50 protein-coding genes and 3 tRNA genes (2 of these 53 only partly in view) are annotated in these 56,144 nt (G+C 72.9%); 27 read left to right on the top strand and 26 right to left on the bottom strand.

The features are described 5' to 3' along the window. Window positions 1-264, top strand: partial view of a glycosyltransferase family 2 protein gene (locus tag O7600_RS17895; protein ID WP_281588833.1) — the final stretch only. It extends 651 nt beyond the left edge of the window; the window shows 264 of its 915 coding nt (coding positions 652-915); the start codon falls outside the window, past its left edge; it ends in the stop codon at window positions 262-264. Window positions 265-274: 10 nt separating this feature from the next. Here O7600_RS17895 and O7600_RS17890 read toward each other — a convergent pair whose 3' ends face one another. Together O7600_RS17890 and O7600_RS17885 are read right to left on the bottom strand one after the other, a co-directional pair. Next, window positions 275-1,426 (bottom strand): hypothetical protein, encoded by a 1,152-nt coding sequence (locus tag O7600_RS17890; RefSeq protein ID WP_281588831.1) that lies wholly within the window; start codon window positions 1,424-1,426, stop codon window positions 275-277. Window positions 1,427-1,523: 97 nt separating this feature from the next. After that, the gene (locus O7600_RS17885) at window positions 1,524-2,339 is read right to left on the bottom strand and encodes a 3'(2'),5'-bisphosphate nucleotidase CysQ (protein ID WP_281588829.1); all 816 of its coding nucleotides are present in this window, start codon (window positions 2,337-2,339) and stop codon (window positions 1,524-1,526) included. Between the two features lie 202 nt (window positions 2,340-2,541). Here O7600_RS17885 and O7600_RS17880 point away from each other — a divergent pair, with 202 nt between their 5' ends. Then, the gene (locus O7600_RS17880; RefSeq protein WP_281588827.1) at window positions 2,542-3,636 is read left to right on the top strand and encodes a PLP-dependent aminotransferase family protein; all 1,095 of its coding nucleotides are present in this window, start codon (window positions 2,542-2,544) and stop codon (window positions 3,634-3,636) included. 362 nt (window positions 3,637-3,998) lie between these two features. Further along, window positions 3,999-5,147 carry a magnesium/cobalt transporter CorA gene (corA, locus tag O7600_RS17875; RefSeq protein WP_091568134.1) on the top strand — a complete coding sequence of 383 codons (1,149 nt, stop codon included), beginning with the start codon at window positions 3,999-4,001 and terminating at the stop codon, window positions 5,145-5,147. 75 nt (window positions 5,148-5,222) lie between these two features. Here the strand turns inward: corA and O7600_RS17870 are convergent, their stop codons facing one another. Beyond that, window positions 5,223-6,044 carry a hypothetical protein gene (locus O7600_RS17870; protein ID WP_281588824.1) on the bottom strand — a complete coding sequence of 274 codons (822 nt, stop codon included), beginning with the start codon at window positions 6,042-6,044 and terminating at the stop codon, window positions 5,223-5,225. Window positions 6,045-6,128: 84 nt separating this feature from the next. Between O7600_RS17870 and O7600_RS17865 the strand changes: the two genes are divergently transcribed. Both O7600_RS17865 and O7600_RS17860 read left to right on the top strand, forming a co-directional pair. Next, window positions 6,129-6,659, top strand: coding sequence for a peptidylprolyl isomerase (locus tag O7600_RS17865; protein WP_091568142.1), 531 nt, complete (start codon window positions 6,129-6,131; stop codon window positions 6,657-6,659). A 25-nt stretch (window positions 6,660-6,684) separates the two neighbouring features. After that, window positions 6,685-7,629, top strand: coding sequence for a rhomboid family intramembrane serine protease (locus O7600_RS17860; protein ID WP_099163284.1), 945 nt, complete (start codon window positions 6,685-6,687; stop codon window positions 7,627-7,629). 472 nt (window positions 7,630-8,101) lie between these two features. On the opposite strand, the gene O7600_RS17855 is transcribed toward O7600_RS17860, so the two are convergent. Further along, complete coding sequence (locus tag O7600_RS17855) at window positions 8,102-8,536, bottom strand: PH domain-containing protein (RefSeq protein ID WP_281588820.1); 435 nt, start codon at window positions 8,534-8,536, stop codon at window positions 8,102-8,104. A gap of 100 nt (window positions 8,537-8,636) precedes the next feature. Here O7600_RS17855 and O7600_RS17850 point away from each other — a divergent pair, with 100 nt between their 5' ends. From O7600_RS17850 to O7600_RS17825, 6 genes are all read left to right on the top strand, one after another. Further along, complete coding sequence (locus O7600_RS17850) at window positions 8,637-9,809, top strand: acetyl-CoA C-acyltransferase (RefSeq protein WP_281588818.1); 1,173 nt, start codon at window positions 8,637-8,639, stop codon at window positions 9,807-9,809. 106 nt (window positions 9,810-9,915) lie between these two features. Beyond that, window positions 9,916-10,428 carry a hypothetical protein gene (locus tag O7600_RS17845; RefSeq protein ID WP_281588816.1) on the top strand — a complete coding sequence of 171 codons (513 nt, stop codon included), beginning with the start codon at window positions 9,916-9,918 and terminating at the stop codon, window positions 10,426-10,428. 69 nt (window positions 10,429-10,497) lie between these two features. Further along, the gene (locus O7600_RS17840; protein WP_281588814.1) at window positions 10,498-11,190 is read left to right on the top strand and encodes a response regulator transcription factor; all 693 of its coding nucleotides are present in this window, start codon (window positions 10,498-10,500) and stop codon (window positions 11,188-11,190) included. Further along, entirely contained in the window at window positions 11,183-12,625 is a 1,443-nt protein-coding gene (locus tag O7600_RS17835) for a HAMP domain-containing sensor histidine kinase (protein WP_281588812.1), read from the top strand. Before O7600_RS17840 ends, O7600_RS17835 begins: the two co-directional genes overlap by 8 nt. Before the next feature lie 56 nt (window positions 12,626-12,681). Then, window positions 12,682-13,281, top strand: coding sequence for a hypothetical protein (locus tag O7600_RS17830; protein WP_281588810.1), 600 nt, complete (start codon window positions 12,682-12,684; stop codon window positions 13,279-13,281). A gap of 79 nt (window positions 13,282-13,360) precedes the next feature. Next, the gene (locus O7600_RS17825) at window positions 13,361-14,071 is read left to right on the top strand and encodes a glycosyltransferase family 2 protein (protein ID WP_281588808.1); all 711 of its coding nucleotides are present in this window, start codon (window positions 13,361-13,363) and stop codon (window positions 14,069-14,071) included. A gap of 67 nt (window positions 14,072-14,138) precedes the next feature. Here the strand turns inward: O7600_RS17825 and O7600_RS17820 are convergent, their stop codons facing one another. Together O7600_RS17820 and O7600_RS17815 are read right to left on the bottom strand one after the other, a co-directional pair. Continuing rightward, window positions 14,139-15,023, bottom strand: coding sequence for a transketolase (locus tag O7600_RS17820; RefSeq protein WP_281594191.1), 885 nt, complete (start codon window positions 15,021-15,023; stop codon window positions 14,139-14,141). A 14-nt stretch (window positions 15,024-15,037) separates the two neighbouring features. Then, the gene (locus O7600_RS17815; RefSeq protein ID WP_281588807.1) at window positions 15,038-15,721 is read right to left on the bottom strand and encodes a transketolase; all 684 of its coding nucleotides are present in this window, start codon (window positions 15,719-15,721) and stop codon (window positions 15,038-15,040) included. A gap of 46 nt (window positions 15,722-15,767) precedes the next feature. On the opposite strand from O7600_RS17815, the gene soxR reads away from it, so the two are divergent. Further along, entirely contained in the window at window positions 15,768-16,211 is a 444-nt protein-coding gene (soxR, locus tag O7600_RS17810; RefSeq protein ID WP_281588805.1) for a redox-sensitive transcriptional activator SoxR, read from the top strand. Between the two features lie 4 nt (window positions 16,212-16,215). Here the strand turns inward: soxR and O7600_RS17805 are convergent, their stop codons facing one another. Continuing rightward, window positions 16,216-17,190: an NAD(P)H-quinone oxidoreductase gene (locus tag O7600_RS17805; RefSeq protein ID WP_281588803.1), complete on the bottom strand. Its 975-nt coding sequence runs from the start codon at window positions 17,188-17,190 to the stop codon at window positions 16,216-16,218. A 71-nt stretch (window positions 17,191-17,261) separates the two neighbouring features. Here O7600_RS17805 and O7600_RS17800 point away from each other — a divergent pair. The 3 genes from O7600_RS17800 (at window position 17,262) to O7600_RS17790 (ending at window position 18,624) form a co-directional block, all read left to right on the top strand. Further along, a tRNA-Ser gene (locus O7600_RS17800) sits at window positions 17,262-17,348 on the top strand. Between the two features lie 50 nt (window positions 17,349-17,398). Further along, window positions 17,399-18,049 carry a DNA alkylation repair protein gene (locus O7600_RS17795; RefSeq protein WP_348651384.1) on the top strand — a complete coding sequence of 217 codons (651 nt, stop codon included), beginning with the start codon at window positions 17,399-17,401 and terminating at the stop codon, window positions 18,047-18,049. Between the two features lie 41 nt (window positions 18,050-18,090). Further along, window positions 18,091-18,624 (top strand): YbhB/YbcL family Raf kinase inhibitor-like protein, encoded by a 534-nt coding sequence (locus O7600_RS17790; protein WP_281588799.1) that lies wholly within the window; start codon window positions 18,091-18,093, stop codon window positions 18,622-18,624. Between the two features lie 92 nt (window positions 18,625-18,716). On the opposite strand, the gene O7600_RS17785 is transcribed toward O7600_RS17790, so the two are convergent. After that, on the bottom strand, window positions 18,717-19,427 hold the full coding sequence (locus tag O7600_RS17785; RefSeq protein WP_091568193.1) for a class I SAM-dependent methyltransferase: 711 nt from the start codon (window positions 19,425-19,427) through the stop codon (window positions 18,717-18,719). A 207-nt stretch (window positions 19,428-19,634) separates the two neighbouring features. Between O7600_RS17785 and O7600_RS17780 the strand changes: the two genes are divergently transcribed. After that, window positions 19,635-21,401 (top strand): hypothetical protein, encoded by a 1,767-nt coding sequence (locus O7600_RS17780; RefSeq protein ID WP_281588796.1) that lies wholly within the window; start codon window positions 19,635-19,637, stop codon window positions 21,399-21,401. Window positions 21,402-21,405: 4 nt separating this feature from the next. On the opposite strand, the gene O7600_RS17775 is transcribed toward O7600_RS17780, so the two are convergent. Beyond that, the gene (locus tag O7600_RS17775; protein WP_281594190.1) at window positions 21,406-22,188 is read right to left on the bottom strand and encodes a hypothetical protein; all 783 of its coding nucleotides are present in this window, start codon (window positions 22,186-22,188) and stop codon (window positions 21,406-21,408) included. Window positions 22,189-22,510: 322 nt separating this feature from the next. Here O7600_RS17775 and O7600_RS17770 point away from each other — a divergent pair, with 322 nt between their 5' ends. Beyond that, window positions 22,511-24,040, top strand: coding sequence for a peptide deformylase (locus O7600_RS17770; RefSeq protein ID WP_281588795.1), 1,530 nt, complete (start codon window positions 22,511-22,513; stop codon window positions 24,038-24,040). 66 nt (window positions 24,041-24,106) lie between these two features. Here O7600_RS17770 and O7600_RS17765 read toward each other — a convergent pair whose 3' ends face one another. Further along, complete coding sequence (locus tag O7600_RS17765; protein WP_281588793.1) at window positions 24,107-25,228, bottom strand: globin domain-containing protein; 1,122 nt, start codon at window positions 25,226-25,228, stop codon at window positions 24,107-24,109. Between the two features lie 122 nt (window positions 25,229-25,350). Between O7600_RS17765 and O7600_RS17760 the strand changes: the two genes are divergently transcribed. Beyond that, window positions 25,351-26,124 carry a CPBP family intramembrane glutamic endopeptidase gene (locus O7600_RS17760; protein ID WP_281588791.1) on the top strand — a complete coding sequence of 258 codons (774 nt, stop codon included), beginning with the start codon at window positions 25,351-25,353 and terminating at the stop codon, window positions 26,122-26,124. Between the two features lie 60 nt (window positions 26,125-26,184). On the opposite strand, the gene O7600_RS17755 is transcribed toward O7600_RS17760, so the two are convergent. After that, on the bottom strand, window positions 26,185-27,246 hold the full coding sequence (locus O7600_RS17755) for a hypothetical protein (protein ID WP_281588789.1): 1,062 nt from the start codon (window positions 27,244-27,246) through the stop codon (window positions 26,185-26,187). A 707-nt stretch (window positions 27,247-27,953) separates the two neighbouring features. Here O7600_RS17755 and O7600_RS17750 point away from each other — a divergent pair. Together O7600_RS17750 and O7600_RS17745 are read left to right on the top strand one after the other, a co-directional pair. Next, window positions 27,954-28,044 (top strand) — tRNA-Ser (locus O7600_RS17750). 36 nt (window positions 28,045-28,080) lie between these two features. Then, window positions 28,081-28,153 (top strand) — tRNA-Arg (locus tag O7600_RS17745). Window positions 28,154-28,800: 647 nt separating this feature from the next. Here the strand turns inward: O7600_RS17745 and O7600_RS17740 are convergent. Both O7600_RS17740 and O7600_RS17735 read right to left on the bottom strand, forming a co-directional pair. After that, window positions 28,801-29,817, bottom strand: a complete 1,017-nt coding sequence (locus tag O7600_RS17740; protein WP_281588787.1) for a CPBP family intramembrane glutamic endopeptidase — start codon at window positions 29,815-29,817, stop codon at window positions 28,801-28,803. Window positions 29,818-29,838: 21 nt separating this feature from the next. Then, window positions 29,839-30,489, bottom strand: coding sequence for a hypothetical protein (locus tag O7600_RS17735; protein WP_281588784.1), 651 nt, complete (start codon window positions 30,487-30,489; stop codon window positions 29,839-29,841). Window positions 30,490-30,586: 97 nt separating this feature from the next. Between O7600_RS17735 and O7600_RS17730 the strand changes: the two genes are divergently transcribed. Together O7600_RS17730 and O7600_RS17725 are read left to right on the top strand one after the other, a co-directional pair. Continuing rightward, window positions 30,587-31,195 carry a TetR/AcrR family transcriptional regulator gene (locus O7600_RS17730; RefSeq protein ID WP_281588782.1) on the top strand — a complete coding sequence of 203 codons (609 nt, stop codon included), beginning with the start codon at window positions 30,587-30,589 and terminating at the stop codon, window positions 31,193-31,195. Between the two features lie 177 nt (window positions 31,196-31,372). Beyond that, entirely contained in the window at window positions 31,373-31,921 is a 549-nt protein-coding gene (locus O7600_RS17725; RefSeq protein ID WP_281588780.1) for a DUF3592 domain-containing protein, read from the top strand. Between the two features lie 11 nt (window positions 31,922-31,932). On the opposite strand, the gene O7600_RS17720 is transcribed toward O7600_RS17725, so the two are convergent. The 3 genes from O7600_RS17720 to O7600_RS17710 all read right to left on the bottom strand — a co-directional run bounded on the left by O7600_RS17720 (window position 31,933) and on the right by O7600_RS17710 (window position 33,372). Continuing rightward, window positions 31,933-32,373, bottom strand: a complete 441-nt coding sequence (locus tag O7600_RS17720; RefSeq protein WP_281588778.1) for an NUDIX domain-containing protein — start codon at window positions 32,371-32,373, stop codon at window positions 31,933-31,935. Continuing rightward, window positions 32,370-32,495 (bottom strand): hypothetical protein, encoded by a 126-nt coding sequence (locus tag O7600_RS17715; protein WP_281588776.1) that lies wholly within the window; start codon window positions 32,493-32,495, stop codon window positions 32,370-32,372. Before O7600_RS17715 ends, O7600_RS17720 begins: the two co-directional genes overlap by 4 nt. A 73-nt stretch (window positions 32,496-32,568) precedes the next feature. Then, window positions 32,569-33,372 (bottom strand): DUF1206 domain-containing protein, encoded by an 804-nt coding sequence (locus O7600_RS17710; RefSeq protein WP_281588774.1) that lies wholly within the window; start codon window positions 33,370-33,372, stop codon window positions 32,569-32,571. A gap of 265 nt (window positions 33,373-33,637) precedes the next feature. Here O7600_RS17710 and O7600_RS17705 point away from each other — a divergent pair, with 265 nt between their 5' ends. Both O7600_RS17705 and O7600_RS17700 read left to right on the top strand, forming a co-directional pair. Then, window positions 33,638-37,036: an AAA family ATPase gene (locus tag O7600_RS17705; RefSeq protein WP_281588772.1), complete on the top strand. Its 3,399-nt coding sequence runs from the start codon at window positions 33,638-33,640 to the stop codon at window positions 37,034-37,036. Between the two features lie 56 nt (window positions 37,037-37,092). Further along, the gene (locus tag O7600_RS17700) at window positions 37,093-38,013 is read left to right on the top strand and encodes an alpha/beta hydrolase (protein ID WP_281588770.1); all 921 of its coding nucleotides are present in this window, start codon (window positions 37,093-37,095) and stop codon (window positions 38,011-38,013) included. Here the strand turns inward: O7600_RS17700 and fxsT are convergent. The 5 genes from fxsT to O7600_RS17675 form a co-directional block, all read right to left on the bottom strand. Further along, window positions 37,991-41,926, bottom strand: coding sequence for an FxSxx-COOH system tetratricopeptide repeat protein (gene fxsT / locus O7600_RS17695; protein ID WP_281588768.1), 3,936 nt, complete (start codon window positions 41,924-41,926; stop codon window positions 37,991-37,993). The two genes, O7600_RS17700 and fxsT, sit on opposite strands and share 23 nt — an antisense overlap. Continuing rightward, on the bottom strand, window positions 41,923-43,113 hold the full coding sequence (locus tag O7600_RS17690) for a TIR-like protein FxsC (protein ID WP_281588766.1): 1,191 nt from the start codon (window positions 43,111-43,113) through the stop codon (window positions 41,923-41,925). The genes fxsT and O7600_RS17690 overlap by 4 nt, the downstream gene beginning before the upstream one ends. 129 nt (window positions 43,114-43,242) lie before the next feature. Continuing rightward, the gene (locus O7600_RS17685; protein WP_281588764.1) at window positions 43,243-44,058 is read right to left on the bottom strand and encodes an AAC(3) family N-acetyltransferase; all 816 of its coding nucleotides are present in this window, start codon (window positions 44,056-44,058) and stop codon (window positions 43,243-43,245) included. Further along, entirely contained in the window at window positions 44,046-46,349 is a 2,304-nt protein-coding gene (locus O7600_RS17680) for an FxsB family cyclophane-forming radical SAM/SPASM peptide maturase (RefSeq protein WP_281588763.1), read from the bottom strand. Before O7600_RS17680 ends, O7600_RS17685 begins: the two co-directional genes overlap by 13 nt. Window positions 46,350-46,356: 7 nt before the next feature. Then, a complete protein-coding gene (locus O7600_RS17675) occupies window positions 46,357-46,530 on the bottom strand; it encodes a hypothetical protein (protein ID WP_176558965.1) in 174 nt (57 codons plus the stop codon). A gap of 504 nt (window positions 46,531-47,034) precedes the next feature. Between O7600_RS17675 and O7600_RS17670 the strand changes: the two genes are divergently transcribed. Both O7600_RS17670 and O7600_RS17665 read left to right on the top strand, forming a co-directional pair. Next, window positions 47,035-48,558: a non-reducing end alpha-L-arabinofuranosidase family hydrolase gene (locus O7600_RS17670; RefSeq protein ID WP_281588760.1), complete on the top strand. Its 1,524-nt coding sequence runs from the start codon at window positions 47,035-47,037 to the stop codon at window positions 48,556-48,558. 177 nt (window positions 48,559-48,735) lie between these two features. Then, complete coding sequence (locus O7600_RS17665) at window positions 48,736-49,029, top strand: DUF4287 domain-containing protein (protein WP_281588758.1); 294 nt, start codon at window positions 48,736-48,738, stop codon at window positions 49,027-49,029. Between the two features lie 63 nt (window positions 49,030-49,092). Here the strand turns inward: O7600_RS17665 and O7600_RS17660 are convergent, their stop codons facing one another. The 5 genes from O7600_RS17660 to O7600_RS17640 form a co-directional block, all read right to left on the bottom strand. Continuing rightward, window positions 49,093-51,693: a cellulase family glycosylhydrolase gene (locus O7600_RS17660; RefSeq protein ID WP_281588756.1), complete on the bottom strand. Its 2,601-nt coding sequence runs from the start codon at window positions 51,691-51,693 to the stop codon at window positions 49,093-49,095. A gap of 240 nt (window positions 51,694-51,933) precedes the next feature. Next, complete coding sequence (argS, locus tag O7600_RS17655; RefSeq protein WP_281588755.1) at window positions 51,934-53,652, bottom strand: arginine--tRNA ligase; 1,719 nt, start codon at window positions 53,650-53,652, stop codon at window positions 51,934-51,936. A 267-nt stretch (window positions 53,653-53,919) separates the two neighbouring features. Further along, entirely contained in the window at window positions 53,920-54,978 is a 1,059-nt protein-coding gene (gene trpS, locus O7600_RS17650; protein ID WP_281588753.1) for a tryptophan--tRNA ligase, read from the bottom strand. An 88-nt stretch (window positions 54,979-55,066) separates the two neighbouring features. Further along, window positions 55,067-55,213: a hypothetical protein gene (locus O7600_RS17645; protein WP_157779165.1), complete on the bottom strand. Its 147-nt coding sequence runs from the start codon at window positions 55,211-55,213 to the stop codon at window positions 55,067-55,069. 49 nt (window positions 55,214-55,262) lie between these two features. Next, window positions 55,263-55,706 (bottom strand): PRC-barrel domain-containing protein, encoded by a 444-nt coding sequence (locus tag O7600_RS17640; RefSeq protein ID WP_281588748.1) that lies wholly within the window; start codon window positions 55,704-55,706, stop codon window positions 55,263-55,265. A gap of 272 nt (window positions 55,707-55,978) precedes the next feature. Here O7600_RS17640 and O7600_RS17635 point away from each other — a divergent pair, with 272 nt between their 5' ends. After that, a protein-coding gene (locus O7600_RS17635) for a hypothetical protein (RefSeq protein WP_281588746.1) crosses the window boundary here: on the top strand, window positions 55,979-56,144 show its 5' portion. It continues 284 nt past the right edge of the window; only the first 166 of its 450 coding nucleotides appear in the window; its start codon is at window positions 55,979-55,981; its stop codon lies off the right edge, out of view.

Raw genomic sequence — 56,144 nt, 5'->3', positions numbered from 1 at the left:
ACCATCTCGACCGCGTTGCAGTGGTTGCTGGAGCGCTACCCCGAGTTCGCGACGGTGCCGGCGGGGGAGGCCCGGGTCGCCGGGCAGATCGCCTTCGCGCAGGCCGCGATGGGCAACCGTCGGGAGGCCGTCCGCTGGGCCCGCCGCACGCTGGCCGGCAACCCGAAGGAGGCCCGCGCCTACCTGGCGCTCGCCGTGGCCAGCAAGGCCGTGGACCCCGACCGCGTCCTGCGTACGCTGCACAAGCGCGGTCGGGGCATCTGACCGGGACTGCTCAGGCGGCCGCCGAGCACCAGGCGCGCCAGGCGTCCTTGCTGGGTTGGTCGGTGAGCCGGAAGTCTCCGCCGGACACCTGGTAGTCGTAGTACGCCACCCAGAGCGGGCGCTGCCCGTTCAGGTAGCTGCTCATCGAGCGGATCCAGGCGGCGCGGCCGGTGCCGCTGTCCCCGGCGATCCGCACGCTGCCGGTCTCGGCGAGGCCCCAGGGCTTGCCGAGCTCCTTCGACTTGCTGATCATCGGCCCGAAGACCTTGGCCGGCTCGGTGTAGCGGTTGTACTTGCCGCCGCTGTTGTAGCAGTCCCAACCGAGCACGTCGACGACGTCGCCACCGGGGTAGTAGTCGGTGAAGCTGCGCCGGGAGTTCGGGTTCAGCGTCCAGCACATGAGGATCAGGGTCGCCCGCAGCCGCGGGTTCTGGGCCCGGTCGGCGAGGCCGGCGACCCGGCGCCAGGCGGCCCGGAACTGGGCGGTGGTGTAGTTGCCGCTCTCCACGTCGTTCTCCGGCTCGTGGAAGTACGACCAGTAGACGTCGTGGTCGCGCGGGATCGAGGCGAACCACTGCGTCAGCCGGGCGTCGTGCTTGCCGGCGGCGACCTCCGCCGGCGGCGCCTTGAAGGACACCACCACGGTCCGGTTGACCACGTCGGCGCGGCTGCCCGACCAGGCGGGCGGCAGGCCCGGGTAGAACACCCGGACCATCCGCAACGGGCCGTAGGTGCGGTCGGATCGGGCCACGCCGGCGCTGAAACTCTCGCCGCCGACCAGGTGGATGCTCGCCCCGGGCAGGGTGGCCCGCGGCGCCGGGAACGGCTGGAATCCGGGCTTGGCCGACGGGGACCGGCCGGGCGAGAGGCTCGGGTTGGCGCCGAGCCCGGCGACCCCACCGGTCGGACGGGCGGACAGGGACGCGGCCCCGCCGGGCGTGGCCGCGACGCTTCCCGGCCCGTTCGCCTCCGGGGCCGGCTGCCGTGCGGGCTCCCGCTCCTGCGTGACCGCGACGGCGACCGTCGTGCTGAGCAGGACGACGGTCGCGGTGACGGCGACCAGCCAACCGCGCCGGTAGAGGCGGCGTGGCCGCCGGCCCGGGGGTGGGGTCGGGGCCGGGTGGGCATCGCGAACGGGGGCGATTGACGGGCCGGGTCCCATGATCCTCCTCCGGATCGGCGTGTCAGCTGTCTCCCGGCTCAGCACCGGCGTCACCGCATAGTGCAACGAGCGAGGCGGCGAGCCGGTGCGGTGACCGTCACAGCAGCCGGTCGATGGCCTTCAGCAGCTGCTCGGCCTGCTCGGGTCGGCAGACGAGCAGGTCGGGCAGGCGGGGGTTGGCGGCGTTGTAGCGCAGCGGTGACCCGTCGATCCGGGACGCGTGCATCCCCGCCCCGAGCGCGACCGCCACCGGGGCGGCGGAGTCCCACTCGTACTGCCCGCCGGCGTGCACGTACGCGTCGGCCTGGCCGGTCACCACCGCGCAGACCTTGACACCGGCGGAGCCCATCGGCACCGCCTCCGCGCCGAGGTCCTCGATGAGCTGGGGGACGAACGCGGGGGGCCGGCTGCGGCTGACCGCGATCCGCAGCGGACCGTCGACCGCGGCGGGCGTCGGCTCGCCCGTGCCCAGGATCAGCGGGGTGCCGTCCGCGCCGGTCCGCGCCGGCATGCCGACGGCGCCGGCGGTCAGCCCGCCGTCCGGTCCGGCCGAGCGCTCCCAGAGGGCCACGTGGACGGCCCAGTCGGTGCGCCCCTCCTCCGAGAACTCCCGGGTGCCGTCCAGCGGGTCGATGATCCACACCCGGTCGGCGTCGAGGCGGGCCGCCCGGTCGCCGGTGGAGAAGTCCTGTCGGGAGTCCGCCTGCTCCTCGGAGAGCACCGCGTCGGCCGGCCGGTAGCGGGCCAGCGCGGCCAGCATCAGCTCGTGCGAGGCCTGGTCGCCGGCGTCCTTGAGCGCCCGCGGGTCGGCGAAGCCCTGGCCGGCGCGCAGCGCGGTCAGCGCCTCGCCGGCGCGTCCGGCCAGCCAGCGCGCGAAGGCCTGATCGTCGAGCCGGTCGATGTCGTCGGACACCTTGCCATCCACCACCTTGTCTGATGTCGACGGGCGGCCGGCGGGTGCCCGCCGCCCGGACCGCACCATCTTGGCCGGTGGGGCGAGTGGACAACAAGTACGGGGGCGGAAACGGTACGCCCGGCCCACCGAGTTCTGCCCGCATGTTGAACTTCGCGTGTATGCCGGTCGGACCGCCGGACGCAGGCCCTAGGCTCTGCGCATGACCGCCGAGCAGCTGATCTCCTTCGCCCGTGGGGCTCCTTCGCTGGACATCGTCGATGTCGAGGGGCTCAAGGCCGCCGCCGTCCGCGCCTTCGACGCCGACCCCGCCGGGGTCACGGCGTACGGCACCTCCGTCGGTTACCCGCCCCTCCGTCGCTGGATCGCCGAGAAGCACGGTGTCGAGGCGGATCAGGTGCTGGTCACGAACGGCTCGCTGCAGGCCGACGCGTTCCTCTTCGACCACCTGGTCCGGCGCGGTGACGCGGTGGTCGTCGAGCGCCCCACGTACGACCGCACGCTGCTCAACCTCCAGCAGATGGGCGGCGAGGTGCACGGCGTGACCATCCAGCCGGACGGCCTCGACACCGCCGAGCTGCGCAAGCTGCTGGAGTCCGGGGTCCGGCCGAAGCTGGCCCACGTGATCCCGAACTACCAGAACCCGGCGGGCGTGACGCTCTCCCTGGAGAAGCGCCGTGAGCTGCTCGATCTCGCCGCCGAGTACGAGTTCACCATCTTTGAGGACGACCCGTACGCGGACATCCGCTTCCGGGGCGAGCCGCTGCCGTCGATGCTGTCGATGGACAGTCGCGGCGTGGTGGTGCACGCGTCCAGCTTCACCAAGACGGTCTGCCCGGGCGTGCGGGTCGGCTACCTGGTCGGCCCGGCGGAGCTGATCGCGGCGATCGCCAAGCGGGCCACCAACCTCTACATCTCGCCGGGCATGGTGGCCCAGGCGATCGTGCACCAGTTCTGCGTCTCCGGATCGATCGAGCAGTCCATCCGGACGGTCCGCACGGCGCTCGGCGAGCGGGCCGCGGTGCTGGCCGAGTCGCTGCGCCGGCACATCCCGGAGGCCCGGTTCGTCGAGCCGGACGGTGGTTACTTCCTCTGGGTCGAGCTGCCGGAGGACGTCGAGGTCGACCGGCTGGCGCCGGCCGCCGCCGAGCGCGGCGTCGCGGTGGTGAAGGGCAGCGACTTCATGGTCGACGGCGGCCGGCGCGCGCTGCGGTTGGCCTACTCCGCCGTGACGGCGGACCGGATCGACGAGGGTGTCCGGCGGCTCGCCGAGGCGATGGCTGCGGTTCGCGGCTAGTTTTCTGTCGGGTTTTTGACAGAACGGCCCTGCTGGCCGGCTCGGCTCTCCCGCTGGGCCGGCCGGCGGCCCACAATGCTGCGAGCGCCGCTCACCTTTCCCCGGTGACCGGCCCGCACGTCCCGGGCGGCAGTTCTTCGCCCCGGGCCGGGCCGGGGGCGCGCCCAGGCATCACTCCCGCCCCCAAGGGGTGCCGGGTGGGCCGTGTCGCCCCTCACCCCCCTGACGCGGCCCGGCCCGCCCGGCGCCACACCGCGTGACGCCCGTCGCACCCGCCCGTCCGGGCCCGCGTCCGCCCGCGCCGCGTCCGCTCCCGATCGGCGTAACCTGCAAGCCGCAGCTTCGCGGAGAGGGGGCGAGAGATGACGGACCGGGTGGCACGCGACCGCACCGCCGGGGAGAACGGCGGCCGGGCACTCCGGCCACGCGCCTGGGCCGCCCCGGTACGCGCGATGTCCCGCATCCTCAACGCCGACGGCTCCCCGCGTACGCCCCAGCCGGCCGGTCCCGGTCGCAGCGGCATCGTCGACTGCGGGCTCTACGTCGACGGCGAGCGGCAGCCCGGCCGCCCGCAGTACGCCGAGGCCCTGGCCGCCGCCCGCCGGGAGCGGGACGGCTTCGTCTGGCTCGGCCTGCACGAGCCGGACCTGGCCGAGATGACCGAGATCGCCGCCACCTTCGGCCTGCACGAACTGGCGGTGGAGGACGCGGTCAAGGCCGAGCAGCGCCCGAAGCTGGAGCACTTCGGGGAGATCGTCTTCCTGGTGCTGCGCACCGCCCGTTACTGCGAGCACACCGAGCTGACCGAGAACTCCGAGGTGGTGGAGACCGGCCAGGTGATGCTCTTCATCGGGCCGAACTTCGTGATCAGCGTCCGGCACGGGGACGCCTGCCGGCTGTCGCCGGTCCGGGCCGACCTGGAGGCGAAGCGGGACCTGCTCCGGCAGGGGCCGTGGGCGGTCGCGTACGCGATCACCGACCGGGTGGTCGACCTCTACCTGGAGGTCGCCGACCGGCTGGAGGACGACCTCGACGTGCTGGAGGCGGACGTCTTCGACCGCCAGAGCAGCGGCCGGATCCAGCGGATCTACCAGATGAAGCGGGAGCTGGTCGAGTTCAAGCGGGCGGTGGTGCCGTTGCAGCGCCCGCTGATGACGCTCACCTCCCAGGTCAACCGCGCGGTGCCGCAGGAGGTGCGCCGCTACTTCCGGGACGTGCAGGACCACCTCAGCCGCACGGTCGAGCAGGTGAACTCCTACGACGACCTGCTCAACTCGATCCTCCAGGCCCGGCTGGCCCAGGTCACCGTCGACCAGAACAACGACATGCGCAAGATCGCCGCCTGGGCCGCGATCGGTGCGGTGTGGACGGCGATCGCCGGCATCTACGGCATGAACTTCGACAACATGCCCGAGCTGAGGTGGACGTACGGCTATCCGGGCGTGTGGGCGCTGATGCTGGCCGCGTCCTTCACGCTCTACCGCCTGTTCCGCCGCAACGGCTGGCTGTAGGCACGCCGCCCGCAACGGGAAGCGCCGGCCACGCGGGACGTACCCGCGCGCCGGCGCTGCTCCGAGAACCGGGGGTCAGCGGCGACCGCTGGCCTTCGCGGCGCTCTTGCCGTTCTGCGTGGCCTTGGTGATGTCGTCGGCCGGACGGCCGCTGACGTCCCGGGCGCCCTCGGCGACCGAGGGGACCTTGCTGTTCGGGTGGATCACCGGCTCACCGGCGGGGGCGGTGGTCGACGAGCTGCTGCCGTTGGCGACGGCGGAGCTGCCGGCGCCGGTCGGGCCGGCCTGGGTCACCTTCGCGGTCGCGTCGGGGGTCTCCACCACGATCGTGTCCACGTCCTCCCGCATCGGCTCCAGCTTGTCCTGACCGGTCGGGCCGAGCGTGCCGGTCGGGTCGTACTCGGCCCACTCCTGCTGCTCGCGGCGGCGGCGCATGGCCATCGCCCCGGCCAGGCCGGCCACGGTGCCGGCGATCAGCAGGCCGGTGGTCATGCCCCGCGACCTGCGCTGCTTCTTCTTGCCCACCTTCATGTTCTTCGCCTTCTTCGTCATCGCGGACTGCTTCGCCGCCACGGCCCGGCGACCGGTCGACGCCTTGCCGGCAGCCTCGGTCCGCGCGTTGCGCACGGCGAGGACCACCGGGGCGAGAGCGGCGACGCTCGACGCGACCCCGCTGGACGCCCGATCCCGGACCAGGACGGCGGTGGGTGCGACGGCGACCCGGGCTGCCTGGACCCGCGGACCGACAGTGGCCCCGGCGCCCTTCGCCGCGTGCGTGGCGGCCTGCCGCAGGTGACCGATGCCCTGGTTCAGCTCGGCCTTCGCGAGCTGGCCCTGGGTCTTTCGCCGCCCGATTCCAAACACGGTCCCACCTCCTGGGAGTTGTTCCTTCGTCATCCTCCACCTTCGGATGCCTCCGCATGGCCAGATCGGGCACATGGGAGGATCCGCAAGGAACTGACCAACGAGTGAGGAGTACCCGTGGCCGAGGCTGTCTACGCCACCTTGCACACCAACGCCGGCCCGATCCGGCTGGAGCTCTTCCCGAACCACGCGCCGAAGACCGTCCGCAACTTCGTGGAGCTGGCCGAGGGCACCCGGGAGTACACCGACCCGCGGACCGGTCAGCCGGGCAGCGGGCCCTACTACGACGGCACCATCTCGCACCGCGTGATCAGCGGCTTCATGGTCCAGATGGGCGACCCGACCGGCACCGGGCGCGGCGGCCCGGGCTACAAGTTCGCCGACGAGTTCCACCCGGAGCTGCGCTTCGACCGGCCGTACCTGCTGGCGATGGCGAACGCCGGGCCGGGCACCAACGGCTCGCAGTTCTTCATCACCGTGGGGCCGACCCCGCACCTGAACAACCGGCACACCATCTTCGGCCAGGTGGCCGACGAGCAGTCCGCGAAGGTGGTCGACTCGATCGCCAACACCCCGACCGGGCCGAGCGACCGGCCGCTGCAGGACGTGGTGATCGAGCGCGTCGAGATCGAGCGGCAGCCGTCCTGAGCGTCACGCGGGTACCTTTGCTCGCATGACTGAGCGCTCCGGGCAGGCAGGTGACGCCACCGAAGGGCCGGTGCCGACCACTCCGGTCTGCTACCGGCACCCCGATCGGGAGACGTACATCCGGTGCACCCGCTGCGACCGGCCGATCTGCCCCGAGTGCATGCGGGACGCCTCCGTCGGCCACCAGTGCCCGGAGTGCGTCGCCGAGGGACGCCGCAGCGTGCGGCCGGCGCGTACCGCCTTCGGTGGCGGTGCCGCCGGCCGCCAGGGCTATGTGACCAAGGTCCTGATCGCGCTGAACGTGCTGGTCATGCTGCTCTCCATCGCCTCCGACCGGGGAGGTGACGCGGCCGCCGGCGGCTCCGGCTTCGGCGGCCTGATGGGCGGCTCGACGCCGCTGACCAACTGGGGTGCGGTGCTCGGCCAGGCGATGTTCCCCGACGGCACGGTCGGCGGGGTGGCCGAGGGCCAGTGGTACCGGTTGGTCACCGCGATGTTCCTGCACTACGGCCTGGTGCACCTGCTGCTCAACATGTGGGCGCTCTGGGTGCTCGGCCGAACGCTGGAGGCGGTGCTCGGGCCGCTGCGCTTCCTGGCGCTCTACCTGATCGCCGGGCTCGGCGGCAACGTCGCGGTCTATCTCTTCAGCGCCCCGAACCAGCCCGCGGTCGGCGCGTCGACGGCCATCTTCGGCCTGTTCGCCGCCATCTTCGTGATCATGCGTCGGCTCGGCCGGGACACTTCGGCGATCGTGCCGATCCTGGTGATCAACCTGATCTTCACGTTCACCGTGCCGGGCATCTCCGTGGCCGGGCACCTCGGTGGGCTGGTGGTCGGCGCGGTGATGGCCCTGGTCCTGGCGTACGCCCCGCGGATGCGGCGGACCGTCTTCCAGGCGGCGGGCGGCGCGATCCTGCTGGTGGCCCTGATCGGCCTGGCCGTCGTCCGCACCGCGGCGCTGCTCGGCTGACCCGCCGCGCCGGCTGACGACGCCGTCTCCGTAAGCAGGTCCGGCGGTCGGGGTGCGCCTGCGCGGCGGGCCGCGTGGCGCGGGTATCGCTCGGTCAGCTTGCTCTCGGACAGGTCGGCTTCGAGGCTGTTCCCTTCGGACTTGGGCGATGTTCTACCCGATCACCCTTCGTAGGGTGCTCAGGAGGAACAGCCCGTTCGGCGCGGCCGTCGAGGTGTGGCTCTTCGGGCGTGTCGTGTCTCGGGCGGCAGTGGGCCTGAAAGCGATATACCGCCTAGTCATATATATGACTGGGCGGTATAACACTCTTCAGCAATGATCTGTCCTGGACGCTCCCGCCCCTGCTCCGGCGACTTGCAACCACCCCGTCTGCCAGCGCGGCGCCGGCCAGGCCCGGCCCGACCCGGCGCGGCCCGGCGGGGCCCGCGCATGACGGCGGCGCGGCGGCGCGGCGGAACGGTCGGGGCGTGGCTCAGCGCGCGGCGGCGCGGGCGGCGGTGAGCGCGGCGGCCACCTCGTCCAGTGGGGCGTCCAGGTCGCGCCGGCCGTACAGGTGCAGCGACTCCCCGGCGTCGATCTCCAGCGTCTCGGCGGTGAGCCCGCGACGGCTGCGCCGGTCCAGCCGGATCGACTCCACGGCCGCCCAGGGCAGCCGGCGACGGCCGGCGAACCCGCGGATCACGGTGATGCCCTCCGGGTCCACCGCGAGCCGGACCGGCGCGACGACGTCGCGCAGCGCCCAGGCGAGCAGCCCGGCGGCGGCCAGGCCGGCGAGCGCCGGGCGGACCGGGTCGCCGGCGGCGAGCAGCAGGCCCAGGGCCAGCAGGAGCAGCGCGCCGAGCGCCTTGACCACCGGCGACGTGCGCGGCACCCGCCACTGTCGGGCCGGTGACGACCGTGGATCCATCCGACCAGCATGCCAGCCGCCGGTGTCCGCAGGGCGGGGGAGGACGACCGGTCGGGTCAGCACGTAGGATCGGGGCAAGCGAGGTTACCGGGGAGTAGACATGAGTGACGCGGTCATCGTCGGCGCGGTGCGGACCCCGGTCGGGCGACGCAAGGGCAGTCTCGCCGGCGTGCATCCGGTCGACCTGTCGGCGCACGTGCTGCGCGCGCTCGCCGAGCGCACCGGCATCGACCCGGGCCAGGTCGACGACGTGATGTGGGGCTGCGTGTCGCAGGTCGGCGAGCAGTCCTGGAACGTGGCGCGCAACGCGGTGCTGGCCGCCGGCTGGCCGGAGTCGGTCCCCGGCACCACGCTCGACCGGCAGTGCGGGTCCAGCCAGCAGGCGCTGCACTTCGCCGCCGCCACCGTCCTCTCCGGCCAGGCCGACCTGGTCGTCGCCGGCGGTGTCGAGTCGATGACCCGGGTGCCGATGGGCTCCAGCGTGGCCGGCGGGATGCCGTTCAGCCCGGCGATCCTGGAGCGCTACCGCGGCGTCGAGGGCGTCGCCGAAGACTCGCCGCTGCCGTTCAACCAGGGCGTCGGCGCCGAGCTGATCGCCGAGCGGTGGCGGTTCTCGCGTACCCAGCTGGACGAGTTCGCGCTGGCCAGCCACGAGAAGGCGGCCGCCGCGCAGGACGCCGGCGCGTTCGACCCGGAGCTGGCGCCGGTGGCGCTCGCCGACGGCGCCAAGTTCGCCGCCGACGAGGGCATCCGTCGCGACACCTCGCTGGCCAAGCTCGGCGAGCTGGCCACCCCGTTCCGCCCCGACGGCGTGGTCACCGCCGGGTCCGCGTCGCAGATCTCCGACGGCGCCGCCGCGCTCGCGGTGACCACCAGCGAGTGGGCCAGCCGGCACGGCCTGCGTCCGCTCGCCCGGGTGCACACCGCCGTGGTCGCCGCCGACGACCCGGTCGCCATGCTCACCGCGCCCATCCCGGCCACCGCGAAGGCGCTGCGCCGCGCGGGGCTGGGCATCGAGGAAATCGGGGTGTACGAGGTGAACGAGGCGTTCGCCCCGGTGCCGCTGGCCTGGCTGGCCGAGACCGAGGCCGACCCGGAGCGGCTCAACCCCCGGGGCGGCGCGATCGCGCTCGGCCACCCGCTCGGCGGGTCCGGTGCGCGGATCATGACGACGATGCTCCAGCACATGCGGGACAACGGCATCCGCTACGGCCTCCAGACCATGTGCGAGGGCGGCGGCATGGCCAACGCCACCATCGTCGAACTGCTCTGAGCCGGAGTCGGCGGAGTCGCACCGCAGGTGCGATTTGCACGAGTGGAAGTTCCAAAAATCGGGCGTGACCCATATCACCCCTGGTCAGCCGCTCGTTGCACCGGGCATGGACGTGTTCTCGCGAACGTTCCTTCCGGCCGCCGCCGAGACCGGCCTGGCCACCCAGACCGTCACCCGACACATGCCGGTGTTCCGCCGGTGCGTCGGCTCCGGCGACGCCACCATCCTGGTCACCCGGTGCAGCCGCCCGGACCACCCGGTCGGCGGCGAGTACCTGATGCTCCTCACCCACCGCCGGCTGGTGGTCACCCGGCAGACCCGGGTGCTGCACCGGCTCCGCCTGCATCTCAACACCGAGCTGCGGGAGCTGAGCAACGTCACCTGGAGCCCCGACCCGCGGGCGCACAGCCTGGAGCTGGCGGCCACCGCGATCGACGGGGTTCGTGAACGGTTCCTCATCCGTACCCACCACCCGAAGCAGGTGTGGCAGCTCGACGCCCTGCTGAACCACGCCTTCCGGACCCGGCTGCGGACGCCGGCGGAACGGCTCGTCGCCACCATCGGCGACTCCCCTACCGCCGCTCGGCCCGCCGTGCTCCACCCGGCGCCGGCGCGCTGACGTTCTTCTTACCTGACCCGAACGTTCCCCGGACCTTCCCGGGGACCACCGAGCGGTCATCATGGGCCGGTGACCGCCGACGCCGCACAGCGCGGGCTCGTCCTCGTGGTGGAGGACGAGCCGGCCATCGCCGACCTGGTCCGGCTCTACCTGACCCGGGACGGTTTCGGCGTACACCTGGAACGGGACGGCGACGCCGGGCTGGCCGCCGCGCGGCGCCTGCGCCCGGTGGCCTGCGTGCTCGACATCGCGTTGCCCGGCCTGGCCGGCACCGAGATCTGCCGGCGGCTGCGCGCGTCGGGTGACTGGACGCCGGTCATCTTCCTCACCGCCCGCGACGACGAGGTGGACCGGGTGGTCGGGCTGGAGCTGGGCGCGGACGACTACGTCACCAAGCCGTTCAGCCCGCGCGAGCTGGTCGCCCGGGTCCGCGCGGTGCTGCGCCGCACCTCGGGCACACCGGCCGCCGCCGAGCGACCACGGGTGCTCGGGGCGGTCACCCTCGACCCGGGCCGCCGCACGGTCACCGCCGGGGGCGTTCCGGTGCAGCTCACCTCCACCGAGTTCGACCTGCTCGCCCACCTGATGGCCCGCCCCGGCCGGGTGTTCACCCGGGAGGAGCTGCTGGCCGGCGTCTGGGGGTACGCGGCGCACGCCGGCACCCGAACCGTCGACGTGCACGTGGCGCAGGTCCGGGCGAAGCTCGGCCCGGCCAGCGTGATCCGCACCCACCGCGGCGTCGGGTACGCGGCCGATGCCTGACCACCCCACCGTCGCGCTGCCGGTCGTCGGCCCGCCGACGCCACCCGCCCGCCGCCGGAGCGCGCACACGCTGACCGCCCGCGCGATGCTCGTCACCTGCGCCGTCGCGCTGGTCTCGGTGCTGGTCACCGCGCTTGTCGCGGTTCCCCTGGCGGTGCGCGGCGCCGAGCGGCGGGACCAGGAGGCGCTGGCCGCCCAGGCCCGGCTCGCCGCCGAGGTGCTCCGCGTCCGGCCGGTCCGCCAGCGTGACAGCGCCGGGGACCGGCTCATCCGCCAGCTCCGCCAGCAGCAGGTCGAGGTGTATGTGATCCGGGGCGGCCGGGTCGACCGCCCCGGCCTGCCCGCACCGCTGGTCACCCGGGTCACCGCCGGCAAGAACGTCTCCGGCCGACGGCTGGTCGACGGGGAACGCCGGCTGGTCGAGGCGCGGGCGCTGCCGGGCGGGGACGGCGTGGTGCTCACCCGGGCCGCCACCACCGGCCCGTGGCGGCAGGTGCTGCGCGGTCTCTGGCTGCCGTTGCTCGCCGGCCTCGCCGCCGGCGCGGCCGCCGGGCTGCTGCTCGCCCGCCGGCTGGCCCGACCGATCCGCGTCGCGGCCACCGCCGCCGCCCGGCTCCGGGCCGGTGACCGGGCGGTCCGGGTGCCGGTCGAGCCGCCCGACGAGGTGGCCGACCTGGCGTACGCGCTGAACGGGCTGGCCACCGCGCTGGCCACCAGCGAGGGCCGGCAACGCGAGTTCCTGCTCTCCGTCTCGCACGAGCTGCGCACCCCGCTCACCGCCATCCGGGGCTACGCCGAGGCGCTGGCCGACGGCGTGATCGACGCCGACGCGGTGCCGGCGACCGGCCGGACCGTGCTCGCCGAGGCGGAGCACCTGGACCGACTGGTCAGCGACCTGCTCGCGTTGGCCCGGCTGGAGGCCGCCGACTTCCCGCTGGATCCCGGGCCGGTGGACCTGACCCGGCTCGCCGCCGACGCGGAGCGGACCTGGTCGGACCGGTGCGCGGCGGTCGGGGTGCCGTTCCGGATCGAGTCGCCGGGCGTGCCGGTGCCCGCGTACACCGATCCGGGTCGGATCCGGCAGGTGGTGGACGGGTTGCTGGAGAACGCGCTGCGGGTCGTACCCCCGGGGGCGCCGGTGGTGCTCGCGGTCCGGGCCGCCGGCGCGGACCCGGCGGCCGGCGGCGTGCTGGAGGTCCGGGACGGCGGCCCTGGCTTCACCGACGACGACCTGGCGGTGGCGTTCGAGCGGGGCGCGTTGCACCAGCGCTACCGGGGGGTGCGCAAGGTGGGCAGCGGCCTCGGGCTGGCGCTCGCCGCCGGGCTGGTACGCCGGCTCGGCGGCGACATCACCGCCGCGCACGCCCCGGAGGGCGGGGCGGCCTTCACCGTCCGGCTGCCCGGAGATCCTTACCTGGCTCGAACATCGGCCTGACGATCCGCTCGTGGGGGTGGGGAACGCTGACGTCACCACCGACGAGAGGAACACAGATGGCACGCCAGCGAATCGTCACCGGCGCCACCGCGCTGCTCACCGCCGCGGCGCTCGGCCTGTCCGGGTGCGGCGCGGGCCAGGTCGGCGCCGAGCCGGTCCGGGAGACCGCGGTCGAGGTGGCCGCCGCGATGGGCGCGGACGGCCAGGCGCTGGCCGCGCTCGGGGTGGACGCCGCCGACCTGGACGTCGACCCGGTCGCCGCGCCCGCGCCGTCCGCCTCCGGCACGCCGGACGAGCAGGCCCGACCGGACCGCAAGGCCGGGGCGCAGGAGTGGCGCAAGCGACACCGCGCCCGGGTGCTGCTGCGCAAGAACACCCTGCACGGCGAGGTCGTGGTGCAGACCAAGGAGGGCACGAAGACCGTCGCGGTGCAGCGGGGCGAGGTCACCGCCATCGATGACCGTTCGATGACCGTGAAGTCCACCGACGGCTTCACGAAGACCTGGACGTACGACGAGAAGCTGCGGGTGGTGGAGCGCCGTTCCACCGTTCGGGCGAGCGATATCAAGATCGGCGCCACGGTGGGCGTCGCCGGGACCACGCAGGGTGACGGCGGGGTGGCCCGACTGATCGTCGTTCCGGCCAAGCAGGGCTGACCGGGCGGCCTGTGGGTGACCTCAGGGATTTACCAGGCTAGGCTATGCCCCGACCTGCCGCCGCCTTTGTGGAGAACCCGTGAAGCTCTCGATCCTCATGCCGGTCTACAACGAGGAAGAACGCATCGCGGACGCCCTCAAGCAGGCGTTGGCGGTGGACTACCCCTGCGAGATCGAGCTGGTCGTCGTGGACGACGGCAGCCGGGACGGCACCGGCGAGGTGCTCGGCCGGGTGGACGACGCCCGCCTGCGGGTGATCACCCACCCGCGTAACGCCGGCAAGGGCGCGGCCATCAAGACCGCCGTGGACAACGCCGAGGGTGAGTACATGGTCATCCTCGACGCCGACCTGGAGTACGACCCGCAGGACATCCCGCGCCTGCTGGAGCCGGTGCTCGACGGCCGGGCCACCGTGGTCTACGGCAATCGCACCTTCGGCAGCCACAGCTCCTACAGCTTCTGGTACGTGATGGGCAACAAGGGCGTCACGCTGGCGGCCAACGTGCTCTACAACTCGTACATCGGCGACCTGGAGACCTGCTTCAAGCTGATGCCGCTGGCGCTCTACCGCTCGCTCCAGGTGCGCTCGCGCGGCTTCGGCATGGAGGCCGAGGTCACCGGCAAGCTGCTCCGCCAGCGGATCCGCCCCTACGAGGTGCCGATCAGCTACCGGGCCCGGGGCCGCGAGGAGGGCAAGAAGATCACCTGGAAGGACGGCGTCGAGGCGATCTGGATCCTGGCCCGCGAGCGCGCCCGGCGCCGCCCGGTCGGCCCCGCCGCCGCGCACTGACCCGAACGACACGAGGACCCCGCATCCCGGCGCCGGCCGGGGTCGCGGGGTCCGGTCGTATCCGGGTTCAGGCGGTGGGTCCGAGGAACGCGTCGACCGAGCGGCGCAGCCCGGCACCGTCCAGTCCGTGCCAGCGGTCGTGGTCCTCCGGCCCGCCGTAGCGGCGCAGGTCCGCCCGGCCGACGCCGAGGGCGAGCAGCCGGTGCGGCCGGTCGGCCAGCGCCTCGCTCACCACCCGGGTCGAGGTGCCGGACAGGTACGGCTCGACCAGGATCACCTCGCCGCCGGCCAGCGCCCGCAGCCCGGCGGTGTCGAACGGCCGGGGCCGGTGGGTGTAGGCCACCGTGACCGGCCGGTCGGCCACCGCCTCCAGCGCCGCGTCCAGCGTCGGCCCGACCGCCACCAGCAGCGGCGCGCCCGGTCCGGCGTCCCGGACGACCCGCAGCTCACCCGCCTCCGGGTACGCGGTCGCGTTGCTCCGGGTGGACAACCGCAGGTACGCCGAACCCGGCCCGCACACCGCCGCGCGCAGCAGCGGTCGCACCTCGTCCGGGTGGCCCGGCACGTGCACGGTCCAGCCGTCGAGCGTGTCGACCAGGGCCACGTCGGCCGGCCCGAGGTGGGTGCGCCCGGACGCCGCCCGGTCGTAGGAGGCGCCGATGCCCACCAGCACCGCGCCCACCCCCTGGTGGCCGAGATCGAGCTTGATCTGCTCGTAGGCGCGCTCGACGAGGAACGGGGCGTAGCTGTGCACGATCGGCCGCTGCCCGGTCAACGCCAGTCCGCCGGCCACGCCGATCATGAGCTGCTCCCGGATGCCGACGTTGACCACCCGGTCCGGGTAGCGGGCGGCGGCCGGCTCGAAGGCGGCGGCGGAGATGTCGGCGAGCACGATCACGCTCCGGGGGTCGGCGAGCACCTCCTCGGCCGTGCGGACGAACTCCTCGCGCATGGTCGTGGTCATGGTCACTCCCCGTTGTCGACGACCGCGACGACGACGTGCGGCCGGTGGTGGTCGTGTCCGGTGAGGGCACGGTGCAGGGCGTCGTGGTCGCGCCCGTCGACGGTGGCGGCGCTCCACCCGTGCACGGTAAACCGGCTCGCCACGCCGCCCGGCCAGCCGTGGGTGGCCGAGTGGTTGTCCACCACGATCGCGGTCAGGTCGGCCAGGCCGGTCGCTCCGGCGTACGCGATCGCCTCGTGGTTGGATCCCTCGTCCAGTTCGGCGTCGCCGAGTAGCACGTACACCCGGGGGTTCGTCCGGCCCTGGGCCCGCAGGCCGAGCGCGGTGCCGACGCCCAACCCGAGGCCGTGACCGAGCGAGCCGGACCCGATCTCGACCCCCGGCACGAGCGTCCGGTCCGGATGGTCGCCGAGCCGGCTCGCCGGGCCGCCCTGGTCGTCGAGCCACTCGACCGGTACGAAGCCGCGGGCGGCGAGCAGCGCGTAGTAGCCGGCGACCGCGTGCCCCTTGGAGAGCAGGAACCGGTCCCGGTCGGGGTCGTCCACGGTGGCCGGGGTGATCCGGAGCACCCGGTCGTAGAGCACCTGGAGCACGTCCAGCGTCGAGTACACGTTCGGGCCGAACTCGCGGCCGGCGCGGACCCGGTCCAGCAGCCCGGCCAGCTCGGTGGCGGTGGTCGTCGTCATACGGATAGCCTCGGACCTGAAGCGAACTTCAACTCAAGGCCCTGTGATGCATGAGGCAACCCTGACCATCGGCCAGCTCGCCGACCGGAGCGGCGTGGCGCCCTCCGCGCTGCGCTACTACGAACGGCTCGGCCTGATCCACGCCGCCCGTACCGGCGGCAACCAGCGTCGCTACGCCCGCACCGAGCTGCGCCGGGTGGCCTTCGTCCGGATCTCCCAGCAGGTCGGCGTCTCGTTGGACGAGATCCGGGAGGCGCTGGACTCGCTGCCCTCCGGGCGTACGCCCACCCCGGACGACTGGGCCGCGCTCTCCCGGGCCTGGCGGGACCGGCTGGACGAACGGATCCGGCTGCTCGGCAAGCTCCGCGACGACCTGGACGGCTGCATCGGCTGCGGCTGCCTGTCGTTGCAGCGCTGCACGCTCTACAACCCCGGCGACTCGCTCGCCGCCGAGGGCCCCGGCGCGCGCCTGGTGCTCCCCCGGGACTGAGGCGTCACCGCACCAGCAGCACCTTGCCGAGGTGGTCGTTCGTCTCCACCAGCCGGTGCGCGTCGGCGGCGTCCGCCATCCGCACCCGGGCGTGCACCACCGGGCGCACCCGACCGGCCTCCACCAGCGGCCACACCTGCTCGCGGACGCCGCGCGTGATCGCCGCCTTCTCCGCCACCGGACGGGACCGCAGCGCGGTGGCGTGCACCGAGCCGCGCTTGGCCAGCAGCATCCCCAGGTCGAGTTCGCCCTTGCGGCCACCCTGCATGCCGATCACCACGAGCCGCCCGCCGGTCGCCAGCGCCGCCACGTTCCGGGGCAGGTAGGACGCGCCCATGATGTCGAGGACCACGTCCGCGCCGCGCCCGTCGGTGACCCGGCGTACCTCCTCGACGAAGTCCTGCTCGCGGTAGTCGATCGTGTGCGCGGCCCCCAGCTCGCGCAGCCGGTCGTGCTTGGCCGACCGGGCGGTCACCACCACCGTCGCGCCCAGCGCCACCCCGAGCTGGATCGCGAACGTGCCGATCCCGCTGCCGCCGCCGTGCACCAGCAGCGTGTCACCCTCGGCCAACCGGGCCAGGTCGACCACGTTCGACCAGACCGTGCAGGCCACCTCCGGCAGGGCGGCGGCGTCGACCAGGTCCACCCCGGCCGGCACCGGCAGCAGCTGCCCGGCCGGCACCGCGACCTGCTCGGCGTATCCGCCGCCGGCCAGCAACGCGCAGACCTCCTGACCCACCGCCCAGCCGGTCACGTCGGGACCGAGCGCGCGGACCGTCCCCGAGCACTCCAACCCGGGGTACGCGGGCGCGCCCGGCGGCGGCGGGTAGTGGCCCTGCCGCTGGAGCAGGTCGGCCCGGTTGACCGCGCTGGCCCGCACCTCGACGACGACCTCGCCGGGGCCGGGCTCGGGGTCGGGCACCTCCGTCCAGACGAGGGCCTCGGGTCCGCCGGGTTCGGTGATCGTGATCGCGCGCATGGCTCAGTCTTACCCGATCCCGGGTTCGTGGCAGACTATGCGCGGTCGGGTTCCCCTCGGGGAGCACGTCGGGAGGGTTCGCCTAGTGGCCGATGGCGCTGGTCTTGAAAACCGGTAAGGCAGCGATGTCTTCGTGGGTTCGAATCCCACACCCTCCGCCCGCAACGCCCAGGAGGCCGAGGTGACGGACGCGGCGTTGGCCGAGGTGATGGCCGAGTTGGCCGCGCTGGAGGACCCGAGGATCCGCGCGGTCAACGAGCGGCACGGCGACGACCACGGGGTCAACCTGGGCGGGCTGCGGGCGGTCGCGAAGCGCCTGAAGACCCAGCAGGACCTGGCGTACGCGTTGTGGCGCACCGGGGACAGCGCGGCCCGGCTGCTGGCGCTGCTGGTCTGCCGGCCGAAGGCGTTCGGTGCGGACGAGTTGGACGACATGCTGCGCGAGGCGCGTACGCCCAAGGTGCACGACTGGCTCGTGGCCTACGTGGTGAAGAAGAGCCCGCACGCCGAACGGCTGCGGCTGGCCTGGCTCGCCGACCCGGATCCGGTGGTGGCGAGCGCCGGTTGGGCGTTGACCACCGAGCGGGTGGCGCGCAAGCCAGACGGGCTCGACCTGGCCGGCCTGCTGGACGTGATCGAGGCGGAGATGCGGGACGCCCCGGACCGCCTCCAGTGGGCGATGAACCACTGCCTGGCCCAGATCGGGATCGACCACGCGGAGCACCGTGACCGGGCGATCGCCGTCGGCGAGCGCCTGGCGGTGCTGAAGGACCATCCGACGCCGCCGGGCTGCACGTCGCCGTACGCGCCGATCTGGATCACCGAGATGGTGCGCCGGCAGCACGAGAGCGGGGTATGAAGGGGCGCAGAACATTTCGCGCACCCGGAAGGACCGTTTCGATGACCCTGGAACGACCGATCGCCCCGGACCCGTACGAGCTGCTGCCGACGGTGTCGGCGTTCGACCTGACCAGCGACGACGTGCACAACGGCGAGCCGATGGACGCGCGGTACGCGCACGGCAGCGCCGGCGGCGGGAACGTGTCGCCGCACCTGTCCTGGTCCGGCTTCCCGGCGGAGACGAAGAGCTTCGTGGTCACCTGCTTCGACCCGGACGCCCCGACCGGCAGCGGGTTCTGGCACTGGGTGCTGGTGGACCTGCCCGCGTCCGTCACCGAGCTGCCCACCGGGGTGGCGGAGGCCGACCTCGGGGGCGCGTTCAGCATCCGCAACGACTACGGCGACACCGGTTACGGCGGCGCGGCGCCGCCCCCGGGTGACCGACCGCACCGGTACGTCTTCGCGGTGCACGCGGTCGACGTGGAGCGCCTGGACGTGGGCAAGGACGCCAGCCCGGCCTTCGTCGGCTTCAACCTGGCGTTCCACACCCTGGCCCGCGCGGTGATCCGCCCGACCTACCAGGTCAAGGACTGACCAGAGGTAAGCAGGGGCCCCTTCTTAACGCGTGGGTGTGAGAGGGGGCCCCATCTATACCGGAGGCGTTAACCGGGGCCCCTCCTTGCGCCTCAGGCGGGGACGCGGGCGACGGCGAAGACGGACTGGCCGAACGGCGGCCGGACCCGCTGCTCCGCGGCCTTGGTCGCGGGCAGCACCAGCGTGTCGTAGACCTTCACCATCGGGCCCTCCTTCGGCATCAGCCGGAAGACCTTGGTGGCCATGAAGTAGCCGATCAGGCCGAGCGCGTTCGCGTAGTGGATCTTCTCCACGGTGAGCCCGGCCTCGGTCATCGCCGCGCCGAGCGTCTTCTTCGTGTAGCGCCGCACGTGGCCGGTGGCGATGTCCGCCGGGCTCATCGCGAACTGGAACGCCGGCACGATGATGACCACCGCGCCGCCGGGGCGGACCAGGTCGCGCATGCTGCGCAGCGCGCCCACGTGGTCGTCGATGTGCTCCAGCACGTTGTAGGAGACGGCGGCGCTGTAGTCGCCCCGCTCGGTGTGCGGCAGCAGCATCTGCCGGACCTCGACGCCCGGGTGGTCGGCCAGCCGTTCCTTGAGCTTGATCAGCCGCTCCGGGTCGGCCTCGGTCGCGGTGATCCGGGGCAGGTGCTCGGCCCACTCCAACGCGTAGTCGCCGAGGCCGCTGCCGATCTCGATGGGGTTGTCACCGAGGTAGGGCACGGCCAGCTCGACGAACCACCGTCGGTGGTTGACCGCCGTCGCCAGGCCTTCGAGCACCTCCGACTGGACGCGCTGATCCCCAGTGATTTCTGCCATGCGTCGATTCCTCACGATATGACTGACCCGCGCCTGGACCGTCAGAGTCAACCATCTGGATGGCTGGTGGGGAAATCGGGGCACCGGGGTGGCCGAATTGCGGTCGGGTGGGGCACGTGATCGGCGGTCGGCGAACTCGGCACATAGTACGTGAGTCCCGGAAACATGTCACGGGCCCGTCATACCCTGACTACGCTCTGAAATGTCATGACTACTCCGGAATCGGACGTGGGCCCACGGGGTCGGCGGTTCGACGCCCTCGCCGTGCTCAGCTTCGTGCTGCTCGCGTTCTGGGTCACCGCTCGCCTGTGGGTGGATCCGGCGAACGGGGTCCGGGACAATCGCACCGATCAGGCGCAATTCGAATGGATGATGGCGCACGGTGCGCGCGTCGTCACGGATTTCGCCTATCCGTTCACCTCGGACCGCATGAATGTGCCGGACGTGGTCAATCTCATGGCCAATACGTCCGTATTATCCATTTCGGTGCCGCTGTCGCCGATAACGCTGTGGTGCGGGCCGCGGTGGTCCTTTCTCATTTTCCTCACCCTCGGCCTCGCCGCCACCGGAGCGGCCTGGTACTTCCTGCTCTCCCGCGTGGTGATCGGCGCCCGCGGGCCGGCCTGGCTGGGCGCCGGCTTCTGCGCGTTCGCGCCCGCGATGGTGTCGCACGCCAACGCCCACCCGAACATCGTCAGCCAGTTCGTGGTGCCCCTGATCGTCTGGCGGACGCTGCGGCTGGCGCAGCCCCGCCGCTGGCTGCGCAACGGGGTGCTGCTCGGCCTGGTGATCGTCTGGCAGGCGTTCCTCAACCTGGAGATCCTCCTGATGACCGCCATCGGCCTGGGCGTGGTGGTGCTGGCGCTCGCGCTCGGGCGGCCCGCGCTGCGGTCGGCGGCCCGCCCGTTCGCCGCCGGGCTCGGGGTGGCCGCCGTGGTCGCCGGGGCGCTGCTCGCGTACCCGCTCTGGGTGCAGTTCTTCGGCCCCGGCGCCTACAGCGGGCTCTCCACCCTGATCCGGGGCTACTCCACCGACCTCGCCGCGTACGTCGCGTGGTCGCGGGAGTCGGTGGCCGGCGACGCCCGGGGCAGCGAACCACTGGTGAAGAACGCCACCGAGGAGAACGCGTTCTTCGGGTGGCCGCTCGTGGTGCTGGTGGCCGCGCTGGTCTGGTGGCTGCGCCGGGACGCGGTGGTGCTCGGGCTGGCCGCGGTGGGGCTGGTGTTCGCGCTCTTCTCGCTCGGCCGGGAGATCCGGTTCGACGGGCGGGACACCGGCGTCCCGGGCCCGTGGGCCGCGCTGGAGAACCTGCCGGTCCTGCACTCGGTGGTGCCCACCCGCTGGTCGCTCGCGCTCACCCCGATCGTCGGCGTGCTGCTCGCGCTCGGGGCCGACCGGGCCCGACGTCTCGCCGCGCGTCACCCCGCGGCGCGCGGGCAGATCCGGTTCGCCACCGGCACCGTGCTGGCCATGGCGCTGCTGCCGATCCTGCCCACCCCGCTGCCGGCCAAGCGACTCGACCCGACCCCCGCGTTCGTCACCTCCGGGGCCTGGCGTCCCTACGTCGCCGACGGGCGGAGCGTCGTCACGCTCCCCCTGCCCGACACCACGTACGCGGTCCCGCTGCGCTGGTCCGCCGAGACCGGGCTGGACATGCCGCTGGCCCGGGGCTACTTCCTCTATCCGGACACTCGCCCGGGCGGCGACCGGATCGCCCTCTTCACCGCGCCACCGCGTCCCACCAGCACGTTCTTCGACACGGTGCGGCGCACCGACGCGGTGCCCCCGATCACTCCGCAGGACCGGGTGGCCGCCGTCGACGACCTTCGGTACTGGCGGGCCGGCGTGGTGGTCCTCGACCCCCGGCTGCGGCAGGCCGAGGCGCTGCGCCGGGCGATGACCGAGCTGACCGGGATCACGCCCACCCGCTCCGGCGGGGTGTGGCTGTGGGACGTGCGGCCGCTCGTCGAGTGAACGGTCAGCCCTGACGGACGCAGCAGCCCTGGCAGACCTTGGGCCGGGGCAGCGTGAACGCGAGGCAGCAGGTGCGCCGCTGCACGGTCGGTTCGCCGGTCGGGCCGGGCACCAGCTCGACCAGGTCGCCCAGGTCGAGCGCGTCCAGCAGCGTGGTCACGGTCGCGGCCGACGAGCCGGGCAGCGCGTCCGCCGCGCGCAGGATGCCGTGCGCGATGCCGGACGCCACCGAGCCGAGCAGCGTACGGGTGCCGATTCGGACCTCGCCCTGGATGGCGGTGATCAGCGGGGCGAAGTGCGCGTCGAGCAGCGACGCGCGCAGCTCGCCGAGCAGCGCCGTCTCGTCGGCGACCACCCGGACCCCCGGCGCGCCGGTGAGGGCGAGCGGGTCGCCGGGCAGCACCGCCACCGGGGTCGAGGCGCGCAGCCCCAGGGTGAGCAACTGGTGGTGGTCCTCGAAGTGCACCAGCACGTGGGCCGGGTCGAGCAGCGGCACCCGGCGGGCCGAGGCCCAGCCGAGCACGGCCGGCAGCGCGGTCCAGTAGCTGTAGGACTTCCAGGCCAGCGCGGCGCAGGCGTGCGGGGTGCCGCCCCAGCGTCGGCCCGCGGCGGCGAGGAAGTCGGGCAGCAGCGTGCCGTCGACCAGGCGGGCGGCCGGGCTCCAGCGGCCCAGCTCGTCGCGGACCAGCAGGCCGGGCGCGAGCCCGGGCAGGTCGTCGGTGCCGAACATGGCGCGCAGGGTCGCGGTCACCGGGGCGAACGGGGTGGCGACGTCGCGCCCCGGCATCACCGCAGTCACCTGGCCGTCCCCTGTCTGGTCGCCCTGCCGGCCGGCGCGTGCCGTCGACCGAAGCTAAGGCTAGCCTAACCACATGCCCCGGCGGAGGGAAAGTGGTGCCACGGGCTTCAGGGGGAGGTCCCGGTCACTCCGTCGCCGTCGCGTACTACCCGGCGGGGTGGGCGGAAAACGCCGCCGGGCGGGCCGGGCGGGTGGCGCAAGCATCGACGTGTGCCGTTGAATTGTCAAGACGACTGTCGAATACGAGGCAGTTTCCGTACACGTCCGGCCACCCAACGTGAAAATGGTCGTCCCGGCTACGAGGAAGCTGATGACGACCTCACCGATCGAGCGTGCCGCCGACTCGTTCGCGGCCGAACTCGCCCGGCACCGGACCGGCCGAGGGTTGTCCAAGAAACAGTTGGCGACGCTGATGGGCTTCGACCCGTCCTACGTCAGCCACGTCGAAGGGCGCCGCCACCGGCCCACCGAGGACTTCGCCCGCCGGGCCGAGGCCGTCCTGGAGGCCAGCGGCGCGATCTGGCAGCGCTTCCGGGAGTACGACGAGCTGCGGCACGGCCGGGCCGCCGGGGCGCACCGGGACCCGCCGGTACCCGGCCAGTGGCTGCCGCCCGGCACCGGCCTGGTGGTCGAGCGCGAAATCGCCACGCTCACCCACACCGGCGACGGCTACCACTGCGCCATCCGCCGGGAGCTCTACAACGCCGGCACCGAGCCGGTCACCCGCTACCTGGTCCGGGTCGCGGTCGACCGCTACCCGAACGATCCGGGGCGCTCCAACCGGCACCACCGGGAGCACCCACTCACCTTCGCCGAGCTGCAACTCACCGCGTACCGGGACGACGGCAGCGGGCGGGAGCCGATGCACTGGCGGGCCAAACACGACCGGGACGCGTTCAAGGAGATCTGGCTGCTCTTCGAGAACGACGAGGGTCGCTTCCCGCTCTACCCGGGCGACCGGGTCACCATCGAGTACGCGTACCAGGTCGGCCGGGACAAGTGGGGCCCCTGGTTCCAGCGCGCCGTACGCCTGCCCACCCGGCACCTGGCGGTGCGCCTCGACCTGCCCACGGACCTCGACCCCAAGGTCTGGGGCGCGGAGACCTCGCTGTCGGCGGAGGAGGGCCCGCTGCGGACGCCGATCCAGCGCACCGCGGCCGACGACCGGCTGATCTTCGACTGGGGGACCGACGACCCGCCGCTGAACGCCCGCTACCGGTTGCAGTGGCGGTTCCGCAGTCCGGCGCCGGAGGCCGAGCCGGACGGCCCGCCGGCCGGCGGCCGGGTGCGGGCCAGCGACCGGATGCGCGCGGTGGGCATCGTGCAACGCGGCGACGACCTGCTCCGGCAACCGGCCCGCCCGTTCGACCTGCCGGCCGAGGAGCCGCACGCCCGGAAGGTGGTCGACCGGCTCGCCGGCATGCTGGTCCGCCTGGACGAGCTGCACCCGTTCAGCAAGGGCGTCGGCCTCGCCGCGCCCCAGCTCGGCCTCGGCTGGTCCGCCGCCCTGGTCCGCCCCGCCGACCGGGCGGCCGAACCGGTGGTGCTGCTCAACCCCCGGGTGGTGGACGCCACCACCGAGACCGACGAGCAGTACGAGGGCTGCCTCTCCTACTTCGACCACCGCGGTCTGGTGCCCCGGCCGCTGCGGATCGACGTCGAGCACGCCCTCTGGGACGGCAGCCGGGTGATCACGTCCTTCGAGTACGCGATGGCCCGGCTGGTCGCGCACGAGATCGACCACCTGGAGGGGCGCCTGTACGTCGACCGGATGGCCCCCGGCGTGCCGCTGGTGCCGGTGGAGGAATACCGCGAGACCGGTACCCCCTGGCGCTACTGACACGGGGGGCCGGGTCGCGTGCCCCAGGGGGCGGGGGCACGCGACCCGGCTCGGGGGGAGAAAGGCTCAGAGGTTGCCGAACGTGTCGTAGCGGATGTGGTCCGGCGGGACGTCGTCGGCGGCGAGCGCCCGCAGCGTCGCCCGGACCATGGCCGCCGAACCGGAGACGTAGCAGTCGTGCGTGGTCCACGGGCCGTACCGGGTGACCACCTCGGAGACGTCACCCTGCTCACCGGCGTAGTCCGGGTCCTCGCTGCACGCCGGCGTCACCGACAGCCAGGGGTGGGTCGCCACCAGCTCCTCCAGGCCGGCCAGCCCGTACAGCTCCTCGGGGCGGCGGGCGCCGTAGAAGACGTGCACCCAGCGGGTGCGGTTGACCCGGGCCAGCTCCTCCACCAGCGCCTTGATCGGGGCCAACCCGACCCCGCCGGCCACGCAGAGGATGTCCCGGGTGGAGTCCGGGTCCAGCGTCATCGAACCCATCGGCGCGGCCACCCGGAGCAGGTCACCCGGCTTGGTCCGGCGGACCAGCGCGCCGGAGACCCAGCCGGCCGCCCCGGCCGGTGTCCGGACGTGGAACTCCAGCACGTTCTCCTCGTTCGGGGCGTTCGCCACCGAGTACGTCCGCCACACCCGGGGGTGGTAGCGGGGCACCTCCACGCTCACGTACTGACCGGCCTTCCAGGGGAGCGGATCCTGGAGGGCGCGGACGGTCAGCACCGCCGTGTCCGGGCCGTGCCGCTCGTGGGTGAGCACCTCGGCGTGCCAGAACGGCGGGTTCCCGTCCGCCTCCGCGCCGGCGAGCATCCGCTCGCTGATGCTCGCGTACGCCTCCCGCCACGCCTGGTCGTACTCCAGGTTCCAGCCGTCGCCGGCGGTGCTGCGCAGCGCGTCGAGCAGGGCGACGCCCATGGTCTCGTAGTGGCCGGACGACACGTGGTACTTCCGGTGGTCCCGGCCCAGCGCGCGCAGGTACTCGTCGAAGCTCTCCGGGTCGTCCACCGTCTGGGTGGCCGTGACGATGGCCTCCAGGATCCGGTCGCCCTGCCCGTTCATCTGCACCGGGAAGAGCTTGCGCAGCTCCGGGTCGAGGAGGAACAGGCGGGCGTAGAAGTGGCCGCTGAGCCGCTCCCGGTGCTCCTCCACCAGGGCCCAGCTCTCCTTCAGCAGCCGCGCGAAGTTCTCCACAGGGGCACGCTCCTTCTCCGTACGGGCGGATCGGCCCCCATAGAATGTCCACGGAGCGTGTCCGGCGGTCGCACACGATGTGCGACCGGCCCACCTCGTCGCCGAGGTGGTTTCATGGTCCGGTGACGGTTGACGAGCTGGCCCGGCCGGTCTCCCGCCGGGTGCTGGGCACCGAGACGCTGCTCGTGCTCGGCCTCTCCCTCGGCCAGTCGGCCGTGTACGCCCTGGTCTCGCTGGTCGCCAAGCTCACCGCGTCGGGCGGGCTGTCGAAGCAGACCGCCGCGCTGAACACCTCCGCGTCCGCCCGGCCCTACCTCGACCTCGCCTACCAGCTGCTCGGGATCGTCTTCGCGCTGCTGCCGGTGCTGCTCGCCGTACACCTGCTGGCGCGCGACCCCGGCGACCCGGCGCGGACGCTCGGCGTCGACCTCCACCGGCCCGGCTCCGACCTGGTCCGCGGCGCGGGCCTGGCGGCACTCATCGGACTGCCCGGCCTGGCGCTGTTCTGGGTGGCGGCGCAGCTCGGCATCAACGCCACCCTCGTCCCGGCCGCCCTGCCGGACCTCTGGTGGGCGGTGCCGGTGCTGATCCTCGCCGCCGTGCAGAACGCCGTGCAGGAGGAGGTGATCGTGGTCGGCTATCTGATCACCCGGCTGCGGCAGCTCAACTGGCGGCTCGGCGCGGTGCTCGCCACCAGCGCGGTGCTGCGCGGCTCGTATCACCTCTACCAGGGCTTCGGCGCGTTCGTCGGAAACGCGGTGATGGGGCTGATCTTCGGATGGTTCTACCTGCGTACGCGCCGGGTGGCCCCGCTGATCGTCGCGCACACCCTGCTCGACGTGGTCGCCTTCGTCGGCTACGCGCTGCTGCCGAGGTCCTGGTTCGGCTGGCTCTGAGCGTTGTGCCAGGTCGGCGAGGTGGCGGGTGATGCCGCCACCTCGCCGGGCCGATGTCGATCAGGCGCGGGTGGGCCGATACCGGGCGACCGCCCGGGCGGCGAGCCGCTCGGCGGCGGCCGTCCCGCCGGTCGCGGCCGCCAGCGCCGCCGCGCCCGGCAGCAACCGGGCGGCCAGCCGCAGCCCGAGCCACCCGCCCGCCTGCGCGGCCACCGGCGTGGCCAGCCGCCAGGCCGCCTCGGCCACCCGCCCCCACGGCCCGTCCGCCGGCTCGTCGGCCGCCCGGGCCGCCGCCAGCGCCGCCCGCGCCGTGCCGTCGTCCGGGTGCACCGACGTCAGCACCAGCAGCTCGGCCGCCCGGTCCGGATGCGCCGGCTCCCGCCCGTAGGCGGCGGCCAGGTGCAGCACCAGATTCGCCTGGGTCCAGAGCACGGCGGTCAGCTCCGCGACCGGCGCGAACAGCCCGGCGCCTGCCGCCAACGCGCCGCCCGTGCCGGCCATCCGGACGAACCGCCGGGTCGCCAGCCGGGCCACCCCGTCCGCGTCCGCCTGCGGGTAGGCCCGGCGGACCTGCTCCACCCAGTCCCGGGCACGCGGACCGAGGGCGTCCACCGCGGCCAGGGCCAGCAACTCCGGCGCGAATCCGGGATGGTCGCGCAACCTCGGCCCCACCGTCCGCCAGCCCTCCACCGCGGTACGCGCCACCGCCGCCGACCCGCCGGCCGGCCCGGTGCTCCGCGCACCCGTGACCGCCGGGGTCGGCTGCGCGACGTCTCCACCGACGCGCTCCGGCCCGGCGGTGTCCGCGCCCGATTCGGCGTCCGGCGCGACGTCCGCGGCGGCCTGTTCGGCGGTGCGCTTCGTCGGGCTGCTCCGCGCCGCCGGGGCGGCCTTGGTGGTCCGGCGGGCCCGCGCGGGGCGGGACGTGGTCCCCGATTCCTCGGCCGTGACCGGCCGGGCGTCGTCGGGCCGCGGCCCGGCCGTGGACGGTTCGGTCCCGGCCGGGGCGGTGAACTCGGGCGCGCCGGAGGTCTTCCGGCTCGCGCCGGCCGCCTTCCGGGCGGCGGGCGCCGCCTTCTTGGCGGCCGGGGCGGTCCTCTTCCCGGCCGGGGTGACCTCCACAGCGGCAGCGGTCCTGTCCTCGGTGGCGGGCGTCGCGGTGGAGGCGCGTCGCGCCCGCTTCGGCGTCCCCTTCGCGACCGGGGCCGTCCCGGTCGCCGTGGCCCCGACCGGGGACTCCCCGGACGTCGTACTCCCGGCGGGAACCTCGCCCGGCGTGGCGCCGCCGGCCACCGGCGGCTGAGCGGGCACCACCGGCTCGCCGGGGCGCCCGGCCGGCGGCGTACCGGTGTCGTCCGGCTCGGCAGCGGCCCCGCCGGGACGCGTGCCCGGCCCGGTGTCGCCCGGTTCGGCGGCGGCCCCGCCGGGACGCGAGGCCGGATCGGGCCCGGACGGGGCGTCGCCGGCGCGTGGACGAGGGGTTGGCGGCGGCTCGGTGACCGGGGCCGGCGGCTGGAAGACGACGGTCGGCGGGGTCCGACGCGATCGCCCGCGCGGTGGTGTGTCCTCCGTCGCCTCCACCGGAGCGGGCTCCGGTGCCGGTGGCGGACTGAAGGCCGGTCGGGGGGAGCGGCTGCGCCGGGCCGGGGCGGCGGGCTCGCGACGGGGCGGATCGCTCGGCGGATGCTCCTGCATATCGATGGAGCGTAGCCGTGGAGGTGATCTGGCACACGGTGGAAACACGGTGGCCGGGGCGCGTACCGGTAGTCGCTTTGCTCCGGGCGGGTGGGGACCTGTATTCTCGGGCGCGGTGACCTCCGGGCCACCAGGGAGACTTCGCCTAGTCTGGTCTATGGCGCCGCACTGCTAATGCGGTTGGGGTCTTAAAGCCCCTCCCGGGTTCGAATCCCGGAGTCTCCGCGCGAAAGCCGGGTGTGTAGACTGGCCGAGCACCGGGCGCCCGTAGCTCAATGGATAGAGCATCTGACTACGGATCAGAAGGTTAGGGGTTCGAGTCCCTTCGGGCGCACAAGAGATCAAGGCCGTGACCTGCTAGAACAGGGGTCACGGCCTTCTTCCTTCCCATTTCTTGACCGCCGGTCCCGTCTGCTGGGACGGTGGTGACCCAGCCCGAGCTTGGGATGACCACGCCGTCTGGACAACGTGCGCGTCGCAGCGAGCGACGCCAGACATTCAGGAGTGGGGCGACCGCTACCTGCTCGGCGACGGTTCGCTCACCGCCACCGCGACGGCCGCGTCGGCGGAGGCGCGCCGGGTCCACGCCCTCGTCGGGCGCCGGCTGCCCGAGCTGACCCTGGTGCGCCACGACGGCGTTCCCGTGCCGCCGACCACGCCCGAAGCGTGGACGATGCTCTACCTCTTCCCCGGCGCGTTCGCGCCCGGCACGCCCGGCCCGCCGCCGCACTGGGCGGACATCCCCGGCGCTCTCGGCTGCACCCAGCACCCAGCCACCGGATCAACTCGCCGCCTTCGCCGCGTACGCCGGGCTGCCGTTTCCGCTGCTTCCCGACGCCGACGGGCGGCTCGCCACGGCGCTGCTGCTGCCGACCTTCCGCGCCGCCGGCACCGACCGGTTCAAGCGCACCACGTCGCTGCTCGACCCGACCAGCACGGTACGTGCCGTCCAGTTTCCGGTGACCGATCCCGCCGCCTCGGTCAGCGAGATACTGCATCTGGTCCGGGAGCGCTGATCGGGAAGTTCGAAAGAGGTGACGGCTGATCGGGGCCCGCCGTGCGTACCGGTCCTGACCTGCGCGTGCGCCACCAGACGACGGCGGTGATGACCACGACGGTGAGAGTGGGGACGAGCAGGTACGGCGTCCCGGTTCCAGCCGAGCGGTCCTGCGTCGCGGTGCCCAGGTCGACGTGCAGGACCAGGGCGAGAAGGAAGGTGAACGTGTTGAGCGCGGCATGGAGCATGACCGCGATCTCGAGCCCGCCGGTGCGCCAGGTGATGACGGCCAGGCCGGTCGCGAGCGTGAAGTACCAGACGATGATGTACGGGTCCGTTGCGCCGTGCACGGCGGTGAACAGCAGGCTGGAGACCAGTACCCCGGCGACGAGTCCGGCCCGCCGGTTGCGGGTCCAGCTTCCGACGACGCGGAAGATCAGTCCGCGGACACCGTACTCCTCGCCCGCGGACTGCAGCGGGGTGAAGAGCACCGTGGCGACGAAGAGGGCGATGAGGTCGAAGTGCGACCACGGGAACTCGTCCCCGGGGGTGAGCGCGGGGACGGCATTCGCGACCAGCCAGGCGGGACCGAGGAACAGCAGCGACCTGCCGAGCAGGTCGAAGCGGAACCGGGAGGTCACGGAGTGCAGGGATGCGCCCGGTACGCCGTAGAGCCATCGCTGGATGACCATGCTCCACGGGATGAGCAGGCCGAGGGCGATCATCGAACTGGCGTGAGAGAGCGGTGTGTAGTCGGTGCCGCCCAGGATCGGCGGGGTCTTGCCCATCTGTACGTCGATGAGCGCGGCCGCCCTGCCGATGGCCGTCGGGAAGATGACGAGCCCCACTGCCAGCAGGAAGATCGCAAAGATTCCGCGCCCGATCCGGCGCTTGTCGCCGGCGAGGACCCGGTGGTACTCCACCGTGGCGGGAACCGACGGTCCGTCGCGGGGCTCGTCCGAGGTGGGCGGCAGCCAGCTGGGATTCTTGATCGTGGTCATGGCTTCCTCTGGTGGATGCGGCTATCTCCCGATGCGGTCGAGCATGCTGAAACGCAGGCGAAGTGCCCGCTCGATGCTTGCCAGAACGGCGCCGACCGCGAAGGCGAGATTGAGCCAGACGGGTAGGTGAATCGGTGACTGGAAGGTGCCGACGCGGTCGGCGACCGGGGAGATCTGCGATATCGGTTCCGCGAGTTGCAACAGGTTCAGGCCCACGCCGATCAGGAGCATCGATGCCGAGAGGAGAACGGACGCGCGGCTCAGCGCCGGGTGGTCACGTGCGAAGTGGGCACGACGTCCCTCGGCCGATTTCGGGTCGGGAACGAGTGGGTTCTCCATACCGGCGGCGGTGACGTAATGGCAGCGTTTGAGGCCGAACGCACTGTTTGCCACTTCGATGGTGCCGCCCTCGACGGGGAAGGCCGCCGGCAGCTTGGACTCGGCGTGGTGTCGGCCGTCGAGGTACAGGTGCGCCTTCACCTTGCCGCCGTCCGTATTGGTTCGGCGTGGAATGTCGACGGCATAGAGCGTCTGTCGGCCGTCCCGGTGGGTCAGTGGGAGGTAGAACAGGGCGCGGAAGGGCAACTGCCACCATCGCAGGCGTTTCAACGCTCGCCCGTCTCCGCTCGTGATGCGCCTGACTGCCCGCCGTCGCCGCCAGCCTTCGATCATGTCTGGTCCCCCGCCCTCACCGCCGCCGGTCACTAACACGCCGTACTAGTGACGACGCTAGCACGGCGTACTAGTACGATGTACTAGGAGGTGGCACGTGACACACGACCAGGCAGGTGCCGGCTCGCGGGAACGGATCCTCGCGGCCGCGGCGGCGATGTTCGCCGAAGATGTGACAACGACGCTGAGCGTGCGTGCGGTGGCGGCGCGGGCCGGGGTGAGCACCGGATCGCTGAGGTTCCACTTTCCGACCCAGCTCGCGCTGCGGGACGCCGTGCTCGCCAGGATCTACGGCGAGATGCTCCCGGACGACCCGATCCGGGACCGGTCGGCGCCCCCGCGGGACCGGCTCGTCAACTGTCTGCGGCAGGTGCTCGCCCCGGCCGGGGTCGGCGAGCAGGCGCGGGAGGCATGGACCAATGCGCATCGGGCGTATATCGCGCCCGATCCGACCGAGAAGGTGCGCGCCGCGTATTTCGCCGTGGAGCGGCAAGGTCAGCGCCGCGTCGAGTACTGGCTCGGCGTCCTCGCTGACGAGGGTGTGCTGCCCAAGGAGGATCACGGGCGCCGGGTGAGATTCCTGCTCACCGTCCTCAACGGGCTCTCGATCGAACGAGCCCTGCCCGCCGGTGACTCGATCTTGAAGGCGGAAACCGAAACTCTCTACATGGCCGTCGACTGCGTCCTCGGCAACCCGGCCGGGTAACTCCTGGCGGGCGGCTTCTCGTCGCCGCCCGAGAGTCGATCGTCGCCGTCGGAGGGCGCCTGCACCGGCCGGAAGGCGGCCGACGACTAGCAGGAACCGCTCCGCTCCCGAGGTGCGGGAGGCTTCCCGGCCGTGTCTCCGGACGGGCTGCTTGCGTCGGGTCGGCACGATGGCCCGGTGCGTCTCCCGACCAGGCCGTGGCGGTCGCCGGCCCTGACCACCCTCGGCTGCGTGCTCCTGCTGGTGGCCGGTGGTGCACTGCTCTGGCTGCCGTTCCACACCCAGAACGCGCTCGACGACTGGGCGGTCGACCTGCGGGCCCACGGTGTGCCGGCGCGGGCGCAGGTCCACGACCTGGTGACGAAGCGCGGCGGCACGTCGAAGACGATGCACTTCCGCTACGCGGTGGACGGCCGCACGTACGAGCGCGAGGTGGCCTGTGTCGAGGTGTGCCGGTCGATCGGTGACGAGGTGCCGATCTGGGTGAACCGGACCGACCCGGGCGACTTCGTCACCGACTTCGGCCAGTTGAGCGGACACCGGGGCCGGCTCCAGGGCGGGCTGGGCGCGGCGGGCTTCATGCTCCTCGTGGTCGCGATTCCGCTGACGTTGTCCCGGCTCCGGTTGCCGAGCCGGTTACGCCGGCGTACGCCACCGCGTCGGTCCGCCGCGCCCGTGCCGGGCGGCACCGTCCGCATCAGGCACAAGCGAAAGCGGCGACGCTGAGGATCGGGTGGTTACCAGCGGGCGGGGGACAGCAGGTCCAGGAGGCCGTGCGGGTAGAGGATCGCCTCGCCGCCGGCGAAGCGGCGCAGCGGCTGCCAGCTGACCGGGCTGCCCTCGTCCGCGACGATCCCGACGGCGTCTCGCTCGTAGATCGACGGGTCCGCCAGGTCGGCCGAGAAGACGAACACGATCTCGTGACCGGCGCGGCCGAACGCCGTGAAGATGTTCTCCAGCACGCCGAGCAGTTCCACCCCGGACAGCTCGACGGCCAGTTCCTCCCGCAGCTCCCGCCGCACGGCGTCGGCGGCCGACTCCCCGAACTCGACGCCACCGCCCAGCGGCCGGTAGAACGTCTCCCGCTTCGTCGCGTCGTGCGCCTCGAAGACCAGGAGGTCGTCCCCACGTCGCACCACGGCGACGGCCACGGCGCGAATGTGCCGCGGTGACGTCACGGCGTGACCTCCGCCAGCGTCGCGTCCGGCCCCGGGCGGAATCTTCGCGGCGGCCCCATGGCCCGCAACGCCGGCCGCAGGTCGCCGTCGGCGAACGCCACCAGCGCCGTCTTCGCGCCCATCACACCTCCCGGTCGGTCCCCGGACGATACCCGGCATTGATCATCGGGATACGCCCGTCGGACTGCGCCGGGGTCAGACCTTGCGGTAGCGCGCCTCGGTCACCGCGAACAGGCCGTAGGCCGTGAACCCGACCGCCACCACGAGCAGCAGCCAGGTGCCGTAGCTCTCGTCGGCGAGCGCGCGCAGCGCCGCGTCGAGCCCGCGCGCCTTCTCCGGGTCGTACCGCCAGGCGGCGACCACGAACAGGATGCCGGCGATCGCGTACGCCAGTCCCTTGGCCGTGAAGCCCACGGTGCCGAGCCGGGCCACCAGTCGTCGCGTCGCCGCCGCCATCCGGCCGACGTGCAGGTGCTTCTCGAAGCGTCTGGTGATCCCGACGATCGCCAGCCAGACGCCGATCCCCGCCAGGACCAGGCCCGCCGTGATGACGGCGACCCGGCCGGCGTCCGAGGCGAGCAGCCCCGCGGCGGCGTCCTGCTGGGTGTCGGCGCTGGACGACTTCTTGCCGCGCAGCACCTTGACGCCGCTGAAGGCGAGGTAGAGGTAGAACGCCGCCCGGCCGGCCGACGCCGCCCGCTCGCCCCACCGGCGCTCGCGGAAGATCTCCAGCACCTGCCAGAGCGCCATGGCCACCAACCCGACGACGATCGCCCCGATGAGCGCCGCGCCGAACGGTTCGTCGGCGATCTGCTGCATGGCGCCCGACTGGTCCCCGTCGGCGGCCGGGCCGCCGAGGGCGACCTTCATGATCACGTACGCGAAGAGCAGGTGCAGGATGCCGTAGCCGACGAAGCCGGCCCGGGTCAGGCGCTCCAGCCAGGAGTTGTCGGCGGCACGGGAGGCGGCTCCGCGCGTCCGCGCGGACAGCGATGACATGGACCGTCATTCACCGATCGCGGCTTCCGCCAAACCTTCGGCCCCCGGTGTGCGCGATGAAATGACCGCCTTCAACCCCTTGCCTCCCATTTATCGGGTGAATGAAATGAATGAGCGGCAAGTCGTGCTAAAGCCTTCGCCCCGGTGCGGAATCGATAGCTTTCCGTCAGTGAAGTTTCTATCCTTGAAGGATCCGATCGCCCGCAGCGAAAGGGGCGGCATGCCGCGCCGTTCGAGCCTCAGCTATCGAGATGCGTTACGACTGTTGGCTCCCGGCAGCACGCGCATCACCGAGACCGACAAGGTCGTCAACGCGGGAATCCTGGGCGCGGGTGCGCTCTCGCACGGTGCGGCGCTGGCCCTGCTCGGTCCGAAGAACGCGCTCATGCAGCTCGTCCGGGACGCCACCGGCAACCAGGCCGGCCGGATACGCGCCTCCGGCGGAAAGGCGTACTACGAACTGTTGGAGGCCAGCCACACGGTGCTGGCGCTCTCCGCGTTCTTCGACGGATTCCGGGACGAGGTCGGCCCGGGATTCGACCGGCTGGAACTGACCGACGCGGAAAAGGTCGCCATGGTGCCGGCCGAGCGACGTCGACACACCCTGCCCCAGGAAATCGACGCCGGATACTTTCCGCTGCCGTCGTCGGTGCACGGCATGGACGACACCCGGCGGGACGTCGAGGCGGCCTACGTCACCCTCTACGACGCCACCATCGCCTTCTGCGACGGTCTCGCCGCCTGGCCGGCGGTGCGGCGCGGGCTCGACCTCACCTCGCTGCGGTCCCGCGTGGTCGCCCGCAGCATGTGGCACTACGAGGACCGCTTCGACCGGCTCGCCACCGACCTGCCTGAGTTCGGGTTCCGGATGGTCCGGCAGGCGATCGAGCACAACCTGGTCGACAACCGGAAGCTGACCGCCGAGGTCGCCGAACGGCTGGACGCGCTGGCGGACCTGTCCCGCAACCTGGCCGGGCTGGCCGGCCCGGCCGCGCCCGAACCGGACCGGCTCCGGGAATCCCTCGACCGGCTCGCCGGCTCGCTGGGCGCGGTGTTCCGGCAGCCGCTGCTGCGGATCAAGGACATCGACTTCCACCTGCGACTGCCCACCGTGGAGCGGGGGTTCATCAGCCCCGACTTCCGGGTCGCGGAATACGACAAGCGCGCCGCGCCGGAGCGGGAGCGCTGGTGGGAGGAGCAGCCGCGCAGCGGCGACCTGGTCGGGTTCCTCTCCGACTACCTGACCGACCCGGCGAGCCTGCACCGTCCGCTGCTGGTCCTCGGTCAGCCCGGCGCCGGCAAGACGCTGCTGACCCGGGTGATCGCGGCCCGGCTGCCGGCGAACCGGTTCACCGCCATCGTCGTACCGCTGCGCCGGATGTCCGGGGACACCTCGCCGACCGAGCAGATCGAGTCGGCGATCGAGCAGCTGATGGACGAGCGCATCCGGTGGGCGGACCTGCGCCGCGCCACGAGCACCACCACGGTCGTGGTCGTCTTCGACGGGTTCGACGAACTCGTCCAGGTCACCGGCACCGCCCACTCCCAGTACATCGACCGGGTGGCCGAGTTCCAGGAGGCCCAGTGGGACCTGGGCTACTCGGTCATCCCGGTGATCACCTCACGGATGCTGGTGATGGACCGGGCCAGCGTGCCCCAGGGCACCGTGCTGGTCCGGCTGGAGGACCTGACCGACGCGCAGGTGACGACCTGGGTGTCGGCCGTCAACGGCGCCAACGAGGACCGGTCCGGCTACCGTCGCCTGTCCGCCCGCGACCTGCTGTCGCACGGCGAGCTGGCCCGGCAGCCGCTGCTGCTCACCCTGCTGGCCATCTACTACGACGAGCACCGGGTGGAAGGGCCTCCCGACCTGGGCATCTCCCGGTCCGACCTGTTCACCGGCCTGCTCACCGCCTTCATCCGGCGGCAGATCGGCGAGAAGGCGCCGGGTGACCTGTCGCAACGCGAGCGGGAGGCCCGGGAACACCGACTGCGGCGCGACCTGGCGATCACCGCGTTCGCCATGTTCAACCGCAACCGGGAACTGGTGAACCGGGCCGCGCTCCGCGACGACCTGGGCTGCTTCGGCTCCGGCTCCGGAGACGGCACCCGGTTCGAGCTCGGCGACGTGCTAGGGCCGGAGCAACTGGTCACCGCCGCCTTCTTCGTCGTGTACGGCCCGGACGACCTCCAGGGCGAGGACGCCCGGCGGACCTACGAGTTCCTGCACGCGACGATCGGCGACTTCCTGATCGCGGAATACGTGATCGGGTCGCTGCGGGAACTGGCCGAGCTGCGGCGGCGCACCCGCACCCCGGCCGGCTTCGGCTACCAGCTGGACACCGGCCAGTTCCGCGCCCTGCTCTCCCACCAGCCCCTGGTGAAACGGGAGGCCGTGGTCGGGTTCGCCCGGGAACTCAGCGCCCGGCACCCGGAGGAGCGTGGCGCGATCATCGAGACCGTCGCCGAGCTGCTGGCCGAGGCGCGGCAGCGGGGCAACGTCGCCGGGGTGGACGGCTACCGGCCGTCCCCCTACGACCCGGTGCGGCTGCTCGCCGCGTACACCGCCAACCTGGTCGCGCTGGCCGCGCTGGTGTCGCCCGACGGCGTACGGCACACCGACCTGATGGACGACGAGACCTGGGTCTCCACGGTGCGGCTGTGGCGGGCCGGGCTCGACGAGAAGGGCCAGCTCGCCATGATCAGCTGGCTGGGGCGGGACGCCGACGGCCGGATCACCGCGGAACGGCGGCGCGAACGCCGGGGCGAGACCGTGAGCGTGGCCGCCGAGGAGGCTCGGCTGCTCGGCGACATCACCACGTACGGCCAGTTGCAGGCCGGCGCGCGGACGTGGCGCGGCCGGCAGCCGGACAGCTTCGAGGCCGGCCGGTTCCACGCGGACCTGGTGTCGCTGGCCACCCGGCGCTGGCCGGTGCCGTCGTTGCACCAGCTCATCCTCTACGACGAGCGCAGCTACCGGCGGCTGTGGGAACGGGCCGTCGAATCGCCCGGGGCGGTGTCCAGCACCAGCGCCACGGTGCTGCTGGAATGCCTCGCCGAGGACGGCGCGCAGTTGCCCCGCGAGGTGGTCTGCGGGTTGACCCGGGTGGCGCTGGACCGACTGCCCCGGTCGGTGACCGCGCCTCCGGAGCTGATCATCTCGTGCCCGTACCTCATCGACGAGTTTCCCGAGCTGCTCGACTCGATCGGCACGCCGGAGGACCACGCCGTCCTGCACGCGCTGATCCTCCGGCACGGGCTCGGCCGGCTGCCGGCGGAGTACGTGCCCCGGGTGCGGGCGGTGCTCGCCGACATCGAGGGGCGGCTCGCCGAGCTGCCCCTGGAGGACGGGGTGGTCTCCGCCGAGATGGCCGAGCAGTTCGCCGCCGCGCGGGTCGACAACCGCACCGCGCTGTGGTTGCTGATGGCGCTGAGCGAGTACGCCGACCTGGCCTGGCGGAAAATTCGGCCCGGCACCATGGCCACCCTGCTCGCGCACCGGCTGCCCGACGAGTTCCTCGATGAGACGAGCCTGTGCCGGCTGCTCCTGGACTACCTGCGGGCACACGGCCGGGTGCCCGCCGACGTCACGCTGACGGCCGCCCTCGACACGCTGCGCGTCCTCGCCGCGACCGATCAGGGCCCGGCCGTCGATGCGGTCTGACCGCGCGCCCGGCCGGCCCGCCACCCCCCGCCGCCACCACCGTCCCGGAGGCCCGGTTGTCGCACCCGCCCACGCACCGCGAGCACATCGTCCGATCCGGAAGGCGCAGCCTGGCCGTCGACGTCGCCGGCGCGGAGCGCGGCTGGCCGGTCTTCCTGATGCACGGCACTCCGGGCAGCCGCAACGGGCCGCGCCCGCGGTCCAGTGTGCTCTACCGGCTCGGCGTCCGGCTGATCTCCTACGACCGGCCCGGCTACGGCGGCTCCAGCCGGCTGCCGGGCCGCCGGGTGGCCGACGCCGCCGCCGACGTCACCGCCATCGCCGACGACCTGGGCCTGGACGAGTTCTCGGTGGTCGGCCGCTCCGGGGGCGGCCCGCACGCCCTGGCCTGCGCGGCGCTGCTGCCGGAGCGGGTACGGCGCACCGCCGTGCTGGTCGGGCTCGCCCCGGCCGGCGCGACCGGACTGGACTGGTTCGGCGGCATGACGGAGGCGAACGTCCGCGACTACGGGACCGCCGAGCACGACGAGGTGGTCCTCGCCGAGCAGTTGCGCCTGCGGGCGGAGCGGACAATCGACGACCCGGGTTCGTTGCTGGCGCTGCTGGTCGAGCAGATGACCGAGGCCGACCGTCGGGTGGTGGCCGGGGTGCCGATCCGCCGGCAGTTGACCGACGCCTACGCCGAGGCGCTGCGGCGAGGGCCGGACGGTTGGATCGACGACGTCCTCGCGCTGCGCGCCGACTGGGGCATCTCGCTGGCGGAGATCCGGATGCCGGTACGGCTGTGGCACGGCGCCGACGACAACTTCGCCCCGGCCAGCCACACCCGGTGGCTGGCCGGTCGGATCCCCGGCGCGCAACTGCACGTGCAGCACCGCAGCGCGCACTTCGGCGCGGTCGAGGTGCTGCCGGAGATGTTGGCCTGGCTGACCCGCCCGTCGGAGCGGACCCCGGTCAGATCGGATGCGGGTCGATGATCCGCCGCTGGAACCGGTGCTGGCGGAGCGCCTCGACCGCCGGATGGTGCTCGCCCAGCCGGCGGGCGAGCTTGTCGGCGACCGTCTCGATCTCGGCCCGCCGGCCGGATTCCATCCGCTCCCGCATCAGCACCAGGTTGGCCCGGCAGCGCAGCGCGTTCGGATGCTCCGGTTCGAGCACGTGGTCGAGACCGTCGGAGGCACGCTGCAACAGGTCCAGCGCGGCCCGGTCCGCCGTCTCCCGGCCCTCCGGCGGGTCCGGCTGCTCGGCGAGACAGATGGCCTGGTTCATCCAGCCGGAGAGGGGGTACGGGTGCGCGTCGCCGAGCACGGCGGCGAGCGCGTCCGCCGAGCTGCCGGCGAGCTGCCGGGCCTCGACGAAGTCCCCGGCGCGACGGGCGACCATCGCCAGGTTGACCTGGCAGACCAGCGTCAACGGGTGCTCGGGGCCGAGGTTGCGCCGGTAGATGCGGTGCACCTCGGTGAGTTCCCGGCTGGCCCGCTGGTGGAGGTCGACGGTGAGCAGGTTGATCGACAGGCTCAGCCGGCAGGTGAGGGTCTCCGGGTTGTCCGGCCCGAACCGTTCGGTCAGCAGCTCGTAGGCGGCCTCGAGCAGCTTGCCCGCCTCGACCGCGTACCCGGCCGCGCGCAGCGACACCGCCAGGTTCGTCTGCGTCCGCAGGGTGATCAGGTGTTCGGCGCCGGCGGTGTGCAGCAGGTCCCGGTGGACCGCCCGCAGCCGGGCGATCGACTGCTCGTAGTCGCCTGCGTCGCGCATGTCGATGCCGACGTACGCGGACGAGGCCAGCGTGTCCGGGTGGGTCTCGGTGAGGGTGCCGCGACGCCCCTCCAGCACCATCTCGTCGTTCTTGCGCGCCTCCCGGAAATTGCCCATCAGACGCTGGGTGCTGGCGAGGTTGTTCAGGGCGGCGAGGGTACGCGGATGGTCCTCGGCGAACAGTCGCTTCCAGGCGTTGAAGGTGACCTCGTCGAGGCGCAGCGCCTCGCTGTACATGCCCATGCCCCGCAGGTCGCGCGCCAACCCGCCCGCCGTCATCAGGGTGTGCGGGTGGTCGTCGCCGAGCAGTTCCCGCTGGGCCGCGAGCACCTTCTCGTCCAGCGCCCGGGAATCCTTGAACTGCCCCAGGAAGGCGAGGATGTTGGCGAGGTTGAACTGCAGGTGCAGCAACTGCCGGCGCAGGTCCTCCCGCGCCCGCTCGTCGGTCTCCTTCGCCAGCATTGCCTTCCAGGTCCGGACGACCTCCTCGCCGAGCCGGCGGCCGGTCTCCAGGTCGCCCCGCAACTGCAGGTAGCGGACCCGGTCGATCATCAGCGCCCGCACCTCGACCTTCCGGCTGAGCGCCGCCTTCGACGGCTCCAGGTGCGGCCAGATCACCCGGAACTTGGGCCAGTTCACCGGGTCGTCGACCTCGCCCTCGGGCCGGAAGGCGGCCAGCACGAGGTGGACCTGGGCGCGCGCCTCGTCGAGTTCCTCCTCCGTCATCCGGGACCGGACGGCGTGCTGGAGCAGGCGGTGCATGAGCACGAGCCCGCCCCGGCTCCGCTCGCCGCCGGACGGGTTGTCGGCCCGCAGGTCGACCCGGACCAGGGCGAGCCGGTTGGCCTGCTGCACCAACTGCTGGCGGACCAGGCGCTCCTTCGCCTGCGGGTGGAACGGCACCAGCGCCTCGGCGAACTTGTTGCTGTAGACCAGATCGGCGGAGATCTCCGGCGCGAACACCGAGCAGAGCTGGAGCACCCGGTAGGCCGCCGGGTTCCGGGTGCGCAGGTGGTTGAGGGACAACTCCCAGGTGGCCTCCACCGAGACGTTGCTGTTCGGCTCCATCACCGCGCCCGGACCGAAGCGGGCGATCTCGGTGAGGTAGCTGTCGACCGAGTGGCCGGTGTCGGCCAGCCAGGCCGCCGCGGCGGTGACCGCGATCGGCAGGTCGCCCAGCAGGGAGGCGATCTTGTCGGCCTGGTCCGGCCGCATGTTCGGCACCCGCTCGGTGAGGTGCTGGATGCTCTCCGCCCGCTTGAACACGTCGACCTGCACGGTGGTGGCCCGCTCGACCCACTGGAGGTTCCGGGACGTGATCAGGACGTGGCCCTTGCCGTCCGGCACGTAGGGCAGCACGCCCTCGACCTCGTCGGCGTTGTCCATGATGAGCAGCCACCGCAGGTCGGTGTGGCGCAACGCCTGGAGGACCAGCCGGGCGTTCTCCCGGTTCGACTCCGACGCCTGCACGCCCAGATAGGGCGCCAGGTCGCCGATCGCGGACTCGATGAACGGCACCTGGTCGGCGTCGACCCACCACACCATGTCGTACGCGGCGCGGTAGCGGTGGGCGTACTCCAACGCCAGTTGGCTCTTGCCGATGCCGCCCATGCCCTGCAACGCCACCGGTCCGGTGCCGGCCAGCACCACCTTCGGGCTGCTGCGCAGCAGCGTCCGCAGCTCCCGCAGGTCCGCCTCCCGGCCGGTGAAGCGCTTGTTCCGGCCCGGCACCTCGAAGACGCTGTTGTCCCGGCCGGGGAACCGAGGGCCGGTCGGCAGCTCGACGTCGGCACTCGCGCCCTCCCGCCCGACGAGGCGCAGGATGCGGGCGGCCGCGGTCCGGGCCTCCAGCCCGGCCACCGAGACGCTGTGCGCCGCCGGCACGTTGGCGAGCCGCCGCACGTCCGCGACGTAGACGACCAGCGGCACCTGGTCGGGCGAGCGGTCCGGCGCGGCGAGCACGGCCTCCTCGGTGGCGTTGGCCTCCGAGACGATGATCAGCTCCCGGGCCGTACGGGGCGCCTCGTCGTCGGCGAACCAGGGGTCGGTCACCCGGACATCGGCCGAGGCGAGCAGGTTGCCGATCCACTCCGCCCACACCCGGTCGTACGGGTCGTGCCGCAGCAGGATCTCGTTCTCCACCGAGGTGGACGTGCGGGTGAACCGGGCGTTGACCCGGTCGCGCACGGCGCCGCTCATCGGGGGCAGCGACTCCACCTCGCCCCGGGTGATCTCCCGGGCCAGCACCTCGTACGCCGACAGCAGCGAACCGTTGACGCCGGGCTGGTCGGCGAAGGTCGCCAGCAACTCCTCGTACGCGTAGTAGGCCTGGTAGGGGACCTGCATCCGGGCCCAGTAGCGGTCGCGTTCGGCCTCGCTCATCCCGCTCGGCAGGCCGCTGAAGCGCTGCCGGGCCACGGCCCGCCCGGTGTCCGCCTTGATCTTCTCGGCCGGGTCGATCCGCATCGGCACGGGCAGCACCCGGATCCGCCGCGAGCCGTAGCGGTGCTCGACCAGTCGGGCCACCTTGGCCGCCCCGGTGATGCCCTGCTCGCTCAGGGTGAAGCAGGTGACGAGCACGTCCGGGAGTTGGATGGTGCAGATGTCGGCGACGTCGGAGAAGCCGGTGCGGCTGTCGATCAGGACGTAGTCGTAGTTGCGCTTCATGTCGGCGCGCAGCGCGTCGAAGAAGTGGCCGCCGCCCTGCCGCTCGTAGAACTCGTCCCAGTTCATCCCGGCCAGCGCGCCGGCGTAGTCGTTGTTCTGCTGGCCCGCCGAGAGGAAGTCGAGCGTGCCGTCACCGGGGAAGTTCGACCAGTTCAGCGAGAACGAGTACTTGTGCACGCGGGCGTACTGCTCGTGCCAGCGGTCGTCGCCCTTGTCCTGCGTGGTGGTGGTCGCCCACTCGTACTCCCGGATCAGGTCGATCACCCCGCCGGTGCTCTCCAGCGCGTCGCGGTCGATGAACGGCGCGAAGAAGCGCGCCAGCCCGGGGGATTCCAGGTCCCAGTCGACGGCCAGGACCCGCTTGCCGTTGGCGGCGAGGATCCACGCCACGTTGGCCAGGGCCATGGTCCGGCCGGTGCCGCCCTTGTAGGAGTAGAAGGTGACGACCTGTCCCTCGGGTCGGGTCATGGCTCCACTCCTTCGTCGGACGGCGGGTTCTCCCAGAGCCGGGGTTTGCTGATCGGCCGTCCCGGCGGCGGGTAGGCCGGTCGCGCGTCCAGGTAGCGGCGTCGCATCCGGTCGACCAGGCCGTGCACCCCGGCCCGCCAGTCGTCGTACGTGGTGACTGCCAGCGGCCGGGCCGTCGGGGGGAACATCGCCACCGCCCGGTCGAGCAGCACCGTGGCGTGGGAGCGGCGACCGGGCGCCGAGTCGTCGATGAGCACCACCACCCCCACCCAGCTGTGCAGGCAGCCGACGGCCGCGCGGACCGCCTCCGTGCCGTCCGGCGTCTCGACCACCCGCGGGTCGACCATCAGGACACCCGGGCAGCCGCGGAACAGGCCCTCGTCCGGCGCGAAGTCCTGGACGTCGATGGGCATCCGCAGCCGCTGAACCGCGTCGGTCACGTCGTCGACCACCGGCGGTCGGTCGCGGAACGGTCGCCACCGACCGGCGTGCGTGTCGGGCCGCCCGTTGAGCCGGCCCGCCTCCGGCGGCTGGCCGGGGGCGATGACCACGGCCAGGAAGGGCACCTCGCTGGTCGGGGACGAGGGCACGTCGGTCGGCCCGGTCGGCGGCTCGGCCGGTTGCAGCGGGGTCTGTTCGGCGGTGTCGACGATGTGCTGGGCCAGCCGGCCCAGGACCTCCTGGTAGTCGCGCTGGAAGATCTGCAGGCGGCAGAGCGCGCTCATCCCGTTGGCGGCGTAGGCCTCCACGTCGGCGGCCATGGCCAGCGCCCGGGCCTGGTCGGTCGCGTGGACGGCGGCGGGTGACGGGGTCCACAGCACGGGCAGGATGTTGTCCCCGTCGGCGGGCCGGCCGGCCCGCAGCAGCCGTTGCCGGAACCACTCCCGCTCCCGGCGCGAGTCGTCCCGGTTGAGGTAGTCCGGTGAGTAGAGCGGGACGAACACCTCGGCCTCGGCGAGCGCCACGCGCTTCTGTTCCGCCCGGTCCTCGGACAGCCGGACGGTGAAGTCGGCGAAGCCCCGCCGGCGCAGTCGCGCACCCGGGCGCCCGTCGATGGCGAGGTTGAGATCGTGGTAGAAGCGGCGGACCCAGTGGTCGCCGAGGGTGCGGTCGCTGTGTGTCGGCGGGGGGACGTAGCTGAGGAAGAAGTAGCGTGCGCCGGCGAGGACGGGCCTCTCAGGACTCACGTCGGCACGACCCGTCCAGCGTGGACGGAACCTCCGACCGCCAACCGGTAATGATCACGCGCTGCTCTCCAGTCGACACGTTGTGCGTATCGATCAGAGTAAGAGACGGTGCCCACCGGTGAACAGGGCTCACCGTCCGGCGTGGTGATCCATCCAGCCGACCGCGGTGTGCACCGCCGCCGACATCGGCAGCAGACGGGCGACGGCGTCCCCGACCGATCCGTGGCGGGTGAAGTCCGCCCGGTCGAGGTCCTCGCCGATCGCGGCGAACGGGGCCGCGTCCAGGTGCGGGGCGACGAAGTCGAGCCGCTCCCGGCGGCCGTCCCGGAGCACGTAGCAGCGGTAGGGGCGGAGCATCGGCGGGCGGTGCGACCGGTACTCGGCCAGGTGCAGGGCGGTGCACGACGACCAGCCGACGCCGAGCAGCAGGATCCGCGCGTCGGCGGCCTCCAGGGCGGCCAACGGGGAGCGCTGGCCGAGGTGCGAGTCGAGGTCGTGGACGCGCATCAGCGCCTGTGCCCGGGGGCCCCACGCGCTGAACGACGTCTGCGGGTGGCGGCTGCGCACCGCGCCGGGCAGCCGGCGTACGTGTTCGGCGAGCGCGCCCACCCCGAACGACGGCGTGGTGGCCGGGTCGAAGCCGGGCATCCGCTCCTCGTACGCCCGGCGTTCGTCGTCGGTCATCCCGGCGGTCGCGGTGCGGTAGGCCGCGCTGCTGACCGAGTTGTCGGGGGTCTGCGCCGGCACCACGACGGTGCCCGCCGGCCCGACGGCCGCCCGGAGCGCCCCGGCCAGGGTGGCCGCGCCACCGGTGACCGGGCCGACGGCGCGCATCGCGCAGTGCACGAGCACGACGTCGCCGGGGCCCAACCCCAACGCCCGCAGCTCGGCGGTGAGGGTGCCGAGTCGGTGCCCGGCGCGGACGGCGGTGGTCACGACGGCCACCCGGCCACCGCGTGGGCCACCTGCCGGAGCAGCCGCGAACCCACCGGGGTGAGGGCGTCCGCCCGCTCCAGGGCGCCGATGGCCTCGGCCGTCCAGTCCCGGTACCGCCGGTAGACCGCCCGCGCCCCGTCGACGTGGCGGTCGGCCCGGACGCGCCAGATGTCGGCCACCGCCGCGTGCGCGTAGATGCCCTGCAGAACCGCCTCCGGCGGGCGCGGGTCGGGCCGCCAGCCGACCGTGATCCCGACCGGCCGGGTGCCGTCGACGAGGTCGTAGAGGTCGAGCAGGGCGTTCATCTTGCTGTGCTGGAACTCGTGCACCAGCAGCACCGCCAGGGAGCCGGCGTCGGTCTCCGTGGCCGCGACGCCGCCGAACGCCTGCCGCGCGGTCGAGGCCTCGCTCACACCGGCGCCGCTGCGTCGCAACGGCACCAGGGCCCGCAGGCCGGCGCGCAGTTCCTCGGCGTGCCCCGGCGTCTCGTCCCGGACGATCGTCCAGGCGGCGCCGAACGTGGTCGCCCAGTGGGCGGCGGCCGCGTCGTCGAGCCGCCCGGCGGCGGGCAGCCGGTGGCAGTCGCGGTGCGGGTCGCCGTCCTCCATCAGGACCGTCACGTCGTCCGCGACCAGAGCCCGGGTGGGCTGCCAGCGGGGCTCGTCCCCGGCCGCGTCGACGCGTACCGTCACCGCTCCGGCGGTCACCCGCAGCGACCCGGGGCCGACGTGGACCTCCGCCGCGCCGTCGCCGACCTCGGGCAGCAGCACGGTGCCGACGGTCGGCAGGTGCAGGCGGCCGGCCCGGACCGGCACGGCGAGCCGGAGCGTGATGCCGGCGTCGCGCGCCACGGCGGCGGCGATCGCGGCCAGGTAGTCGGCTCCGTACCGGGCGCCGGTGCCGGCGCCGGCCAGGCACTCGACGGCCCACGCGCGGACGTACGGGTGGGCGGTGACCCGGGCGACCGACTCCGGCGCGTGCCGGTCGAGGTCGGTCAGGGCCGCCCAGCCGTCCGCTCCCGGACCGGGGCCCGGCAGGCCGGCGGCCACCGCGCCGAGCAGCGCGCGGACGATGGCGGTCTGCGCCTCCACGAGCCGGCGGACGGCGGACCGGTCGCCGGTCGAGGCCGCGAGACGGTCGATCAGGTCGTCGGCCGGCTCGGCGGCCAACGGGGCCGGCGCGGACGCCGGCGGGTTCTCGTTCACGTGCACGATCAGCTCTTTCAGATCGACGCAGTAGACGCTGGGACGGTCGAAGTGCCCGTCGCCGTAGCGGTGGGCGAAGAGGCCCCCACCGCACTGGGCGACCACCGGGCAGCGCCGGCACTCGTCGCTGAGCCCGGCGCGGCCGGCGCGGCGGCGGGCCAGTTCCGGGCTGCCGGCGACGTCGTCGGCCGAGTGCGAGAAGACGGTCATGCCGGTGGCGGGCGCGCCGTCGTACGTGGTCTTGAGCGAGTCCGCCTGCTCCCACTCGCCGTCCGTCTCGATCACGGCCAGGTCGACCGGGTCGAGGCCGAGCCACTCGGTGCCGCTGGGACCGCCGCCGGCCGTGGACCGGAGCGAGTCGAAGAGGCGGACCGGGACCGGACGTCCGTCCGCCCGCCACCGGTCGTAGACCGCGCGGAGCCAGTCGGCGTACGCGGCGCCGCCGCCCGGCCGTGGGGGTGGGCTGTCCCAGGTGGCGTGCGGCAGCAGGAAGTCGATCCGGGGCGGTCCCTCGGCGAGCAGCGACTCGTAGACGGCGAGCGGGTCGTTGCGGACGTCGACCGTGCACAGCAGCCCGGACCAGAGCCGCCGGTAGGCCGGGCGGCGGAGGAGGGCGAGGGCCCGCAGCACCTGGTCGTGGCTGCTGGCGCCGTTGCGGAACCGCCGGTGCCGGTCGTTGGCGGCGCGGTCGCCGTCAAGTGAGACGCCGACCGCGACGTCGTACTCGGCGAGCAGGTCGCAGAACCGTTCGGAGAGCAGCACCCCGTTGGTCTGCATGCCGATCCGCAGGTCGGTGACCGGGGCGACGGCGGCCCGGAGGTCGGCGAGGACCCGGCGCATCCACTCGGGGCCCAGCAGCAGCGGCTCCCCGCCGTGCAGGATGACCGAGACGCGCGGCAGGTGGTGCGCGGCGGCGTGCTCGGCGATCCGGCCGGCCGCGGCCCGGAGCACCTCGGGCGTCATCCGCGCCGGGCGCCGGCGCCAGCTCTGGTCGGCGTGTTCGTAGACGTAGCAGTGGTCGCACGCCAGATCGCATCTGGAGTGGACCTTCAACACGAACTCGGTCAGCGCCGCGGGGGCCGGCCCGGGGGACATCGTCGGATCAGATGAACGACGAGAACTTCGCGGCGGGGATCCTGGACTGATCGAGGTGAGCCGCCATGACCCGGCGCACGATCGGCGAGATGTCCGCGGCGGAGAGGCGGTCCAGCGGCTCCGCGCGAACCCTGCCCAGCGACACCGGGGGCTCATCCTGGGGCATGGGTGCGGTTGTCATGAGTCTTCCTTAGGTATTCGTGTGCGCGCCGTGCGGGCACATGAAGCGACGGCCTACCGTAGTGCGTCCATAGGTTGATCACCATCAACCCACCGGTGCGACACGGTCCTCATAAGACTGAGTGCGGCGAGTGTCGGCGGTGGCGTCGTGCGTGCGGCGAGGGATCAATATTATGCCCCTTTTTGGGCATCAGGCATGATTCAAAAGTCCAGACTTTTACAGAAATCGGCCACCTCGTCGCAACATGCGTGTGTCCGGCTCGCGTCCCTCCGGCACGGGCCGCGAAGACGTTACGTCTTGACGAACAGCGTGTTATCGCTCACAGTCGATGCCATAGGACGGCGACGCCTGTGGCTTACCGGGCAGGCCCTGCTTCGTCGAACCCTGGGTCGGACGTGCCTCACCATGCGTGGTGCCGAGTGTTAGCGCTAACAGGTCCTGACCCACGTCCCGGTCCGTCCGGCCCCGGGCGGACCGCACGGCTCTGTTCACCGGAGGAGGATCATGTTCGCCCTCGATAGGTCCCCATCGATCGTGTCGTCGCCCCGACGGCGCAGGTGGCTGCCACGGCTCGTCGCCGCCGGCGTAACGGCGGTGCTGGCGGGTGTCGGCGCCACGGCGGTGGTGTCGACCCCCGCCGCCGCGGCGACGGTCGACACCAGCGCGTGGTACGTGCTGGTCAACCGCAACAGTGGCAAGGCCCTCGACGTCTACAACCTGGCCACGAACGACGGCGCGCGGATCGTCCAGTGGGCCCGCAACAACGGCAACCAGCAGCAGTGGCAGTTCGTGGACTCGGGTGGCGGCTACTACCGCCTGCGGTCGCGGCTGTCCGGCAAGGTGCTGGACGTCTACAACTTCTCCACCGCCAACGGCGCCAACATCGTGCAGTGGTCAGACGCCAACGGCGTCAACCAGCAGTTCCGGCTCGCCGACTCGGACAGCGGCTACGTCCGGTTGATCAACCGGAACAGCAACAAGGTGGTGGAGGTGCAGGGCGCCTCGACCGCCGACGGCGGCAGCATCGTCCAGTACGACGACTGGAACGGCAGCAACCAGCAGTGGCAGCTCGTCCGCGTCGACGGCGGGGGCAACCCCACCACGCCGCCGCCGAGCGGCGGGTGCAGTCTCCCGTCGAGTTACCGCTGGAGTTCGACCGGTCCGTTGGCGAACCCGCGGTCGGGTTGGGTGTCGTTGAAGGACTTCACGGTCGCTCCGTACAACGGTCGGCATCTGGTCTACGCGACCACGCACGACTACGGGTCGTCGTGGGGGTCGATGAACTTCGGGTTGTTCACCAACTGGTCGGAGATGGCCTCGGCGAGTCAGAACGGCATGTCGCAGGGCACCGTCGCGCCGACGTTGTTCTACTTCGCCCCGCGCAACATCTGGGTCCTGGCCTACCAGTGGGGTCCGACCGCGTTCTCCTACAAGACCTCGACCGACCCGACCAACCCCAACGGCTGGTCGGCGGCGCAGCCGCTGTTCACCGGCAGCATCTCCGGTTCCGGCACCGGCCCGATCGACCAGACGCTGATCGCCGACAGCCAGAACATGTACCTGTTCTTCGCCGGTGACAACGGCAAGATCTACCGGGCCAGCATGCCGATCGGGAACTTCCCCGGCAGCTTCGGCTCGTCCTACACCACGATCATGAGCGACTCGACGAACAACCTGTTCGAAGCCGTCCAGGTCTACAAACTGCAGGGCCAGACCCGCTACCTCATGATCGTCGAGGCGATCGGGGCGCAGGGCCGCTACTTCCGCTCCTTCACCGCCACCAGCCTCAACGGCTCGTGGACCCCACAGGCAGCGACCGAGAGCAACCCGTTCGCCGGCAAGGCCAACAGCGGCGCCACCTGGACCAACGACATCAGCCACGGCGAGCTGATCCGCACCAGCGCCGACCAGACCTTCACCGTCGACCCCTGCAACCTGCAACTGCTCTACCAGGGCCGCGCCACCAACTCCGGCGGCGACTACGGCCTCCTGCCCTACCGTCCCGGCCTGCTCACCCTCCAGCGCTGACGTAGCAGAGAATCGGGAGCCTGGCCCGCGACCGCGCGGGTCAGGCTCCCCGCGCGGTGGGATCGTTGCCCTTCAGGCAACGATCGTCCATCGGATCGTCATTGATCACCCGGGTTCTGCCGGCCGAGACTGGTTGTCGACGGCAACGGAGAACGAACGACACCGGGGGTTGACCAGATGTCCTTCCAGGCATACCTCGACGCGATCGAGGACCGGACCGGCAAGACCCCGCGCGTCCTGGTCGACGAGGCCAGGCAGCGCGGCTACGACCGCACCGACGTGAAGGCCGGCGTGATCGTCGACTGGCTGAAGGAGGAGTACGGCCTGGGCCGGGGGCACGCCATGGCACTGGTGCATGTGATCAAGAAGGGCCCGACGATCAGCGCCAAGCACGTCGGCTCCACCGGCTCGCACCGCGACGCCACCGACACGTTGTGGCTCGACGGCAAGGCGGCACGGGCTTCCGCGTAGGAGATCGTCGCCGACCCCGGGTGGGCGCCGGGCCGGAGGACTCCCCGACCCGGCGCCTCGGCGTCAGGACGCGTACGCGGTGACCGAGTCGATCCGGAGGCCGCTCGCGCCGGTCGTCCCGCCCGGGTAGAGCGACACCTGCGTGACCGAGCCCAGGTCGAGCGGGCCGGGGGTGGCCCACGGCGGCGGCGCGAAGTCGCCGAACGGCACCTCCACCACCCGCGCCTCGGTCCCGGCGAACGTGAGCGTCTTCTCCCAGTAGAAGCCGGACGCCACGAACTGGACGGTCAGCTGTTGCCCGTCCGCGCCCGGCTCGACCCACATCCGCAGCCCGCTGGTGCCGCGCCAGTCCTGCGGCACGGACAGGTTGCGGATGACGCCCGCGTATCCGCTGGCGCCGGGCGTCCAGTCCAGCCGCATGCTGTGCCCGCTGCCCTCCCCGGCCGGGGCCAGTGTCGCGGTGATCGGGTCGCCGCCGGTGTTGCGCGGGTAGGCGGCGGCCAGCGCGGCGTCCGACGGGTAGGTGTCGAAGTCGTCGACGACCACGCCGGGCAGGTCGGCGCGGGTGGTGAACGCCGCGGTCGCGGTGGTCGAGCCGTACCCGTTGGTGGCGGTGATCCGCACGTGCAGCGTGGTCCCGGCGGGCCACGCCGTGGTCGGCGTGAACCCGGGGCTACGCAGGCCCGACGCCGCCACCAGCGGCGCGCTCAGGTCGGAGTGCGCGGAGACGGTGAGCGAGTAGTACGCGGCACCCGGCGCGGCGGACCAGTCCAGCGCCGCCAGCCGGCTCACCCCGGTCGCGTCCGGCGCCGGCGCGGTCAGCGCGAAGGCGCCCGGCGCGGTGCTGGCCGTCGAGTCGGAGCGGGCGGTCAGCGCCACCGAGGCGACCGCGAAGCGGGCGTCCCGCCCCCACACCACGCGCATCCCGTCCACCCCGCGCAGGCCGGAGACGGAGAGCGCGTACCGGCCGGGGCCGACCCGGTCGATCCGGGGCCGCACCGTACGCCAACCGCTCGTGCCGTCGGCGGACACCTGGAGCACAGCGCGGGGGCGCCCGGACGAGGCGACAGTGACCGTGGCCGCGGTCAGGTCCGCGCGCCGGTACCGCAGCTCCCCCGAGCTACCCCGCCCGGGCGCGACCAGCACGCCGTCACCGGCCGGCGTCCGGCGCAACGAGTCGCTGTGCCCGGCGCTGACGAACCAGTCCTCCAAGGGGTCGTACACCTGGTCCTGGGACGGGGTGGTGCCGACCGGCCGGGACACGGCCAGGGCGGCGCCGGTGGCGTCGACCGCCACCACCCGGTAGGAGATCGGGCCGGTCGGGGTGGTCAGGTCGAACCACGGGGCGTCGTCGGCGCCCACCGGCTCGGTGCCGCTGACCGTGGCCCAGGCCCCGCCCGGGCCGCGCCGCTGCACGAGGTAGCCGGCGGCGCCCGCGGTGCCCCGCCAGCGCAGCGTGTTGATGCCGTAGTCGGCGTCGACGGCGGTCAGCAGCGGTCGGTCCCCGGTCACCGCCGGCGCGGGACGGCCCGACATCCGGCCGGCGAAGCGGGTCAGGGCGGCGACCGCCGTCCGCATGGCCGGGGTGTCGCCCGGGTAGTGCACCGTGAAGCCGTCGCCGTGCGGCACGAAACCGTGGTGGTCGTGGTGGCCGAAGAGCGACCAGAACAGCGCGCCGGTCACGTCCGGGTTGGCCGCCACCTGGTCCAGCAGCTCGTCGGTGGCCTGTCCGGAGCCGAACTCCCCGGCGATGTAGACCTTTCCGGCGGCGGTGGCCGCGGCGGCGTCCGCCGCGATGCCGGCCGCGGTCGGCGGATAGTAGTGCGAGTCGCTGATGTCGACGTGCGGCGAGGCCAGGACGGCGGGGTCGACGCCGTGCTGGTTGCCGGCGGCGACCAGTTGGCGCGGAGCGAGTGTCCTGACGTGGCCGGCGAGGTCGTCGACCCAGTCGGCGGTCATCCCGTTGAGTTCGTTGCCCAACTCCCACGCCATGATCGTCGGATCGTCGGTGTACGCCGTGCCGGTGTAGCGGTTCTTGTGGGTGAGCAGCGTCCGGACGTACTGCTTGAACGCGGCGCGCGCCGCCGGGTCGGTGTAGAACGCCGCGCCGTCGTCGTCGGTGCTCAGGCCGAGCCAGCGCAGGAAGTCGTACCGGCCGCCGTGGTAGTACTGCCAGTTGTCGGTGAGCGGGACGATCAGCCGCAGGCCCTGCCGGCGCGCCTCGGCGATCGCGTAGTCGATCCGGTCGAACGCCTCCGGGTTGAACTCGCCGAGCGCGGGTTCGAGCGACCGTGGGTGTCCGGTGGAGACGCCGAGGGTGTGGGCGCGGACCACGGTGGCGCCCATCCGCCGGGCCGTGGTGAGCCCGTCGCGGATCCGGAAGTAGGTGGGGTGGTCGACGGCCGGCGGGTCGGCCGGGTCGGTGCCGCCGACGTTCTCGTCCAGGCCCAGCCAGTACATGTTGGGTCCGGTGAACCGGAAGGGCCGCCCGGCGAGGGTCAGCCGGGTGCCGTCGCGGACCACGAACGTGTGGTCGGCGCGTCGGGCCGATTCGTCGGGTGCCTGCTGCCGGGCGCCGGCCCCTGCCGGTGGGGCGGGCAGGGCGGTCGTCGCCAGCGCGGCGAGGACCGCGACGACGACGGTCCGGCGGATGCGCAGTGTCATCGGAAACCTCCGCAGCTGTGCCGCCGGGGACGGCGGCGACCGAGCGGCGACGGCGTCCGTCGATGTCCGGCCGTCGCCACCGCTCACTGAACCGGTTAAGGTATCGAGCGTCAAGCGCTGGAAACACCGCGTTATTCGAACGTTATCGATGACGTCACGAGCCTGGGCTCGTCCGAGCGGACGCCTGAATCGGTTAACGGACGGCACCGGCCGTCAGGGTCCGAGCATGAGCGGGCCCGCTCACAACCGCTCCGGGGTGCGGATGCCGAGCAGGTGCAGACCCTGGTGCAGGACCCGGGCCGTCAGGTCGCACAGCACCAGCCGGCTCTCCCGCACCGGCCCCTCCGCCCGCAGCACCGGGCACCGCTCGTAGAACGCGCTGAACGCGGCGGCGAGCCGGTGCAGGTACGCGGCCAGGTGGTGGAACTCCAGGCTGCCGGCCACCGCGTCGACCACCGCCGCGAACCCGATCAGCTCGACGGCGAGCGCCCGCTCGGCCGGCTCGGCCAGCGAGATCCCCGCGTCCGGACGCGCGGCCACGCCGGCCCGCCGGAAGATCGACCGGATCCGCGAGTACGCGTACTGCAGGTACGGCGCGGTGTTGCCGTCCAACGCCAGCATCCGCTCCCAGTCCAGCACGTAGTCCTTGTGCCGGTCGCCGGACAGGTCCGCGAACTTGATCGCGCCGATGCCGACCGCACGCCCCACCTCGGCCGCCTCCGCCTCGCCCAGCTCCGGATTGCGCTCCCGGGCCAACGCGGTGGCCCGCTCCACCGCCTCGGTCAGCAGGCCGACCAGCTTCACCGACCCACCGGCCCGGCTGCGCAGCATCCGCCCGTCCGCACCCAGGATCGACCCGAACCCGACGTGCTCGGCCCGCGCCGGCGGGGTCAGCCAGCCGGCCTGCGCGGCGGCCGCGAAGACCATCTCGAAGTGCCGCCGCTGCGGCAGCCCGACCACGTAGAGCAGCCGCGTCGCGCCCAGCGTGCCGGTCCGGTGCCGCAGCGCCGCCAGGTCGGTCGCCGGATAGCCGTACCCGCCGTCGGACTTCCGCACGATCAGCGGCAGCGGCTCGCCGTCACGCCCCACCGAACCCGGCGGGAACACGCACTCCGCGCCGTCGCTGCGCCGCAGCAACCCGAGCCGCTCCAACTCGTCGACGGTCGGCGCGAGCAGATCGTGGTAGCTGCTCTCCCCCCGGAAGTCGGCCCGGGACAGGGTCACGTCGAGCAGGTCGTACACGGTCAGGAAGTAGCTCTCGGACTGCGCCACCAGCAGCCGCCACAGCCGGAGCGTGGCGGGATCGCCGCCCTGCAACGCCACCACCCGCGACCGGGACCGGTCCCGGAACGCCGCGTCGTCGTCGAACTTCCCGCGGGCCGCCGTGTAGAACGCGTCCAGGTCCCCCATCGACAGCTCCTGCGCCGCCTCGGCCTCGCCGAGGTCGACCAGGTGCTCGATCAGCATGCCGAACGGGGTGCCCCAGTCGCCCAGGTGGTTGGCCCGCGACACCCGGTGCCCCAGCCACTCCAGCGTCCGCGCCGCCGCGTCCCCGATCACCGTCGACCGCAGGTGCCCGACGTGCATCTCCTTGGCCACGTTCGGCGCCGAGTAGTCGACCACCACGGTCTCCGGCGCGGCGGCCACCGGCACCCCGAGCCGCGGATCGACCGCGAGCGCGGAGACCATCCCGCCGAGCGTCCGGTCGGCCACGGTCAGGTTCAGGAAGCCCGGCCCGGAGACCTCGACCGCCGCGCAGAGGTCGGCCAGCTCCGCGCGCTCCCGCACCTCCTCGGCGACCGCCCGCGGCGGCCGGCCGAGCCGCCGGGCCAGGCCCAGCGCCGCGTCGGACTGGAAGTCCGCGTGCTGCGAGCGCCGCACGACCGGGTCCACCGGTACGCCGGCCACCGCCGCGAACGCCGGCGCCAGCCGGTCGGACAACAACTTTTCAAGATCCATCGGTACGCCGATCTCGCTCGGATCCGTCGCGCGGATCACCGGTCGGGACTGCGGCGGAACGAGGACGATCGACGACGACCGGCGGCTCGATCCGCCGGTCGCAGGAGGGGAAGGCTCAGCGCAGGCGGTCGCGGGACCGCCGGCGTCGCAGCGCGCCGAGCCGGACGTCGGAGGACGCCGTCGGGTACGCCTGCGCGCTGGTCATGTGGGCAGCGTAACCGGCCGGTCCGGGGTACGCGCAACCGCGTACCCCGGACCGGCGGGTCGTCAGGCCGGCGTGGCCGCGGCCTTGCGGTAGCGCTCGGCCCGTCGCCGCACCTGGGTGTACGCGCCGGTCAGGCCCATCGCCCGGCGGGCCTCGACGAGCGTGCGACGCACCTCGGCGCGGGTCCGCTCGGTGCCGGCGACGATCAGCTCGTCGACCAGACCGGGCTGTGCCTCGAACCGGGCGCGGCGCTCCCGGATCGGGTCGAGGAACCGGTTGAGCGCGGCCGCCAGGGCCTCCTTGACCTCGACGTCACCGACCCGGCCGGCCCGGTAGCGGGTCTTGAGGTCCTCGACCTGCGCCCGGTCCGGGTTGAAGATGTCGTGGAACTCGAAGACCGGGTTCCCCTCGACCGTCCCGGGCACGTCGGCGCGGACCCGGTTCGGGTCGGTGTACATCCCCATCACCTTGCGGCGCACGGTCGCCGCCTCGTCGCAGAGCGCGATCGCGTTCCCCCTGCTCTTGCTCATCTTCCCGGCGCCGTCCGTGCCGACCAGCGTGGGTGTCTCCGACATGATCAATTCGGGCACCGGGAAGACCTCGCCGTAGAGGTGGTTGAACCGGCGGGCGATCTCGCGGGTCACCTCGACGTGCGCGGCGTTGTCCTTGCCCACCGGCACGACCTGCCCCTTCACGCAGAGGATGTCGGCGGCCTGGAGGACCGGGTAGCCGAGCAGCCCGTACGGCATCTCGTCCTTGCCCGCGTCCCGACTCATCTCCTTCAGCGACGGCACGCGCTCCAGCCGGGGCACCGTGATGAGGTTCTGGAAGAGGGTGTTCAGGTCGCCGACCTCGGGGATCGCCGACTGGAGATAGAACGTGGCCCGGTCCGGCTCGACACCGACGGCGAGGATGTCGGTGACCATCTCCCGGGCGTTGTGCGCCACCCGCTCGATGTCGGCGCGGCTGTTGCGGGTGGTGAGCATGTGCAGGTCGGCGATGATGAAGAAGCTCTCGTAGCGCTGGTGCAGCCGCACCCGGTTGGCGATGCTGCCGACGTAGTGACCGAGGTGCAGCCGCCCGGTCGGGCGGTCGCCGGTGAGCATGCGTGCTGAGGACATGGTGGTACGCCTTTCGTGCCGGTTGCTGGCGGGGACGCGCGGATGCGCGGGCCGACCCGGGTGGCCCGGATCGGTGGAGGCGGGCTCGTCAGAGCGAGCGCCGCCATCGCCCGCCGGCGCGGAACCGCAGCCCGCCGGCACGAAGGACGTCGAGGATCTGCTCCCGGCCGTCGTCGGCACGGCGACCCCGGAGACCGACGGGGGTCTCCGGGTCGCAGGTGTTCGACCGGGGCATGTCTGACACGGTAGCGGCTCGCCGGCCCCACCGGCTGCCCCTCAGGCGGTCAGTGCTGCCGGTAGCTCTCCGTGTAGTAGGTGCCGACCCGGTCCCGGTAGTCGGGCCGGCCGAAGTCGTCCGGGTCGAACGCCGGGGACTCCTTCACCTGATCCCGCGTGCGGTCCACGTGCACCACGCGCTCCAGGTGGTCGACCCGGGCGACGGTGCCCGCCGGCAGCAGCACCTTCTTCCCGAAGATCCAGGGCCCGGTGTCCACCACCAGATACCGGGCATCGGCGTCCTCGCTCGCCTCGTCGATCGAGCCGATCCGGCCGTCGGTCGCCTCCACCCGGTAGCCGGTGAGGTCGATCGGCGTGCCCGGGCCGGGCGCGTCCGGTCGGTCGTCCGCGTCCCCGGACCGCTGCTGCGGCACGTCGTCCGGGTCGGTCTGCTGGTAACCGCCGGCGAGAGCGGCGGGATCCCGCCAGGACCACGGGTTGAACGGCTGCATCACGGCACCTCCGGATCGTCGTCTCGGCACTCTCGACGGTGCCCCACCGAGCGCCGCCGGAAACGCGGACGCAATTTCGAATTCACCTCACCTCATTCCTGCGAGATAGCTCATAGCCCGCGCCGTGTCGTCTCCGCCCCAGCTCAGGGCCGATGCGACGGTCGGTCGGCACACCGGCTGACCACCGGTGGTGTGACCGGCGCACATTCGGCGGCAGTCGCCACGTCGACCATTCTTTGCCCGCATCGGTGGCAGCGAACAAAGGAGTGCAGATGCAACGGCTCATTCGACGCGTCGGTGTCTCGACGGCCGCGGCGGTCGCCCTGGTCGCGCTCACCGGCGCCACCCCGACGTCGCTCCCCGAGGCGCTCTGCGGCCCCGGCTACGCCGCCGTCGACCAGGACCCGATCCACGACGCCGCCACCGGGGAGCCGCTCG

Source organism: Micromonospora sp. WMMA1998 (assembly GCF_027497375.1).
Taxonomy (GTDB): Bacteria; Actinomycetota; Actinomycetes; order Mycobacteriales; family Micromonosporaceae; genus Micromonospora; species Micromonospora sediminicola.
The sequence above is the reverse complement of the archived record's forward strand: the minus strand, read 5'-3'. Positions and strand labels throughout refer to the sequence as shown.

Excerpts from the sequence above, each read along its gene's own strand:
- O7600_RS17845 (WP_281588816.1), top strand. The coding sequence starts at position 9,916 with ATGGACGTGTTCTCGCGAACGTTCCTTCCGGCCGCCGCCGAGACCGGC.
- O7600_RS17740 (WP_281588787.1), bottom strand. The coding sequence starts at position 29,817 with ATGACCACGATCAAGAATCCCAGCTGGCTGCCGCCCACCTCGGACGAG.
- O7600_RS17890 (WP_281588831.1), bottom strand. The coding sequence starts at position 1,426 with ATGGGACCCGGCCCGTCAATCGCCCCCGTTCGCGATGCCCACCCGGCC.
- fxsT (WP_281588768.1), bottom strand. The coding sequence starts at position 41,926 with ATGACCCGACCCGAGGGACAGGTCGTCACCTTCTACTCCTACAAGGGC.
- O7600_RS17675 (WP_176558965.1), bottom strand. The coding sequence starts at position 46,530 with ATGACAACCGCACCCATGCCCCAGGATGAGCCCCCGGTGTCGCTGGGC.
- soxR (WP_281588805.1), top strand. The coding sequence starts at position 15,768 with ATGCATGAGGCAACCCTGACCATCGGCCAGCTCGCCGACCGGAGCGGC.
- O7600_RS17805 (WP_281588803.1), bottom strand. The coding sequence starts at position 17,190 with ATGCGCGCGATCACGATCACCGAACCCGGCGGACCCGAGGCCCTCGTC.
- O7600_RS17835 (WP_281588812.1), top strand. The coding sequence starts at position 11,183 with ATGCCTGACCACCCCACCGTCGCGCTGCCGGTCGTCGGCCCGCCGACG.
- O7600_RS17780 (WP_281588796.1), top strand. The coding sequence starts at position 19,635 with ATGACTACTCCGGAATCGGACGTGGGCCCACGGGGTCGGCGGTTCGAC.
- O7600_RS17715 (WP_281588776.1), bottom strand. The coding sequence starts at position 32,495 with ATGGGCGCGAAGACGGCGCTGGTGGCGTTCGCCGACGGCGACCTGCGG.
- O7600_RS17860 (WP_099163284.1), top strand. The coding sequence starts at position 6,685 with ATGACTGAGCGCTCCGGGCAGGCAGGTGACGCCACCGAAGGGCCGGTG.
- O7600_RS17850 (WP_281588818.1), top strand. The coding sequence starts at position 8,637 with ATGAGTGACGCGGTCATCGTCGGCGCGGTGCGGACCCCGGTCGGGCGA.
- O7600_RS17665 (WP_281588758.1), top strand. The coding sequence starts at position 48,736 with ATGTCCTTCCAGGCATACCTCGACGCGATCGAGGACCGGACCGGCAAG.
- O7600_RS17870 (WP_281588824.1), bottom strand. The coding sequence starts at position 6,044 with ATGACGAAGGAACAACTCCCAGGAGGTGGGACCGTGTTTGGAATCGGG.
- O7600_RS17670 (WP_281588760.1), top strand. The coding sequence starts at position 47,035 with ATGTTCGCCCTCGATAGGTCCCCATCGATCGTGTCGTCGCCCCGACGG.
- O7600_RS17790 (WP_281588799.1), top strand. The coding sequence starts at position 18,091 with ATGACCCTGGAACGACCGATCGCCCCGGACCCGTACGAGCTGCTGCCG.
- corA (WP_091568134.1), top strand. The coding sequence starts at position 3,999 with ATGACGGACCGGGTGGCACGCGACCGCACCGCCGGGGAGAACGGCGGC.
- O7600_RS17660 (WP_281588756.1), bottom strand. The coding sequence starts at position 51,693 with ATGACACTGCGCATCCGCCGGACCGTCGTCGTCGCGGTCCTCGCCGCG.
- O7600_RS17775 (WP_281594190.1), bottom strand. The coding sequence starts at position 22,188 with ATGCCGGGGCGCGACGTCGCCACCCCGTTCGCCCCGGTGACCGCGACC.
- O7600_RS17795 (WP_348651384.1), top strand. The coding sequence starts at position 17,399 with ATGGCCGAGTTGGCCGCGCTGGAGGACCCGAGGATCCGCGCGGTCAAC.
- O7600_RS17830 (WP_281588810.1), top strand. The coding sequence starts at position 12,682 with ATGGCACGCCAGCGAATCGTCACCGGCGCCACCGCGCTGCTCACCGCC.
- O7600_RS17820 (WP_281594191.1), bottom strand. The coding sequence starts at position 15,023 with ATGCGCGAGGAGTTCGTCCGCACGGCCGAGGAGGTGCTCGCCGACCCC.
- O7600_RS17640 (WP_281588748.1), bottom strand. The coding sequence starts at position 55,706 with ATGCAGCCGTTCAACCCGTGGTCCTGGCGGGATCCCGCCGCTCTCGCC.
- argS (WP_281588755.1), bottom strand. The coding sequence starts at position 53,652 with ATGGATCTTGAAAAGTTGTTGTCCGACCGGCTGGCGCCGGCGTTCGCG.
- O7600_RS17645 (WP_157779165.1), bottom strand. The coding sequence starts at position 55,213 with ATGCCCCGGTCGAACACCTGCGACCCGGAGACCCCCGTCGGTCTCCGG.
- O7600_RS17770 (WP_281588795.1), top strand. The coding sequence starts at position 22,511 with ATGACGACCTCACCGATCGAGCGTGCCGCCGACTCGTTCGCGGCCGAA.
- O7600_RS17880 (WP_281588827.1), top strand. The coding sequence starts at position 2,542 with ATGACCGCCGAGCAGCTGATCTCCTTCGCCCGTGGGGCTCCTTCGCTG.
- O7600_RS17855 (WP_281588820.1), bottom strand. The coding sequence starts at position 8,536 with ATGGATCCACGGTCGTCACCGGCCCGACAGTGGCGGGTGCCGCGCACG.
- O7600_RS17710 (WP_281588774.1), bottom strand. The coding sequence starts at position 33,372 with ATGTCATCGCTGTCCGCGCGGACGCGCGGAGCCGCCTCCCGTGCCGCC.
- O7600_RS17815 (WP_281588807.1), bottom strand. The coding sequence starts at position 15,721 with ATGACGACGACCACCGCCACCGAGCTGGCCGGGCTGCTGGACCGGGTC.
- trpS (WP_281588753.1), bottom strand. The coding sequence starts at position 54,978 with ATGTCCTCAGCACGCATGCTCACCGGCGACCGCCCGACCGGGCGGCTG.
- O7600_RS17680 (WP_281588763.1), bottom strand. The coding sequence starts at position 46,349 with ATGTCCCCCGGGCCGGCCCCCGCGGCGCTGACCGAGTTCGTGTTGAAG.
- O7600_RS17735 (WP_281588784.1), bottom strand. The coding sequence starts at position 30,489 with ATGATCGAAGGCTGGCGGCGACGGCGGGCAGTCAGGCGCATCACGAGC.
- O7600_RS17785 (WP_091568193.1), bottom strand. The coding sequence starts at position 19,427 with ATGGCAGAAATCACTGGGGATCAGCGCGTCCAGTCGGAGGTGCTCGAA.